Here is a 52,552-nt window from a genome sequence, read left to right on the forward strand (position 1 = left end):
CGCACCTAACAAGGCTCTCCCCCCCCCACGCCACCCCCCCCCCCCCCCCCCCCCCCCCCCCCCCCCCCCCCCCCCCCCCCCTCCCCCCCCCCCCCCCCCCCCCCCCCCCCCCCCCCCCGCGGTGGCATGGCTGAGCTCGGGCCGAGCCCGGGACGGGCTCAGCCCAGGTCCTGGCCCTGATCCTGGCTCGGGCCCTGGTCAACCCGGACCCGGCTCTGGCTCCGGCTCGGGCCCTGGCTCAGGTCCGGGTTCGCGGGTGACTCGTGGTGCGGGGTCAGACGTTGGCGCGGGCCTCCGGGTGGGGGAGGCGGGAGGGGTGCGGGGCGGGACCGGTGGAACCGCGTACTACCAGTTCCGGTTCGAAGAACAGCTCGTCGTGGTCGACCGACGCACCGCTGATCTCTCCGGCCAGCAGGTCCACGGCCGCCCGGCCCATCGCCTCGATCGGCTGCCGGACGGTGGTCAGCGGCGGCTCTGTGCAGTTCATCAGCGACGAGTCGTCGTAACCGATTACCGACACGTCCTCCGGCACCGAGAGCCGCCGTCTGCGAGCCGCCCTTATGGTGCCGAGCGCCAGCAGGTCGCTCGCGCAGATGAAGGCCGTGATGCCGCGCGCGAGCAGCCGACTGGCCGCCGCCTGGCCGCCCTCCAACGTGAAGAGCGCGTGCTCGACGGTCACCGACGGGTCGACCCGGCGGGCGGCGGCGAGCTTGCGGCGCGACGGTACGTGGTCGGGCGGGCCGAGCACGAGGGCTATCCGCTGATGGCCGAGCGAGATGAGGTGGTTCATCGCCTGCTCGACCGCGACCGCGTCGTCACAACTGACGCGCGGGAAGTCGAGATGGTCGATGGCCGCGTTCATCAGCACGGTGGGCAGATTGCGCTCGGCCAGCCGCGCGTAGTGGTCGTGCGGTGACTCGGCCTGGGCGTAGAGCCCGCCGAAGAAGACCACGCCGGAGACATGCTGCTGGAGCAGCAGTTCCACGTAGTCGGCCTCGGAGACGCCGCCCGCGGTCTGGGTGCACAGCACCGGGGTGAAGCCCTGCTGCGCCAGCGCGCCGCCGACCACCTCGGCGAAAGCCGGGAAGATCGGATTTTGCAGCTCGGGCATGACCATGCCGACCAGCCGGGCGCGTTCCCCCCGGAGCTGGGTGGGCCGTTCGTAACCGAGCACGTCAAGAGCGGTGAGGACCGCTGCCCGGGTTCCGTCGGAGACGCCAGGCTTCCCGTTCAGCACGCGGCTGACGGTGGCCTCACTCACCCCGACCTTCTTTGCCACCTCGGCAAGTCGTCGTGTCATGGCGTCGATTCTAGTACAGGTGGCGCAAGTTTCTTGCGGTGAATTTGCGAGATCTCTGCAAGCCATCCAAATTTTGCGAAATCCAATCGACATCTTGCTGTCTCATGCATGACATCTCTAGGGTGTGCGTCACCTCTGTGACTCCAGTCAGAAGGGACACCCCCCACCCCATGGACAACAGACGTCGTTCCACGGCCTGGTTGGCTTCCGCCACCGCGGCGGCGGTCGCCGCGGGCGGGCTCGCGCTCGCCGTGACGGCCCAGTCGGCCAGCGCCGCCCCCTCCGTATCGACCGTCTCGCCCTTCGCCGTGAGCGGAGGCGCGAGCGTCCCGTTCACCGAGTACGAGGCCGAGGCCGCCGCCACCAACGGCTCGGCGGTCGGCCCCGACTACACCCAGTCCACCGTCGCCTCCGAGGCGTCGGGCCGCCGCGCGGTCAGCCTCAACGGCCAGGGCAAGTACGTCGAGTTCACCCTGACCGCCCCGGCCAACGCGGTGGATGTCGCCTACAACCTGCCGCGCGGCGCCTCAGGCACCGTCTCGGTCTACGTCAACGGCACCAAGATCAGCCAGAAGCTGGCGGTCACCGCGCAGTACAGCTACGTCGACACGTCGTGGATCGCCGGTTCCAAGACCCACCACTTCTTCGACGACTCGCGGATCAAGCTGGGCCAGAATCTAGCCGCCGGCGCCAAGGTCAAGCTCCAGCTCGACGCGGGCGACACCGGCCAGGCCACCATCGACGTCGCCGACTTCGAGCAGGTGGCGGGGGCGGCGAGCGCCCCGGCGAACTCCATATCCGTCGTCAGCAACGGCGCCGACGCCACCGGGAGCGCCGACTCCACCAGCGCCTTCAACACGACCATCGCCCAGGCGAAGTCGCAGGGCAAGGAGGTCTGGATCCCGTCCGGCGACTTCAAGCTGGGCTCCACCATCCAGGCCGACGGCGTCACCATCCGCGGCGCGGGCAACTGGTACTCCGTCCTGCACAGCTCGCACCTGATCGACCAGACCAGCGCGAGCGGCAACACCAAGCTGTACGACTTCGCCGTCTTCGGCGAGGTCAGCGTCCGCAACGACGGCTCGCCCGACAGCTTCGTCACCGGCAGCCTCGGCCCGAACTCGGTGGTCTCCGGGATCTGGGTGCAGCGCGAGAAGTGCGGTCTGTGGCTGACCGGCAACAACAACAACCTCGTGGTGCAGAACAACCGCATCCTCGGCACCACCGCCGACGGCCTCAACCTGGACGGCAGCGCCAACGGCGTCCAGGTGAAGAACAACTTCCTGCGCAACCAGGGCGACGACAGTCTCGCCATGTGGTCGCTCGGCGCGCCCGACACGGGCAACACCTTCAGCAACAACACCATCGTGCAGCCCAACCTGGCCAACGGCATCGCGATCTACGGCGGCAGCAACAACACCGTCTCCAACAACGTGATCGCCGACACCAACGCGCTCGGCGGCGGCATCGCCATCTCCAACCAGGCGTTCCTCCAACCCTTCAACCCGCTGTCCGGCACCGTCACGGTCTCCGGCAACACCCTGATCCGTACCGGCGCGCTGAACCCCAACTGGGGCCACCCGATGGGTGCGTTGCGCGTCGACAGCTACGACTACGCGATCAACAACGACATCCGGATCAGCAACACGACCTTCATCGGCAGCCCGTACAGCGACTTCGAATTCGTCTCCGGCGGCGGCCACGGCTACACCATCAACGGCGTCACCGTCAGCGGCGCGACGGCCAGCAACACCGGCACGGTCGTGGTGCAGGCCGAGACGCCCGGCTCCGCGACCTTCACCAATGTGACGGCCACCGGCACCGGCGCGACGGGTACGTACAACTGCTCCTACCCGGCGAACCTGCCCGCCTTCACCATCAACCGCGGTGCGGGCAACAGCGGTTGGGACAGCAACTGGAACGACTGCTCCACCTGGCCGCAGCCGGGCTCGGGCAACCCGACCACCCCGCCGACCACGCCCCCCACCACCCCGGCCTCCGGCAACCTGGCCCAGGGGCACCCGGCCTCCGACACCGGTCACTCCGATGTCTACGTCGCGGGCAACGCGGTGGACGGCAACGCCAACAGCTACTGGGAGAGCACCAACAACGCCTTCCCGCAGTCGCTGACCGTGGACCTCGGCGCGGCCAGGACCGTCGGCCGGGTCGTCCTCAAGCTCCCGCCCGCCACGGCGTGGGCCACCCGTACCGAGACGCTGAGCGTCCTCGGCTCCACCGACAACAACACCTACAGCACGCTGAAGTCGTCCGCGGGCTACACCTTCAACCCCGCGAGCGGGAACACCGTCACCATCCCGGTGACTCCCGCGAGCGCCCGCTACGTACGGCTGACCATCACCGGCAACACCGGCTGGCCCGCGGGCCAGATCTCCGAGTTCGAGGTCTACTCCTCGTAGCGTGAGGGGTCGCGCGCCGGGCGGCGGTCCTCCGACAGGAGGCCGCCGTCCGGCGTTTCGCCGTTCTCCTGGAGGTGCAGCGCGCGCAGCGCGATCTCAGTGGCGAACCGGTCGTCGGGGCGCGCGAGTTGGTCGCCGAAAGCGCGGTCGAGGATACGGATCCGGTAGCGCACGGTCTGCGGGTGCACGCCGAGCTGGTCGGCGATCTGCGCCGCGGTGCCGCGGGTGGTCAGCCAGATCCGCAGGGTGTCGATCAGCCGGGCGCGCTGGGTGGCGGTCAGCCCGACCAGCGGCCCCAGATAGCGCTTGGCGATCTGCGCGACCAGCGCGGGATCGCCCAATAACCACAGCGGCAGCAGATGGTTCTCGCTCATCGCCACCGAGTCGTCGTCGATGATCCCGGCGTCGGCCAGCGCCAGTGTGTGCCGGGCCCAGCGCAGCGAATCCGCGGCCTCGCTCAGCGAGGTGGTCAGCCCGATCGCCGCCCGGCAGCCGTTGAGCGCCGCGTGCAGCCGCTCCCGCCGCTCGTCGGTGAACGGTCCCGGCACCAGCAGATGCGGCTCCGGGTCCGCGAAGTCCATCAGGATGTCCTTGTCGAGCGCCGCCCCGGCCGGACGCGTGTCGGGGGCGACCGCGATCAGCGTCACCTCCTCCGGCAGCGGCCACGCCGAGTGCTCGGCCAGTTCCGCCAGCGCGCTGCGCGCCACGGAGGCGCCGTTGAGAATCCGCCGCAGCAGTCGGCGGCGGCGATTGTCGGGCTCCTCGCCCAGTTCCGCCATCGCCTGCACATAGCCCTCGCGGGAGAGTTCGGCGAGATCGCCCATGTACGCGAAGAGCGCGTCGGCGAAGGTCAGCATGAAGGACGCCGACAGGTTGTATCGGCGGCCCACGCTGCGCACCCGGCGCAGCGCCACCTGGCAGCCGATGCGGTACGCGGCCTGGAGGTTGTCCAGGCTGCGGCCCTCGTACGCCTCGAAGCGGCCGAACTGGCGGCACAGGTCGTCGCGGAGCGCGGTGGTCGCGGTCGGCGCGGCCACCCGGTCGACGAAAGTGGCGATGCTCTGCTCGATACCGATTTTGATCACCCGGGCGTTCGGGCCCTCCAGTAAGTGGCCGTATTCGGGGATCGTGGTGACGATTTCCGTGGCCATCTCTTTTAAAAGGCTGGGGAGTTCCGGCCGCATGATGGCGGCGAACTCCCGTGGAATCGGACCGATTGATTCCGCCTGCTCCGGCGTCTGCCGCGTTACGGTCATGTCCGTACCCCCCTCCCGCGACGGCCCTGCTGGCCGGTGAACCGGTGAAGTGGTGTGCCACGCATGGTAGTCGCGGGCAACCTCGCTGCAACATAGACCAATCGCGTACGGAACGCAGCACCTTGCACACGGAAACGTGTCAGGCCCGCGACGGTGGGCGACGGCGACCGATGGCCATGGTTGCACTCCGGGTGATCGCCCGTCGGGCCGGCCGATGCGCGCACCGTGCGGCCGACTTGCTCACTTGCTTATAAAAAATCCCGGCGCACTGTTGCTTCCGTGACAGAAAAATACCCGAGAGTAGGGTCCGCCGGAGAATCTTGGCCGGGATTATTGCGCCTCCGGGTTACCCGTGCGTAACGTCCTGCTCCGCAAGGGCAACCGAGCGGAATCGGTGCCACGTTCCAGGTAGTGAGTCGTAACCGAATTCCCCTTCCCGCCACACATGGAAGACGCGGAAGCCGGTTTATCAGGTACGTCATCTCCCAGGAAGGATCAGCCCGTGCACAAGCTCTCCAGGACCGCCAAGGGAACCATGGTCACCGGTGCCGCGATGGCGGCGGCGCTCGGCCTCGCGGTCAGCCCGGCCTCGGCCGTCACGTACACCGTCTCGGGCAGCTCGTCGACCGGTGCGATCACCGCGACGGCCACCACGCCCACGCTGACCGACACCACCACGGGCACCAAGCTCACCTGCACCTCGTCGGCGGCCACCGCCACCGTGACCAACGGTTCGCACGGCGGCACCCTCGGCACCATCAACACCGTCTCGTGGAACACCTGCAAGGTCGGCGGCATCACCTTCTCCGTCGCCGCCCAGGGCACCCCGTGGACGCTGACCGGCACCGCCGCCACCACGTCCGCGGGCGTCACCACCGGCACGCTGACCGGCGTCAAGGCCACCCTGTCCGGTCTGTGCAACGCGACCTTCGCCGACCCCAGCGGCGTGGGCAACGGCGCCACCCTCAACGCCACGTACACCAACTCCACCCACACGCTGGCCATCACCGGCGGCACCCTCAAGGCGTACAACGTCTCCGGTCTGTGCCTCGGCCTGATCAACAACAACGACCTGGCCACCTACTCGGCCGGCTACGTCGTGACCCCCACGACGCTGAAGGTCGTCTCTCCCTGAGCCCCGCCCCTCGCGTAACACCGGCCGCCGCGACCGCTGAAGCCCGCGCCGGCCGAACCGGGACCCCGGACCGCCGCAGTGGCGGCCGGGGTCCCGAACACGCACTGGAGGACAAAACTCCGCTTGTGTTTTGTCATTCGGTGACAGGAAATCCGCCCCGGTCCACACCGTCGAATATTCGTCCGGTCGATCACTTGTGGGGCCTTATTACTCGACCGTAATGTCCTGCGTCGCCGACGCCTTCCTGAGGAGTTCCGTAATGAGGGGTGCCGTGAAGCCGCGCCGCGCGGTGCGGTTCGCCGCTGTCGCAGCGGCGGCGCTCCTGGCCGGACTGCTGCCAGGACCCGACTCCGCGGCCAGCGGCCCGGACGGCAAGGTGACCCTCGGATACGCGTGCGCCTTCCCCGCCGGTACGGCCGCCGACGGCTCCGGCGGCACCGACAAGGCCGTCGTCCAGGACGTCACCGTCGCGCTGGTGCAGAACTACCCGGACACCGCCGTGGTCGGAAAGCCCATCCAGCCGGGCGACCTGACGGCGACGGTCACCATGCCGCGGGCCGGCGCCGAGGCGCTGCTGCCCGCCGGCACCACAGCCCTGACCGGCGCCGCGAGCCTCACCGCCCATGTCGCGCAGGGCACTTCGCGAGCGGACGCCGTATGGCCGGGACTGACCGCCCCCTCGACACCCCTCAAGGGCGACGGGGACCTGGTGCTCACCTTCGGCGGCGCGGTGCCGCCGCTGACGGTCACCGCCTCCGGCGAAGTGCGCTTCACCGCTGGGGAGTTGGACCTCAAGCTCAGCCCCGTGACCGACCCCGCGTCCGCACCGCCCGACTCCCCGAGCACCGGCACCGACAGTGCGACCGGCACCGACAGCGACAGCGCGTCCGGCGCCGACAGCGCGTCCGGCGCCGACAGCGCGACCGGCACGGCCGCGGACTCCGCCGGTACGGGCCAGGCCGCCAAGGACGCCGCCGACATCATCGGCACCTGCGCCCCCAAGCCCGACCAGGGCGACCTCCTCGGTACCGTCTCCGTCCCCGGCACCCCCGGCGGCTCCTCGGGACCCGGCCACGCCACCGCGCCCGGCGGCTCCTCGGCCGCCGCCCCCACGCCGCGCACCGGCTCCCGCGCGGGCGTCGGCAAGACCGGCGAGGGCGCGGGCGACGGAGCCCCCGACGCCGCCCGGTCCGACGGCCGCAACACCATCACGCTGGCCTCGCCCCCGCACTCCGGCGTGCACGACTGCGAGGACCCGCCGGAGGGCGACACCGACCCCGCGGTCATGGACTCCATTCCCCGGCCGCCCAACGCCGTCCGCAGCCCCGGCCCCGGCGACCCGCCGTTCCCCCCGTACTCCCAGTGCGGTTACGTCACCGGCTACTCCAACGTCTTCAAGCTCAAGGGCGCCGCGGTCATCAACGACCTGACCAAGAAGCCGACCCGCGTCACCGTCGTGCAGAAGAGCATCTGGACGGAGTTCACCGACCCCGACCCGCTCAAGCAGTACTTCGAGATCGACTCGATCGCGAAGCTGGCCCTGCCGCCGTCCGACACCACCTTCCTGACCTTCGGGTTCGTGCCGGTCACCGCCCGGATGGAACTGCTCCCCAAGGGCCTGATGACCGTCGTCACGGTCGGCACCAGCAACCTCGGCACGATCACCACCAGCACCATCTACGGCAAGCAGGAACTGCGGCTGTCCGACGTCAAGGTCAACGGCGTACCGCTGGACGTCGGCGCCGACTGCCGCGCCTCGGCGCCGCTGGACATCAAACTCGTCGGCTACGACCGCAGTTCACTGACCGGCCGCCCGACCGGACCCACGGACTACGGAGTGCAGGACGGCGGGCCGCTGGCCCAGGACGACCTCTACATTCCCCCGTTCACCGGCTGCGGCAGCCACGGAGAGAACCTGAATTCCCTCTTCACCTCGGCGATATCGGGGCACGGCAACTCACTGAATCTCATCCAGGGACCGCTGTGCGTGCCCATCGCGGCCTCGGGATGCGATCCGGAGATCGCCTTTCCCGAACCGCCCCACCACTGATCAGCTCCGGGAGGTGCAATGGGAATCGAAGTGATCGTCGAAGGACTCACCAAGTCCTTTGGTACGCAGAACGTCTGGCAGGACGTCACGCTCACACTGCCGCCCGGTGAAGTCAGCGTGATGCTCGGCCCTTCCGGAACCGGCAAGACGGTATTCCTGAAATCGCTCATCGGCCTGCTCAAGCCCGAACGCGGCCGGGTGCTCGTCGGCGGCGTCGACATGGTGAACAGCCCGGAGCGCGACATCTACGAGGCGCGCAAGATGTTCGGCCTGATGTTCCAGGACGGCGCGCTCTTCGGGTCGATGAACCTCTTCGACAACATCGCCTTCCCGCTGCGCGAGCACACCAGGAAAAAGGAGTCCGAGATCCGCCGCATCGTCATGGAGCGGGTCGACATGGTCGGCCTCCTCGGTGCCGAGGGCAAACTGCCGGGCGAGATATCCGGCGGCATGCGCAAACGCGCGGGACTCGCCCGCGCCCTGGTGCTCGACCCGCAGATCATCCTGTGCGACGAACCCGACTCCGGCCTCGACCCGGTCCGCACCTCGTTCATCTCGCAGCTCCTCATCGACCTCAACGCGCAGATCGACGCGACGATGCTGATCGTCACCCACAACCTCGACATCGCCTCGACCGTGCCCGACAACATGGGCATGCTCTTCCGCCGCGAACTGGTCGCCTTCGGCCCCCGCGAGCTGCTGCTCACCAGCAACGAACCGGTCGTACGGCAGTTCCTCAGCGGACGCCGCGACGGACCGATCGGGATGTCGGAGGAGAAGGACGAAGCGGCCCTGGCCCGCGAGCAGTTGAACGGCCGCGAACTGCCCGCGGCCCCGCGCCGCGTCGCGCCGCAGCTCGAACCGTCACCCGGACTGCCGCCCCGGCAGGCGGTACAGCGCCGCAGGGCCCGCGTCCTGGCCATGTGGGACCAGCTCCCGGCCGCGACCCGCGAAGCCGTACAGGCCGGACTCGTCCCCGTCCAGGGGGAGCCCGCATGACCGCGCCCGTACGGGTCCCGGGACCGGGACCCGAGCCGACCCCGCCGCGCCCCGAACGCGTCACCGTGCCGCGCCGCCCGATCCCCGGCACCGGCGCGCTGCGCGAGACCGGGCAGCTCATGACGCTCGCCGCCACCACCGTGCGCGACACCTTCCGCAGGCCGTTCCAGATGCGCGAACTCATCGAGCAGTTCTGGTTCGTGGCCAGCGTGACGATCCTGCCCGCCGCCCTGGTCTCGATCCCCTTCGGCGCCGTCATCGCCCTGCAAGTCGGCTCACTGGCACAGCAGTTGGGCGCCCAGTCGTTCACCGGCGGCGCCAGCGTGCTGGCCGTCATCCAGCAGGCGAGCCCGCTGATCGTCGCCCTGCTCATCGCGGGCGCGGGCGGCAGCGCCATCTGCGCCGACCTCGGCTCGCGCAAGATCCGCGAGGAACTGGACGCGATGGAGGTGATGGGCGTCTCCCCGGTGCAGCGGCTGATCGTGCCGCGCGTCCTGGCGACGATGCTCGTCGCGGTCTTCCTCAACGGCCTGGTCTCGGTCGTCGGCACCGCGGGCGGCTACTTCTTCAACGTCATCGTCCAGCACGGCACCCCCGGCGCGTACCTGTCCAGCTTCTCCGCGCTCGCCCAGCTCCCCGACCTGTACATCAGCGAGATCAAGGCCGTGATCTTCGGCTTCATCGCGGGCATCGTCGCCGCCTACCGCGGCCTGCACCCCAAGGGCGGCCCCAAGGGCGTCGGCGACGCGGTCAACCAGTCCGTCGTCATCACCTTCCTGCTGCTGTTCCTGGTGAACGTCGTCCTGACCGCGATCTACCTCCAGCTCGTCCCGCAGAAGGGAGCCTGAGCGATGGCGCTCCTGGACAAGGACACCCCGCAGGCCGAGCCGCCGCCCGAAGGACCACGGCCGCGCCGACGCCGGAACACCGGCCGCTGGCTGCACTGGCTGGACGAGACCGGCGACCACTTCATCTTCCACATCACCGCCGTGCTGTGGATACCGCGCACCCTGCGCCGCTACCTCAAAGAGGTCCAACGCCTGCTCGCCGAGGTCGTGTTCGGCAGCGGCGGCCTCGGCGTCATCGGCGGCACCGTCGGCGTGATGATCGGCATGACCCTCGCCACCGGCACCGTCGTCGGCCTCCAGGGCTACGCGGCGATGAACCAGCTCGGCACCGCCGCGTTCACCGGCTTCATCTCCGCCTACTTCAACACCCGCGAGATCGCCCCGCTCGTCGCGGGCCTGGCCCTGTCGGCCACCGTCGGCGCCGGATTCACCGCCCAGCTCGGCGCGATGCGGATCAACGAGGAGATCGACGCGCTGGAGGGCATGGGCCTGCGCAGCATGCCGTACCTGGTCACCACCCGGATCATCGCCGGGGTCGTCGCCATCGTCCCGCTCTACGGCATCGGCCTGCTCAGCAGCTACGTCGCCTCCCGGATGGTCACCGTCATGTTCAACGGCCAGTCCGCGGGCACCTACGACCACTACTTCAACCTCTTCCTGTCCCCCCAGGACGTCCTGCTCTCCGGACTGAAAGTGCTGATCTTCAGCGTCATCGTGATCCTCGCCCACTGCTACTACGGGTTCACCGCCAAGGGCGGCCCCGCGGGCGTCGGCATCGCCGTCGGCCGCTCGGTGCGCAACGCCATCGTGATCATCTCGATCACCGACTTCTTCCTCAGCCTGGCGATCTGGGGCGCCACCACGACGGTGCGGGTGGCGGGATGACCACCACCGACACCCGTCCCGCCGGAGCGCCCCCGGCCCCGCGCCGCCGCCCGACCGGCGGCGCCACCGCCCGCCGCAGGACCGCCGGCGTCGTCTTCCTGCTGGTGCCCGCGCTGCTGGCCTGGCTCGCGGTCGCCGTCTACGACAAGACGTTCAGCGACACCGCGACCGTCCACCTGGAGACCGGCACCGTCGGCAACGAGATGCACCAGGGCGCCGACGTGAAACTGCGCGGGGTCGTCGTCGGCCGGGTCGCCTCCATCAGCGCCGACGGCGACGGCGCCCGGCTCAACCTCGCCATCGACCCCGGCCAGCTCAAGCGCATCCCCGCGGACGTCACCGCGCAGATGCTGCCCACCACGCTGTTCGGCGAACGCTTCGTGGCCCTCGTACCTCCCGCGGGCACCGACACCACCGGTGGCGGCCCCACCCTCGCCGCCGACAGCACCATCGCCCAGGACCGTTCCAGCGACGCCATCGAGCTCCAGCAGGTGCTCGACAACGTGCTGCCGCTGCTCACCGCCGTCCAGCCCCAGAAGCTCGCCGCGACCCTCAACGCCGTCGCGACCGCGCTCGACGGCCGCGGCACCCAGCTCGGCACCACCCTCGTCCAGCTCGACCGCTACCTGACCAAGCTCAACCCCGAACTGCCCGTGCTGAACGACGACATCAAGCAGCTCGTCACCGTCAGCCACGTCTACAACGCCGCCGCGCCCGACATCGTGCAGGCCCTCACCGACTTCACCAGGACCAGCGGCACCATCGCCGAGGAACAGGCCGACCTCAACAGCGTGTACGGCAGTACCACCGCCACCGCGCAGGACCTGACGACGTATCTGCGGCAGAACAAGGACACCATCATCCGGCTGACCGCCGACAGCCGCGGCACCCTCGGGCTGCTCGCGAAGTACTCCCCGTCCTTCCCCTGCACGCTGCGCACCCTGGCCGCCTTCGTCCCCGTCATGGACAAGGCGCTCGGCAAGGGCACCCACGAGCCGGGCCTGCACGTCGACCTCACCAGCGTGCCGTCCCGCGGCAAGTACGTACCCGGCAAGGACACCCCGGTGTACGACGCGAGCGGCGGCCCGCAGTGCTACCCGGTCCCGTACACCGGCCGCGGCGGCGCACCGGCCGCGACGCACTCCACGAAGTCCGCGACCTCGCCGACCGCCACCACGTCCACCACGTCCACGGCGTCCACGGCGTCCACGTCCAGCGTGACCACCACCGACTCCCCGGCCAACTCCCCGCAGGAGAACGAGCTGATCAACGAACTCCTCGCGCCGGGCATCGGCACCGACCCCGGCTCGCTCCCCGACTGGAGCAGCCTGCTCACCGGTCCCGTCTACCGAGGGGCGGAGGTGACGGTGCGGTGAAGCGCCGCAGCCTCGTCGGACCGATCGTCAAGTCGCTGATCTTCATCCTGGTCACCGCGCTGGCCACCACCGTCCTCGCGGTGAGCATCGCGGGCGGAACCGACGTCGGCGACACCTCCGGCTACAACGCCCGGTTCACCGACGCCACCGGCCTCACCTCGGGCGACAGCGTCCGGATCGCCGGGGTCAAGGTCGGCCAGGTCGACTCGATCAAGGTCGTCGACCACCGCGTCGCGCAGGTGCACTTCTCGGTGCAGCGCGCCCGGAAGCTGCCCGGCTCGGTGACCGCCACCATCAAGTACCTCAACATGGTCGGCCAGCGGTACATCGACCTCCAGCAGGGCACGGGACCGGTCGGCCAGGCGCTCGCCCCCGGCGACACCATCCCGCTCCAGCGCACCACCCCGGCCCTCGACCTCACCCAGCTCTTCAACGGCTTCCAGCCGCTGTTCCAGGGCCTGTCGCCCAAGGACGTCAACCAGCTCGCGGGCGAGATCGTCCAGGTGCTCCAGGGCGAGGGCGGCACCGTCGACAGCCTGATCAGCAACGTCGGTTCGCTGACCACGACGCTCGCCGCCAAGGACAAGGTGATCGGCCAGGTCATCGACAACCTCAACTCGGTGCTCACCACGGTGAACACCCGCGAGGCCGGGTTCAACGACCTGGTGACCTCGCTCCAGCAGCTCGTCAGCGGCTTCGCCTCCGACCGCGAACCGATCGGCCAGTCGATCACCGCGATCTCCCAACTCACCACCAGCACCGCCGGGTTGCTCACCGACGGCCGCCAGCCGCTGAAGGACTCCATCGCCCAGCTCGGCCGGCTGTCCACCAACCTCGCCGACAACACACCGCAGTTGGAGAACTTCCTCACCAAGACCCCGGCCAAGCTCCAGACCATCGGCCGGCTCGCCTCCTACGGCTCCTGGCTCAACCTCTACCTCTGCCAGGCCACCGTCGCCGGGGTCACCACCTCCGACGGCAGCAAGCCGCCCACCGGCATAGCGATCACCGAATCGAGGTGCCGGTCATGAACCGCCCCCGCATACCGACCCCGCGCCTCCGCTTCCGCGCCCCCGCGCGCCGGGGCCGCCCCCTCTTCCGGCCGCTGCGCGAACGCAGCCCCGTCCTCGTCGGCACCGTCGGCCTGCTCGTGCTCGCCCTGGCCGGCCTGGTCGCGTACAACGCGGACGCGCTCCCGCTGATCGGCGGCGGCACCACGTACAGCGCGAGCTTCACCGAGGCCGCCGGGCTCAGGTCCGGCAACGAGGTGCGGGTCGCGGGCGTCAAGGTCGGCAAGGTCACCGGGGTGTCGCTGGACGGCGCCCAGGTCAAGGTCACCTTCCGCGTCAAGGACACCTGGATCGGCGACGCCAGCACCGCCGCCATCGGCATCAAGACGCTGCTCGGCGAGAAGTACCTGGCCGTCGACCCGCTCGGCAGCCGCGCGCAGAACCCCGGCCAGCGCATCCCCAGGACCCGCACCACCTCGCCGTACGACGTCACGCAGGCGCTCGACGGCCTCGGCAACACCCTCGGGTCGATCGACACCACGCAGCTCGCCGCCAGCTTCCAGACCCTCTCCGACACCTTCAAGGACACCCCGGCTTCGGTACGCAGCGCCGCCACCGGCCTGTCGTCGCTGTCGCGGACCATCTCCAGCCGGGACGCCCAGCTCGCCGACCTGCTCGCGGGCAGCAAGCAGCTCACCAAGACCCTCTCCGACCAGAACAGCCGCTTCCAGACGCTGATCTCGGACGGCAACCTGCTGCTCGGCGAGATCCAGAAGCGCCGCGACGCCATCCACGCGCTGCTCACCGGCACCCAGGACCTCGGCACCCAGCTCAACGGCCTGGTCGCCGACAACAACCGGCAGCTCGGCCCGACCCTGGACGCCCTCGACCGGGTCACCGGCGTACTGCTCGCCAACCAGTCCAGCCTCGACAAGGCGTTCGCCCTGGCCGGGCCCTACTACCGGCTGGTCGGCAACACCCTCGGCAACGGCCGCTGGTTCGACAGTTATCTGTGCGGCCTGGTCCCCAAGAGCTATCTGCCCCCGGGCACCCAGCCGACGACCGGGTGCGAGCCGCCCAAGGCGACGGGAGGCACATCGTGAAGGCATCCATCGGCCGCGCCGCGCGAGGGCGGCGGGCCATCGCCCTCGGCACGGTGCTCGCCGTCGTCCTCGCGGCCCTCGCCTACGGCGGCGTACGCCTCTTCGGCGGCCCCGACGGCACCAGGATCACCGCCTACTTCGACCACGCCGTGGGCGTCTACGCCGGATCCGACCTGCGCGTGCTCGGCGTCAAGGTCGGCACCGTCGACTCGGTGAAGCCGCAGGGCAAGCAGGTCAAGGTCGTGCTGGTCCTCGACCACGGGGTGAAGGTCCCGGCGGGAGCCGGCGCCGTCGTCGTCGCGCCCAGCGTCGTCGCCGACCGCTACATCCAGCTCACCCCGGCCTACACCGGCGGCCCCCGGATCACCGCGGGCACCGTCATCCCGGCCACCCGCACCGCGAGCCCCGTCGAGGTCGACCAGCTCTACGAGAGCATCACCCGGCTCAGCGACGCCCTCGGCCCGAACGGCGCCAACGCCACCGGCGCCCTGTCGAACCTCCTCGACACCGGCGCGAAGAACCTCGACGGCAACGGCAAGGCCATCGGCGACAGCATCGACCAGCTCGGCCAGGCCACCAAGACCCTCAACGGCCACAGCGACGACCTCTTCGCGACCCTGTCCTACCTCCAGTCCTTCACCACCATGCTGAAGAACAACGACGGCAAGGTACGGGCCGCCACCGACCAACTCTCCACCGTCAGCGGCTTCCTGGCCGAGGACAAGGAGAACCTGGGCGGCGCGCTGCACCAACTGTCCACCGCGCTCGGCCAGGTGAAGACCTTCATCCAGGACAACCGGGCCCGGCTGAAGACCAGCATCGGCAAACTCGCCCCGATCACCCAGACGTTGGTCGACCAGCGCGCCTCACTCGCCGAACTCCTCGACACCGCGCCGCTGGCCGCCGACAACCTCCTCAACGCCTACGATCCGCAGCACGGCACCATCGACGGGCGCGCCAACATCAACGAACTGAGCATGGGCGGCGACATCTCGCCCGCCGCCGCCAAGGACACCGCAAGGACCGGCTCCGACTTCACGCCCGCGGCCAAGGACGCCAAGACCCTGCCGCTGCCCCTGCCGGCGGTCGGCACCGTCTACACCAAGGGGGCGGCCCGATGAAGCGTCCGCACACCCGGGGGAGCGCCGCCACCGTCGGCGGGACCGCGCTGCTCGCGCTCGCCCTCGCCGGCTGCTCGCTGAACGTCCAGAACGTGCCGTTGCCCGGCGGCGCCGACCTCGGCGGCCACCCCTACACCGTGAAGGCCGACTTCGCCGACGTCCTCGACCTCGTCCCGCAGGCGTCCGTACGCGTCAACGACGTCGCCGTCGGCCGCGTCACCAAGATCGGCCTCGGCGCCGACGGCTGGTCCGCGACCGTCACCATGAAGGTCAACGGCAAGGTGAGACTGCCCGCCAACGCGTACGCGCACCTGGAACAGTCCAGCCTGCTCGGCGAGAAGTACATCCAGCTCTCCGCGCCGCCCGGCACGCGGGCCGCCAGCGGCACCCTGCGCGACGGCGCCGTCATCCCCGCCTCGCGCACCAACCGCAACCCCGAGGTCGAAGAGGTCTTCGGCGCACTGTCCATGCTGCTCAACGGCGGCGGCGTCGCCCAGCTCAAGACCATCTCGGTGGAGCTGAACAAGGCCCTGACCGGCAACGAACCGCAGATCCGCTCCATGCTCCACCAGGTCGACACGCTCGTCAGCGACCTCGACGCCCACAAGCAGGACATCACCGACGCGCTCGACGGCGTCAACGAACTGTCCGCCACCCTCGCCGCCCGCGACCAGAAGATCGGCACCGTACTGACCGGCCTCAGCCCCGGACTGAAGGTGCTGGAGCAGCAGCGCGGCTCGCTGGTCACCATGCTGCGCTCGCTGGACACGCTCTCCGGCGTCGCGGTGGACACCGTCAACCGCAGCAAGGACGACATGGTCGCCGACCTCAAGGCCCTCGCGCCCACCCTGCGACGGCTCGCCGACGCGGGCGACGCGCTGCCCGACTCGCTCCAGGTGCTGGTCACCTACCCGTTCACCGACGAGGTCCTCAACGGCGTCAAGGGCGACTACCTCAACGTCTACCTCGACCTGACCGCCGTACCCGGCACGCAGCTCATCCCCGAGATGCCCGCGTCCGGGAACGTCTACCCGCCCGACCCCGAGAACCCGATGTCCGCGCACACCAAGGCCGACCGGACGACGACGGTCGACAAGAAGCTGCGGGAGGCGGGCATCCCGCTGCCGCTGCCGTCGGTCACCGGCTCGACCAGGACCGGGGGCCGCTGATGCTGACCCGCGTCACCATCGCCAAGAACATCGCCTTCCTGCTGATCGCCGTGCTCGTGCTCGGCTTCATCGGCGTCCGCTACGCCGACCTCGGCCGGTACGTGGGCCTGCGCGGCTACTACACCGTCAAGGTCGAACTCCCCGAAGCGGGCGGCCTGTTCGAGCACGCCAACGTCACCTACCGCGGCGTCTCGGTCGGCCGGGTCGGCCCGATCAGACTCACCGACGACGGAGTGGAGGCGTCGTTGCGGATCAACGACTCCGCGCCGCACATCCCCTCCCACCTCAAGGCCGTCGTCGCCAGCCTGTCCGCCGTCGGCGAGCAGTACATCGACCTGCGGCCGACCACCGACCAGGGGCCGTATCTCGCCGACGGCTCCCGCGTCGAACGCGCCGACACCACCATCCCCGCGCCCGTCACCAACCTGCTCACCAGCGTCAACAGCCTGGCCGGATCGGTCCCGTTGAAGTCCCTTCAGACCGTCGTCGACGAATTCGGCAAGGCGTTCGCGGGACAGGGCGACAACCTCCAGTCGCTGCTCGACACCAGCGGCGAGTTCATCTCCGCCGCGGACATGAACCTGCCCGGCAACATCACGCTGATGGCCGACGGGCGGACGGTGCTGCGCACGCAGGCCGACGAGGGCGACGCCATCAAGTCCTTCGCCAGCAGCGCAAGTCAGCTCGCCAAGCAGCTCAACGACTCCGACACCGACCTGCGACGGCTCATCGCCGCGGCGCCCGACGCGGCGGGACAGGTCAGCGCGCTGCTGCGGGACGTCGGACCCCAACTCAGCGTCGTCCTGGCCAACTTGCTGACCACCTCGGACGTGGCCGTCACCAGACAGCACGGCATCGAGGAATTCCTGGTCAAGGTGCCCGCGGTGGCCGCCGCCGGATCGACGGCGGTGGACGGCAAGGGCCTGCACTTCGGCATGGCCGTCACCTTCTTCTCCCCGCTGCCCTGCACCTCCGGATACGGCGGCACCACGTACCGCAACGGCCTCGACACCAAGGCGCCCGCCACCGCCCTGAACACCGCGGCCCGCTGCACCGCCCCCGCCTCCTCCGGCACCGACGTGCGCGGCTCGGCCAACGCCCCGAGCGGCGGGGGCGTCCCGAACCCCGTGCAGCCCGGCTCGGTGCTGCCGACCGGCGCCGGGCCCCCGTCCGCCGCGGGCCCGTCCACCGGGACGACGACGTACGGCACGAGCGTGCTGCCGGGAGCGCTGGGCCTGCCCTCGCTGCCGACCGGGCCCAGCGGCGGCACGATGGCGGATCTGCTCGGCCTCGGTGACACGCGCTCCGGGGACACGGGCTTCGGGGGCACCCGATGAGCGCCCGCCGGTCCACCCTGGTCTGGGTCACCGCGTGGGCGGTCGCCGCCGTGGTGTGCGCGCTCGGCGCCTGGTCATACGCGGACACGCGCGGCGACGGCACGCTCAATTACGCCAAGGCCCGCGACGCCGTACTGACCGACGGGCAGCGGGACATCACCCGGCTGAACACGGTGGACGCGGCCCACCTGGACCGCGATCTCGCGGCCTGGCTGGACACGACGACCGGGCCGCTGCACGACCGCATGAGCCGTACGCACACCGCGGACGCCGCCGCGCTCAAGCAGTCCGGCACCTCCACCCGGGGCACGGTCACCGACGCGGCGGTCACCGAACTCGACACCAGGGCCGGTACGGCGAAGCTCATCGCGACCGTGCAGGTCCGGGTCATGCCGCGCGGCGGCGCGGCCACCACCGACCGCAAGCGGTTCGAGGCGGGCCTGTCCCGTACCTCGGACGGCTGGAAACTCACGGCGCTCACCGCGGTGCCCGTCGGCGCGAGCTAGGAGAGGCGGCCCAGTGAGCACCACGCATGAGCCCGAGGCCGAGGCGGCGGAGGCCGAGGCGCCGCAGACCGACGCATCGGGGGCCGCCGCTCCGGACGAGGCGGAGGCCAACGAGGCCGCCGCCGGACGGCGTTGGCGGTGGCCGTACGGTGCGCGGCGTACGGCGGCGGTCGCCGCGATCGTGCTGCTGCTCCTCGGCGGCGGCGGATTCGGTTACGCGGCCCACCGGTTGACCGACCCGGCCGCGACGGACAACCGCGCGCTGACCGACACCGAGGCGACCAACCGGGTCGTCGGGGACGTCAGCAACGCGCTCGGCAAGATCTTCGCGTACACGCCGGAGGACACCGGGTCGACGGAGCGGGCCGCCCGCGACCTGCTGGACGGCGCGGCGGCCGACCAGTACCAGGCGCTGTTCGGGCAGATCCGGCAGCGCGTCGCCGAGCAGCAACTCACCCTGACCACACGGGTGGTGCGCGCCGGGGTCGTCCGGCTCACCGCCGACCACGCCCGGCTGCTGGTCTTCCTCGACCAGACCGCCCAGCGCAAGGGCGCCGCGGCCACCAGCGCGGCGGCCCAACTCTCGGTCACCGCCAGGCTCGACGGCGACCACTGGCGGATCACCGATCTCAAGGCCCGGTAGGAGGAAGACGGATGGCACGGATGCCCTTCAAGGGTGGCGGCGGGTCGCGGGACCGGCTCGGGGCGCGGCTGCGCGCGCCGGGCCGGTCGCTGCTCGCCACGGCCGTCGCGCTCGCCGTCGCCGCGGCGGTCGCCGCCGCCCTGACCGGCTGGTCCTGGTACGGGGCCGCGCACGACGACGACGCGGCCTTCGCCCGGACCCGCGACACGGTGCTCGCGGCGGGGGAGCAGGCGGTGCAGAACATGAACACCCTGGACCACTCCGACGTCGACCACGGGCTCGACATCTGGGAGAGCTCCACGACCGGCGACCTGCACAGCCAACTGGTCCAGGGGCGGGCCGCGTTCGAGAAGCAGGTGCAGCAGGCCCAGACGGTCAGCACCGCGAAGATCCTGTCCGGCGCGGTCACCGAACTCGACACCAGGACCGGCAAGGCCAGCGTCATGATCGCGCTGCGGATCACCGTCGAGGCGCCCAAGGCCAAGCCCGCGGTCAAGGAGAGCCGGATGCTCGGCGAACTCACCCGCACCGACACGGGCTGGAAGCTCAGCGCCCTCGGCCAGGCCCCGATGGGCGACAGCGCCGCGGACCCGTCCGCGTCCTCGCCCCCGAGCGGCGGCACCGCCACCGCGAGGCCGTCCCCGTCCACCACCGACGGCCAGTAAGCCGCCCCGCCGTCCGCGAGAGGACCGCCGCCCATGTCGACCACCCGCCACCTCATCAACCGCCAACGCCGCCTGGCGGCCACCGCGCCGCCGCGCGAGCGCGTGACCCGCACGGCGGAAGCCGCCACCGACATCCACTCCGACTCCGACACCGCCACCGACATCCACTCCGACACCGGCCCGGAGACCGAGGCGGAGGGCGGCGACCGTTCGGAGCGCCCCGCCCGGGGCCGCGCCGCGACCGCCGTCCGCACCCGCCCGGCCCGGCCGCCGCGTACGTCCGACAAGGCCGCCGACGTCACCGCTGACGTCACCGCCGGGACTCCCACCGGCACGGCCGCCGACGCTGAACCCGAGGCCGGGAGCGGCCCGCGCAAGTGGCGCCCGCGCCCCGTCACCGTCCTCACCGTCGGCCTCGCCCTGCTGACCGTGCTGCTCGGCGGCCTCGCCGCCTGGTCCGCGGGCAAGGCGTCCGACCTGCGCGACTCGGTGGCCTCCGGCAACACCGCGCTGACCGACACCGCCCGCACCAGCGAGGTCAAAGGCACCGTCGCCCAGGCCGTGAACGCGGTCTTCTCCTACAACTACGCCGACACCGCCCGCACCGACGACGCGGCCAAGCGCGTACTGACCGGAAAGGCCGTCCAGCAGTACGCGACGATGCTCGCCCAGGTCCGCGCCCAGGCACCGGCGCAGAAGCTCGTGCTGACCACGACCGTCACCGACACCGGCGTGGAACTGCTCGACGGCGACCGCGCCCGCATCCTGGTCTTCGCCGACCAGAGCAACACCAGCACCGCCAAGTCCGCGAACGCGGCGACCACTTACGCGGCGGCGATGTTCGCGGTGGACGCCGTCCACCAGGACGGCACCTGGAAGATCGCGAGCATCGATACCTTCGGGTAGCGCGGACCCCACAGTTAGCGGTCGCGGCCAGCGGTTGGTGAGGCGCCAGCCGGCGTCCAGCAGATAGCCGACGACGGCGGGCCCCGCGACGGCCGCCGCCACGCGTGCGTGTGCCCACGGGTACGGCTCCTCGTACGGGTACGCAGCTGTGGCGAACAGACGTACGTCTTAGGTAAGGCTACCCTTATTAAAACGCCGGCCGTTTCGCGCCGTCACCGATCAGGCGCCGCGATCAGGCGCCGCGCGATGATGAAGGACTCGTCGCGGGCAGGCACTATGGGGGAGAGGGCCCCCGCAACGCGCCGGAAATCGCGTGATGGGATGCTCGGCTCGCAATCCCGGATGTGCGTCCCCGATATGGCCAGTGGCGGGGAGCAGGTGGCCTGACCGGCAAGGATGGATGGATATGGACAAGCAGCAGGAGTTCGTTCTCCGCACCCTGGAGGAGCGGGACATCCGCTTCGTCCGCCTGTGGTTCACCGACGTGCTCGGCTACCTGAAGTCGGTCGCCGTCGCACCGGCCGAACTGGAACAGGCCTTCGACGAGGGCATCGGCTTCGACGGCTCCGCCATCGAGGGCTTCGCCCGGGTGTACGAGTCCGACATGATCGCCAAGCCGGACCCCAGCACCTTCCAGATCCTGCCCTGGCGCGCCGAGAGCCCCGGCACCGCGCGCATGTTCTGCGACATCCTCATGCCCGACGGCTCCCCGTCGTACGCCGACCCGCGCTACGTCCTCAAGCGCGCGCTCGCCAAGACCTCCGACCTCGGCTTCACCTTCTACACCCACCCCGAGATCGAGTTCTTCCTGCTCAAGGACAAGCCGATGGACGGCGGGCGGCCGACCCCCGCCGACAACTCCGGCTACTTCGACCACACCCCGCAGAACGTCGGCATGGACTTCCGCCGCCAGGCCATCACGATGCTGGAGTCCATGGGCATCTCGGTGGAGTTCTCGCACCACGAGGGCGCCCCCGGCCAGCAGGAGATCGACCTGCGCTACGCCGACGCGCTCTCCACCGCCGACAATGTGATGACCTTCCGGCTCGTCATGAAGCAGGTCGCCCTCGAACAGGGCGTGCACGCCACCTTCATGCCCAAGCCGTTCTCCGAGCACCCCGGCTCCGGCATGCACACCCACCTGTCGCTCTTCGAGGGCGACCGCAACGCCTTCTACGAGTCGGGCGCGGAGTTCCAGCTCTCCAAGGTCGGCCGCTCCTTCATCGCGGGCCTGCTCCGGCACGCCGGTGAGACCGCCGCGGTCACCAACCAGTGGGTCAACTCCTACAAGCGGATCTGGGGCGGCTCCCAGCGCACCGCTGGCGCGGGCGGCGAGGCCCCCTCGTACATCTGCTGGGGCCACAACAACCGCTCGGCCCTGATCCGTGTCCCCATGTACAAGCCCGGCAAGACCGGCTCCACCCGCGTCGAGGTCCGCTCGATCGACTCCGGCGCCAACCCCTACCTCGCCTACGCCGTCCTCCTCGCCGCGGGCATGAAGGGCATCCAGGAGGGCTACGAACTCCCGGCCGGCGCCGACGACGACGTCTGGGCCCTGTCCGACTCCGAGCGCCGCGCCCTCGGCATCGAGCCCCTCCCGCAGAACCTCGGCGAGGCCATCACCCTCATGGAGCGCAGCGAACTCGTCGCCGAGACCCTCGGCGAGCACGTCTTCGACTTCTTCCTGCGCAACAAGAAGCAGGAGTGGGAGGAGTACCGCTCCGAGGTCACCGCCTTCGAGCTGCGGAAGAACCTCCCGAACCTGTAGCCGAGAGGAGCTGCTCGGCCTGCGGGGTGCGGCGGTAGTAGACGCGGTGGCCGTGGCGGGTCCGGGTGAGGAGACCCGCCCGGTGCAGGCGCGTGAGGTGGTAGGAGACGGTCGACGGGTCCAGGTGGTGGAGCTCGGCCAGCTCCGTGGTGGTGAGGGGGCGGCCCAGCGACAGCAGCAGGCTGTGCCGGGTGGCCCCCAGGACGTCGGCCGCCGGGTGGCCGCCCTGTGCGGCGCGGCGGCCTGACGGAGCGCGGGACACCGGATAGCAGAGCATCGTGTCGTGCTGGAACATCGGGTCGAGGCCCGGCGTCAGGTCCCCGGTGACGGTGGGGATCATGACGACGGCCGGCGCGTGCGGCACCGTGGTGCGGAACGGGCTGCGGACGGTCAGTGTGCCGTCGTGCCAACTGGTGTCCGGATGCAGGGAATCCAGGACCGCGCCGGTTCCCTGCCGGGCCATGAGCTGGGAACGGGCGTTGATATCGGCTTCGAGGCGGCCACGGATCACCGGCCAGCGCGCTGCGAGTGTGTGGTTCCACAAAGCGTGCAGTTCCTGAGCCGCTTTCTGGACGAATGCGGTTTCCCCCCGGTCGAGTTGGCTCAGGACCGGCGCGGACAGCTCGGTTCCGGGAAAGCCCTGACCGGCGAAGCCCGTGGTGAACACGGTGATTTCCTGCACCAGCCGGGTCGGCGCGAGGGTGGCTATCCGGTGGAGTTCGTCATCCAGGCTGGGCGCGAACCGCGCGGGCGCGGGGCTGATGAAATCCGGCAGCCACACCTCGCCCTGGAAGAACCCCGCCAGCAGGGGCATCTGCCGGTCGTGCAGCAGCCGCGGCAGCGCGCCGAGCCGTTCCCCGCGGCGGGACGACCTCATGGCGGTGGACAGGACACCGAACAGTTCGACCATCGGTGAGATGGCGAACCGGGTCCTGGCCAGCTCGGCCGGGCCCAGCGACAGACGCAGCATGATGCCTTCCCGGACGGATCGGGCGGACGTCCGAACCGCCAGCCAAACATTGGAACGTCATCCAATCAATGGCAATCCCGGCCAACGTCGGCGTCTACTTGGGGCTGCCCGGAGAATCGGTGCGCGTTTACGCGCGACCGTGAACGGCAATGCGTCGGCACGGCTCCGGGTGCGGAATTCGGTCAATTCCTGCGAACAAGGAGGCCCTTGAGTATGCGTATCGGAAAGCGGACGGTCACCCTCGCGGTAAGCGGCGCGCTGCTCGCCGGCACGGTCGGCTTCGTGGCCGCGTCCCCCGCCCAGGCGGTGGACTGCAACCTCCCCCCGGTGGGCGACATGTGCCTGCACATCCACAACACGGACACCAACACGTGGTACTGGCTCGGCCCGTGGAACGCCTGCGCGGTCCACAACATCGCCATCGACGAGCAGGCCACCTGGATCAACAACAACCAGGTCGGCGGGGTGCGCACCACCTTCTACTACGGCCGCGACGGCAAGAACCCCATCGGCAGCGTCGCCCAGGACTACTCGGGCCGCCCGCCCGGCTACACCGACAGCGACCTCTCCTCCGCGCAGTCCGTCCGCGTCTGCTGACCCGCGCCCCCCCCGAGGCGGGGCCGCCCCGGAGGACGTCACCTCCGGGGTCAGGGCAGCCAGGCGGGGGCCAGGGCCGAGGGGGTGAGGAGGCGGGGGGCGCCGGTGCCGTCGGCGGGGGCGGTGTACAGGTCGGAGCCGTAGTCGCCGGGGAGGGAGTAGACGACGGTCGCGTTGTCGGACCACACGGCCTGGTCGTCGACGCTGCGGGTCTCGGTAAGCGGCCACTCGCGCGAGGTGGCCAGGTCGAGGACGTAGAGGCGCCAGGGGGCGTCGGCGGGCAGGCCGGGCACGCGTTTCTTGAAGGCGATCCGGGTGCCGTCCGGGGAGAGCGACGGGCACTCGACATTGGTGCGCAGCGTGGTGACGGTACGGGCGGCGACGTCGCCGCGCACGAGGTAGGTGTGACCGCCGGTGGCGAGCGTGGCGTAGAAGTGCCGGTCGTCGGCGAAGGTGACGCCCCAGAAGTTGATATCGGCGGCGCGCACGCGGTGCCCGTCGCGGGTGACGGCGTAGTCCTCGAGGGACGACTGGAGGGTCCCGGTGCGGGTGTCCAGGATCGAGGTGCGGGTGGAGAAGTCGGTGCCCGCGTACGAGTCGCCGCCGACGAAGACGGTCCACGCGGCCATCCGCCCGCTGGGCGAGACACGGGCGCGGGTGGGGATGCCCGCGAGCGGCACACGGCGGGTGGCGCGCAGCGCCGAGTCCAGGACGACCGCGTCGTACGAGTCGTTGACCGCGCCGCGCTTGGCCTGGAGGCAGATGCCGGTGCCGCCCGCCGCGTAGAAGCGCAGGCACTTCACGCCGGACGCGACGCGGGGCCCGTCCGGCGCGGAGGCGGGCACCGAGGCCAACTCGTCGCGGTGCGGCCCCCACGCCATGGAGCGGAAGACGATACGGGGGCCGCCGGCGGCCAGCGAGACCGTACCGGCGCGGACGGCGGGGCCGCCTGCCTGAACCTGGTTCTTCCGGTCGGCCCGGTCGGCGGCCCGCCAGACCGCGACCCCCGCCACGCACGCCAGCACGGTGATGCTGGCCAGCAGCACCAGCAGCCGGTTGCGCATGCTCATACCGCCCTCGACCCGCCCGCTCATGCCGTCGCCTCCGGCGCCGTGGGAGTCCGTGACGGCCGCAGCCGGACCGACAGCGCGACGCTCGCCGTCAGTGCCAACGCGGCCCCCGTCAGGGCGGATTGGTCGCCCCACGCGGTCCACGCCGCCCCGAAGGCTATGGAGCAGACGAAGCGCGCTGCGGCCTGCCCGGTCTGTACGAGCGCGAGCCCGCTGGAGCGCAGCGCCGCCGGTACGGAACCGGCCGCGGCCGCCATCAGCACGCCGTCCGTGGCGGCGTAGAAGGCCCCGTGCAACGCCAGTACGGCGTACGGCAGTACGCCCGCCCGCAGGTGGGCGAGGAGCAGCCCGTACGCCAGGAGCAGCGCGAAGTGGCCGCCGACGAAGACCCGCCAGCGGCCGACCCGGTCCGCCCAGCGGCCCAGCGGCACGGCGAGCAGCAGGAAGGCGGCGGCGGTGCCCAGCGGGAGGAGCGCGAACCACCGGTCGGGGACGCCGAGTCGGCGTTGCAGCAGCAGATAGACGAAGGAGTCGCTGACGGTGGCGAGCCCGAGCGCCACCGCGCACAGCGCCAGCCCGCGCAGCTCCCGCCGCCCGAGCAGCCCCACGGCGGCCCGTAAGGACGGCCGGTCAACGTCCTTGTCAGGCACGGGAGTTGACCGCCGTACGCCCGACGGCACGAACAGCAGCAGCACGACCACGCCGACCGCCGCCACACAGAAGCTGACGGTGAAGACCGCGTCGTATCCTTCCGCCGCCTGACGGAGAATCAGGAAGGCGGCCAGCGGCCCGAGAAGCGCCCCGGTGGTGTCCATCGCGCGGTGCACACCGAACGCCCGGCCCCGCGACTCCGGCGGCGCCGACAGCGAGATGAGCGCGTCGCGCGGCGCGGTCCGCAGACCCTTGCCGGTGCGGTCGACGGCGAGCACCGCGCCGATCAGCGGCAACGTGTGCACGGCCAGCAGCAGCGGCTTGCACAGCGCGGACAGCCCGTACCCGAAGGCGGCCACCGCCTTGTGCCGCCCGCCGCGGTCGGCGAGATGCCCGCCGACCAGCCGTACCACCGCGCTGAATCCGTTGTAGACGCCGTCGAGCAGACCGAAGCCGAGCGGGGAGAGCCCGAGCCCGGTGACCAGGTACAGCGGCAGCACCGCGGTGACCATCTCCGACGACACATCGGTGATGAGGCTGACCGCGCCGAGCGCGAGCACCGTCGAGGTGACCGCGGACGACCGCCCGGGACGCGGGCCCCGGGCGGTCGTCGGCGCTGTCGTCGGGCTGTCCGCCGCGCTCGTCGGTGCGGGTGTCGCGGGCGTGCTGCCGCGGCTCTCGCTGACGTACATCGGTCAGTTGGTCCAGATGCCGGTGATGTCCGCGGCGGACGCGGCGTTGCCCGCGTGCCCCGAGGTACCCGCCAGATCCTCCAGCGTGCGCAGCAGGTTGTAGTGGTTGTAGTTGGTCGCGGACGAACTGCCCGCGGTGACCGGCTGACCGTAGAAGACGGTCGGAATCCGGTTGCCGCTCAGCGAGTTGTCCTCGTCGAAGGTCACGACCAGCACGCTGTTGTGGGTCTTCGCCCACGTCGCGTACGCGCCCAGGTTGTTCTTGATCCAGGTGTCGCCGGTCGCCACCGAGCAGTCGTGCATGTCGCTGCACAGATTCGGTACGACGAAGGACATCCGCGGCAGCGTCGAGTAGTCCGTCGGGAACTGCGCGAAGGTCTTCGCGGTCGACGTCGGGACATTGCCGAAGCCGAACCACGGGTTGTGCTTCTGCGCGTAGTTGCCGCTCTTGCAGGTCGTCGAACCCTGGCTCGGCAGCGTCTCGTTGTAACTGCCGAAGGTCTTGCCCGCGGCGATCACCTCGGAGCCGAGATTCGCGGCCGAGCTGAAGCCGATCTTCACGCAACTGTCGTCCGTCACGCCCTGCGTGGACCCGGAGAACAGCGCGTAGTAGTTCGGCTGGCTCGGGTGCGTGATCGCGTGGCTCTGCGTGAGATTCGCGCCGCCGGTGGCCAGCGAGTTGATGTACGGCGCGCTCGAACTGCCGATGACCTGGCTGTACGCGTGGTTCTCCATGACCACCACGAGGGTGTGGTCGGGGGTGGGCACAGAACCGGCCGCGTGCGCCGAGCCGCCGAGACCGGTCCACAGACCGGCGGACGCGGCGGCGAGGCCGACTGCGGACAACAGAGCGGTGCGGCTGCGGCGGGGCAGAGTCCAGCCGTGCACGGCGTACCTCCGGTAGTGGGGGGAAGGACGAGGAACCGCTGTACATGACAAATTTTAAGAGCCCGATCACGTCAGGGCGAGCGGGCGCCGGGTGAAATGAAGGCGAACACCGAGGTACGGCCTGCCGCCGGCTCCCGAGGCCCTCCTGCGGGGGACACCGCGCCCCTGCCCCCTACCGGGCAGCCCCGCCCGCCACGCCGCGCCACTCTCCCGCGTGGCCAAGCCCGCGATGTCCGCCCGCACGGAGGGGGGCCTCCGGCCGGGAGGGGGGTGTGGTCGGTGAGTCGGCGCTGCGCGCGCGCCGCGTGGTGCGGGTCGTGCGGTTGCGCCTGCGGCGCGGGTGGCCTCCGGCCGGGAGGTGGGGTGTCGCGGTCGGCGGGGCGGCGCTGCGCGCGCCGTGCGTGCGGGTCGTGCGATTCCGTCCGCACGGCGGGGGCCTTGGGTCGGAGGCCGGGGTGGTGCGGTTGCTGGGGCGGCGCTACGCGATCCGTGCGGTTCCGCCCGCGCCGCGGGGAGCCTCCGGCCGTGCGGGCGGGGTGTCGCGGTCGGTGGGGCGGTGCTGCGCGCGCAGCGCGGTGCGAGCTATGCGGTTGCGCCCTCACCGTGCGGGTCATGCGGTTGCGCCCATGCCATGCGTGCCGTACGGGGCCGGGCCGCGCCGCGTGGTGCGGGTCATGTGTTTACGCCCACGCTCGTGCGGGCCTCTTGGTCGCTGGGATGGGGCCGTGTGCGGGGCGCGGGATCGGGGTCGGGGTCGGGTGGACTGGTGGCCGCACTCCGGCGACCGAGCCCCCCGCAGGGGGTTACGCTCAAACCGAAGCCTTGATCGATCCGGGCTTGCGCGGGACCGTTCCGGGGTACGGGACACGCGCCACCGCGAAGCCAAACCAAGCCAAACCAAGCCAAGCCAGTCGAGCGTCACCCCGCCACACCACATGACCCGCCGGGAGGGCCGATGCAGGGACGCCGGAGCAGTACGTTCACGCGGCTGCTGCGGCACGGCTTCACGGACCCGGCGGCGGCCGAGCGGCTGCTGGAGCTGCCCGAGCTGTCGACGGTCAGGACGGACCCGGTGCTGCTGGAGGCGCTGGGCGCGACGGCCGACCCCGACCAGGCGCTGATCAGCCTGGTACGCCTCACGGAGGCGCTGGACCCGGCGGAGCGGCGGACACTGCTGGACACCGTCATGACGGCGAAGCCGCTGCGCGACCGCCTGCTGGGCATCCTCGGCGCCTCCGAGGCCCTCGGCGACCACCTCGCCCGGCACCCCGCCCACTGGCACGCGCTGGTGATGTACGAGTCCGCCGACCTGCACCCGGGCGTCGCCGACTTCGTCCGGGCCCTCTCGGGCGCCGACACCCCCGACGCGCTGCGCGTCGCCTACCGCCGCTGCCTGCTCGGCATCGCCGCCCGCGACGTGTGCGGCACCAGCGACCTGGTGCGTACCGCCGCGGAACTGGCCGACCTCGCCACCGCCACCCTGCGCGCCGCGCTGGCGATAGCCGCAGCCGAGAGCCCGCAGGACGCCGCCGTCTGCCGGCTGTCCGTCATCGGCATGGGCAAGTGCGGCGGCCACGAGCTGAACTACGTCTCCGACGTCGACGTCGTCTACGTGGCGGAACCGGCCGAGGAGACGGCGGGCCAGGAGGACGCGGAAGGCACCGCCGTACGCGCAGCCACCCGGCTGGCCGCCCGGATGATGCGGATCTGCTCCGACACCACCGCCGAGGGCACGATCTGGCCGGTCGACGCCAATCTGCGGCCCGAGGGCAAGAACGGGCCGCTGGTCCGTACGCTCTCCAGCCACCTCGCCTACTACCGGCGGTGGGCGAAGACCTGGGAGTTCCAGGCGCTGCTCAAGGCCAGGCCGGTCGCCGGGGACGACGCGCTCGGCGAGGAGTACCTGGCCGCGATCCGCCCGCTGGTCTGGCAGGCCGCCGAGCGCGAGAACTTCGTCACCGACGTGCAGCAGATGCGCCGCCGCGTCGTGGAGAACATCCCCGCCGCCCAGATCGACCGCGAGCTGAAGCTCGGCCCCGGCGGCCTGCGCGACGTCGAATTCGCCGTGCAGCTCCTCCAGCTCGTGCACGGCCGCACCGATCCGTCGCTGCGCAGCGGCACCACGCTGACCGCGCTCGCCGACCTCGCCGCGGGCGGCTACGTCGGCCGCACCGACGCCGCCGCGCTCGACGACGCCTACCGCTTCCTGCGGCTGATGGAACACCGCATCCAGCTCCAGAAGATGCGCCGCACCCACCTCGTCCCCGACGACCAGGCGGGACTGCGCCGCCTCGGCCGCGGCCTGGGCTTCCGCGCCGACCCGGTCGCCGAGCTGAACCGGGAGTGGAAGCGGCACGCCATGGAGGTACGGCGGCTGCACGAGAAGCTGTTCTACCGGCCGCTGCTGGACGCGGTCGCCCAGCTCGGCGGCGAGGAGACCCGGCTCAGCACCGACGCGGCCCGCCAGCGCCTCCAGGCGCTCGGATACGCCGACCCGGCCGCCGCCGTCCGCCACCTGGAGGCGCTGGCCAGCGGCGTGAGCCGCAAGGCCGCCATCCAGCGCACGCTGCTGCCGGTGCTGCTCGGCTGGTTCGCGGACTCCGCCGACCCCGACGCCGGGCTGCTCGGCTTCCGCAAGGTCTCCGACGCGCTCGGCAAGACCCCCTGGTACCTGCGGCTGCTGCGCGACGAGGGCGCGGCGGCGCAGCGGCTGGCCCGCGTCCTCTCCTCCGGGCGGCTCGCCCCCGACCTGCTGATGCGCGCCCCCGAGGCGGTCGCGCTGCTCGGCGCCGCCGACGGTCTCGTGCCGCGCGACCACGCCGCCCTGGAGCAGGAGGTGCTGGCCGCCGTCGGCCGCGCCGACACCCCCGAGCAGGCCATCGCCTCGGTACGGGGAGTACGCCGCCGCGAGCTGTTCCGTACCGCCGCCGCCGACCTCATCGACACCTACGGCGACGACGAGGAGGCCCAGGAGGAGACGCCCGACGAGCCGCCGGACCCCGCCGCGCTGGTCGACCGCGTCGGCACCGCCATCTACGGGCTCACCGCCGCAACGCTCGCGGGCGCGCTGCGCGCCGCCGTCAACCACGTCACCGGCAACGACGCGCACCCGCTGCCCACCCGTTTCGCCGTCATCGGCATGGGCCGCTTCGGCGGCCGGGAGCTGGCCTACGGCTCGGACGCCGACGTGCTCTTCGTCCACGAACCGCTCGACGGCGCCGACGAGGGCGAGGCCACCCGCGCCGCGCTCGCCGTCGCCGACGAGCTGCGCCGCCTGCTCCAGATCCCCACCGCGGACCCGCCGCTGCTGGTCGACGCCGATCTGCGGCCCGAGGGCAAGAGCGGGCCCATGGTCCGCAGCCTCGCGTCGTACGCCGCCTACTACCGGCGCTGGGGGCTGATCTGGGAGAACCAGGCGCTGCTGCGCGCCCTGCCGGTCGCGGGCGACGCGGATCTCGGGGCGCGGTTCACCGCCCTGGTCGACCCGCTGCGGTACCCGGAGAACGGCCTCGAAGAAGAGGCGGTCCGCGAGATACGGCGCCTGAAGGCCCGGATGGAGACCGAGCGGCTGCCGCGCGGCGCCGACCCCACTACGCACGCCAAGCTCGGGCGCGGCGGGCTGTCCGACGTCGAGTGGACGATTCAGCTCGTGCAACTCCAGCACGCGGGGCGGCTGCCCGCCCTGCGCACCACCGGCACCCGCCCGGCCCTCGCCGCCGCCCGCGAGGCCGGGCTCATCGACCCCGAGGACGCCGCAGTCCTCGACGACGCCTGGGTTCTCGCCACCCGCGTCCGCAACGCCGTCATGCTCGTTCGCGGCCGCCCCGGCGACACCTTCCCCAGCGACGGCCGCGAACTCGCCGCCGTCGGCCGCTACCTCGGCTACCCGCCCGGCCACGTCGGCGACATGCTGGAGGACTACCGCCGCCGCACCCGCCGCGCCCGCGCCGTCGTCGAACGCCTCTTCTACGCCTACGAGTAGCCCGCCTCGGACCGCCTCGGGCCGGCTCGGGTCGGGCGGGCTCGGGTCGTGCGTGGGTCGGGGGCCGGGGGCTGCGGGAGAGGGGTTCGAAATCGGTATATTTACGGCGCTTCTGGTACTCCCTATCCGGTGACCTCTCCTGCGCCACAAATATCCGGCAGCATTTCGAACCCCTCTCCCTCCGCCCCCAACCCCCTCCACCCCCGGATGTGGGAGGGGGAGGGGGTGGAACGGCGGGGCGCCCTCACGGTCTTGGACACCCGTCCACCCGCGGACCGTGTGAGGGTGCCACCCTCCCAGCCCCGGGAGGAGGACGCTCGGGGCGCCCTCACGGTCCTTGCCACCCACCCCGGCCACCCCCACCGGCCCGTCGGACGCCGACGTACCCGGAGGGGACGGGCCGGGGTGCCCCCGCAGAAATGCGGTGACAAGAAGGGCACCGGATACGCGGGGCCAGGTAGCCGCATTTCGAGGAGGTGCCCCGGACCGGCACCGACCAGGCACAGGCGGCACCCGCAGACGACAAAGCACCCGCACGGGTGGGCGGGCGGGCAAGAACACCCCGCCTATTCGGAAAGCGTCTCCGCCCACGTACGAGACCAGTGATCCAACGGCGCGATGGCCTCGGCCAGCCCCGCCCCGAGAGGCGTGAGCCCGTAACGCCCCTGATCCCCCTGCGCGAGCAGCCCGGCCGCGGCCAACTCCCGCAACCGCTGATAAAGAACGCTGGGCGACATCGCGTCGCACCGTTCACGCAGGTCACGCGCACCGACCGGCCCGTCCCGCAGCTCCCAGAGAATGCGCAGCGCCCAGCGCCGCCCCAGCAGATCGAGCGCGGCCATCAGGGGCCGCCCGGTGCGCGAGCCACGGACCTCGCCGCCCGGCCGGGGGCCACCGGTGCCACCCTCCATCCGACCCTCCTTGACGCTTCTGATTCCGAAATCATACGGTGGTGTCAGGCGTTACGGAATGCGAAACGTACACGAGCCGGAGGAGCAGGGATGGGCGAACCGACCGCTTTCTACGAGCCCGACCCGGACGGGTCCTTCGTGGCGACGGACGCCACCCAGGGCCCCTGGTCGCCCGACCTCCAGCACGGCGGCCCGCCCAGCGCGCTGCTGGTCCGCGAGTTCGAGGCCCTGATCGCGGCGACGGCACGGAACGGCGACTCCGACGGCGACCCCGACATCGACTCCGAGGGCCACCCCGACGGCCACCTCGCGAAAATCGCCATGGACTTCCACGGCCCCGTCCCCGTCGGCCCGGTCCGCGTCCGCGCCTCCGTCCTCAAGCCCGGCAGGCGCGCCCAGCTCCTCGCGGGCGAGCTGAGCGTCGACGGCCGGGTCGTCCTGTCGGCCCGCGCCTGGTGGCGCCGCCGCTCACCCGGCCTCGTACCGGACGTCTCCGTCCAGGCCGCGCCGCTGCCGGACCCCGACGACGTCGTCCCGGCCGACCCGCTCCCCGGCCACTTGGACCATGGCTGGATCGCGTCCATGGACTACCGCTACCTCGCCGGATTCGTCACGACGCCGGGACCGGCCACGGTGTGGGTGCGCCCGAAGTTCCCGCTCGTCGCGGGCGAGACGACCTCCGGCACCCAGCGGGCCGTCCTCGTCTCGGACGGCGCCAGCGGCTTCAGCGCCGCGCTGGACTTCCGCACCCACCTGTTCAGCAACCTCGACCTCGTGCTGAGCTTCCTGCGCCCGCCGGTCGGCCCCTGGGTGGCGCTGGACGCCGTGTCAGCCCTGGACGGGGCGGGCGGGGGTACGACCAGCACCCGCCTCGCCGACACCGCCGGTTACCACGGCTTCGCGCTCCAGACGCTGTACGTGGCGCCGCATCACGCCGTCTGAGGGTCAGACGCCCGGGCCGACACCGCGTCCACCGGCTGGCGCGGCATCCGGTACAGCCAGCGCCCGTAGACCAGGTACGAGATCCCGTAACCGACCGCCAGGCACACCACACCGCCGACCGCGTCCAGCCAGAAGTGGTTGCCGGTGGAGATGATGACCGTGAGGGTGAACACCGGGTACAGCGCGCCCAGCGCCTTCGCCCAGGTGTGCTTGGCCAGTATCGCGATGGTGATCCCGCACCACAGGGACCAGCCGATGTGCATCGACGGCATGGCCGCGTACTGGTTCGACACATGCGCCAGATTGCCCGAGGACAACGAGCCCCAGGTGTGGTGCACCTCGACGGTGTCGATGAAGCCGCCGCCCGTCATCAGCCGGGGCGGCGCCAGCGGGTAGAAGTAGAAGCCGACCAGGGCCATGGCGGTGGTCACGAAGAGCACCAGACGGGCCGGGCCGTACCGCCCCGGATGGCGGCGGTAGAGCCACACCAGCACACCGATGGTGATGATGAAGTGCAGCGTGGCGTAGTAGTAGTTCATGATGACGATCAGCCAGGTCGCCGAATTCACGGCGTGGTTGACGGACCGTTCGATCGCCAGACCGAGGTGGTTCTCGAAGGACCACACCGACGCGGCGTGTCGCAGGGCGACGGTCTTCTGCTCCGGAACCGCGTTCCTGATCAGCGAGTACACCCAGTAACTGACGCCGATCAGCAGGATCTCGAACCAGAGCCGGGGTCTGCGGGGTGTGCGGATGCGCCTGAGGAGGGTGTGGCGCGGCTCCGTGCGGGCCACGCCGGTCGCTCCATCCGGGGGAGTGGAACCGGTGGAGCGCGGCGAGGCGGTCGTACGGCCGCCCATAGTCTTCGCAGTCGGTTCCCCCATGGGACACCAGTCTGCCAGATTCGCCCCGTATCGCAGGTCAGCCTTCGGTCGGATCCTGCGTGCCGCCCGTCCCCCTTGAGGAGGGTTTCTGTGCGGGCACGGGCGTGTTCCGCGCGGCCGGCGCGGCGGCTGTTGAACCTCGAACGACCAGCTCGGGCAGGAAGACGAATTCGCTGTGGGGCGCCGGCGTGCCGCCGATCTCCTCCAGCAGCGCGTTCACCGCGGCCTGGCTCATCGCCGCGACCGGCTGCCTGATGGTGGTCAGCGGCGGATCGGTGAAGGCGATCAGCGGCGAGTCGTCGTAACCGACCACCGAGACGTCCTCCGGCACCGACAGGCCCTGCTGCCTGGCCGCCCGGATCGCGCCGAGCGCCATCATGTCCGACGCGCAGACGATCGCGGTGCAGCCCGAGGCGATCAGCGCCGTGGCCGCCGCCTGACCGCCCTCCAGCGTGTACAGCGAGTGCTGGACCAGTGTCTGCGCCTCGTCCTCCGCCATGCCCAGCACGTCCGCCATGGACGCCGTGAAGCCCTCGATCTTGCGCTGTACGGGGACGTACCGTTTCTGCCCGACGGCCAGGCCGATCCTGCGGTGGCCGAGCGCCGCGAGATGGGTGACGGCCAGCCGGACCGCGTCCCGGTCGTCCGGCGACACGAACGGCGCGTCGACCTTCTCCGAGAAGCCGTTGATCAGCACGAACGGCACGCCCTGGCCCTGGAGCCTGGCGTAGCGCTCCATGTCGGCGGCCGAGTCGGCGTGCAGACCGGAGACGAAGATGATCCCGGCGACCCCCCGCTCGACCAGCATCTCCACCAGTTCGTCCTCGGTGGACCCGCCGGGCGTCTGGGTGGCGAGCACCGGGGTGTACCCCTGGCGGGTCAGCGCCTGTCCGATGATCTGCGCGAACGCGGGGAAGATCGGATTCAGCAGCTCGGGGGTGATCAGCCCGACCAGTCCGGCGCTGCGCTGGCGCAGCCGGACCGGCCGCTCGTACCCCAGGAGGTCGAGCGCGGCCAGTACGGATTCACGGGTGGTCGTGGAGACGCCGGGTTTGCCGTTGAGTACCCGGCTGACCGTCGCTTCACTGACCCCCGCCTGGGCTGCGATGTCAGCGAGCCGCGCGGTCACAGCACCGGATGCTAGGGGACGGAACGCCACCACGTCAGATCGCCCACCAAATTGCCGTGTCTGCGGAGATAGTCAGCTCAATGCTGCCATTCTCCGTGTTCGGGACGCCCGCCGTCGAGCCGCCGCTGACATCGCTGTCACCGCTGACGTTACCGCTGCCGCTGGTGGAGCCGGAGCCGGAGCCGGAGCCGGAGCCAGTGCCAGGGCCCGCGCCCGCACCCGCGTGCAGGCCGCTGTCGCTGGACAGCAGCATCCGCCCGGGGCCGGGAAGCGTCACCGTCACCGGCTCGCGGGTCAGGTTGACCGCGCAGACGAAGCTCCCGGCGCCGGGCTCGTCCCCGCCGCCCCTGCGGAAGGCCAGTACGCCCTCGGGCGCGTCCAGCCACGTCACCGCGGCGCCCGCGCCCAGCGCCGGGTGCTCCCGGCGCACCGCGAGGGCCGCCCGGTACAGCTCGAGGGTCGACGCCGGGTCGCCCGTCTGCGCCTCGACGCTCAGGCCCGCCCAGCTCTTCGGCTGCGGCAGCCAGCTCGGCCCGCCCGCCGGACCGAAGCCGTACGGCGCCTCGTCGCCCGACCACGGGATCGGCACCCGGCAGCCGTCGCGGAAGCCGTCCTGCCCGGCCGCGCGGAAGAACGACGGGTCCTGCCGTACCTCGTCCGGCAGGTCCGTCACGTCCGGCAGGCCCAGCTCCTCGCCCTGGTAGAGATACGCAGAACCCGGCAGCGCCAGCATCAGCACGACCGCGGCCCGCGCCCTGCGCAGCCCCAACTCCCGGTCGCCCGGCTCACGTTGCTGCGTCCCCAGCTCCGGCGGGTTGCCGAAGCGCGTCGCGTGCCGGGTCACGTCGTGGTTGGACAGCACCCACGTGGCGGGCGCGCCCACCGCGCTCATCGCGGTCAGCGACTTGTCGATGACCTTGCGCAGCTCCGGCGCGTCCCAAGGGGTGCTCAGATACTCGAAGTTGAACGCCTGGTGCAGCTCGTCGGGGCGCAGGTAGAGCGCGGCCCGCTCGATCGTCGGCGTCCACGCCTCGGCGACCGCGATCCGGTCTCCCGCGTACTCGTCCAGGATGCGGCGCCAGCCGCGGTAGATCTCGTGCACACCGTCCTGGTCGAAGTACGGCATCGCCGCCGTGCCCAGCAGCGTGAGCTGCTCCGCGTGCCCGATGTCCGGCAGGCCATCGGCCTTCACCAGGCCGTGCGCGACGTCGATCCGGAAGCCGTCGGTGCCCAGGTCCAGCCAGAAGCGCAGCACGGAGCGGAACTCGTCGTGCACCGCCGGGTGGTTCCAGTTGAAGTCGGGCTGCTCGGGCGCGAACAGGTGCAGGTACCACTCGCCGGGCGTGCCGTCCGGGTTGAGGGTACGGGTCCAGGCCGGGCCGCCGAAGATGGACTCCCAGTCGTTGGGCGGCAGTTCGCCGTCCGCGCCCTTGCCGGGCAGGAAGTGGAAGCGGTCCCGCAGCGGCGAGCCCGGTCCCTCGTGCAGCGCCCGCTTGAACCACTCGTGCTGGTCCGAGCAGTGGTTGGGCACCAGGTCCACGATGACCTTCAGGCCCAGCGCGTGCGCGGCCCTGATCAGGTCGTCGGCGTCGGTGAGGCTGCCGAACATCGGGTCGACGGCCCGGTAGTCGGCCACGTCGTACCCCGCGTCGGCCTGCGGGGAGGCGTAGAACGGCGACAGCCACACCGCGTCCACACCCAGTTCGCGCAGGTACGGCAGCCGGGCGGTGATCCCGGGCAGGTCGCCCATGCCGTCGCCGTTGCCGTCGGCGAAGCTGCGCGGATAGACCTGGTAGATGACCGCGTCGCGCCACCAGTCTCTGCGCTCCGCCCCGGCGTCGCCAGCGGCGTCGGCAGTGGCGGAGCTGGGCGCGTGGGTGAGGTGCTGGCTCATGGCTTCCTTCATTGTTCCGGGCCTTCGGCGGCGGGGGAACGACAACTGGCTTACGTACGTGGTGCGGTGCGGACGGTCGGGCCCTCGCGGGGCCTTCGCGGGCCTCAGCCCTTGGTGCCTCCGGCGGTGAGGCCGGCCACCAGGTGGCGCTGGACGAGCAGGAAGACGATGCCCGCGGGGATCGCGATCACGACCGAGGCGGCGGTCATGCTGCCCCAGTCGGCGCGCTGGTCGGAGGCGAAGGTGCGGATGCCCGCCGCCAGCGTGGAGTGCTTGTTGCTCATGAACTGGCTGGAGTAGGCGACTTCGCCCCACGCGGTGAGGAAGCTGTAGAAGGCGGTGACCGCGAGGCCCGGCCGGGCCAGTGGCACGATCAGCCGCCAGAAGGTGCCGAACGGGGTCAGGCCGTCCACCCGGCCCGCCTCGTCGATGTCGCGCGGGATCGTGTCGAAGTACCCCTTGAGCATCCAGGCGCAGAAGGGCACCGAGATCGTGCAGTAGACCAGGACCAGGCCGAGGTAGGTGTCGATCAGGTCGAGCTGCGCCATCAGGTTGTACAGCGGCACGATCAGCACGGCCACCGGGAACATCTGCGTGATCAGGAACGTCCACATCAGCGACTTGTGCCCGGGGAACTTCATCCGGGAGATCGCGTATCCGGCGCTGGAGGCGATCAGCACGCCGAGCACCGTGGTGGCCGCGGCCACGATCACCGAGTTGAGGAACCACTTGGGGAAGTTGGTGTGGAAGAGCACGAACCGGTAGTTGCCCAGGCTCAGATGGCGCATGACCTCGCCGGGCTGCTGCCACGAGGTGCTGGGGCCCAGCGAGATGAAGACGATCCACAGCACGGGGAAGACCGCGACGGCGCTCGCCACCAGCAAGGTGGCGTGCAGCGCGAGCGAGGCGCCGCGGCTGCGGGTGCCGCGCGGGCGGTACTTGCGGCGCGCGGCGGACCCGGGGGCCGCGCCGGTACGGGCGGCGGGGGCGGTGGCGGCCGGGCCGCTGTGGGTGGTGGCACTCATGGTGATCCGGCTCCTATGCCTGCTCGGACTTCAACTGGCGGCGGTAGAAGGTGGAGAAGGCCACAAGGATGAGGAGGATGACGATGCCGTAGGCCGCGGCGCCCGAATAGTCGGACACTCCGGTGAACGCCTTCTCGTAGGCGTACGTCACCAGGATGTCGGTGTCCCCTGTGGTGTTGTTGCCGAGCAGCAGGAAGATGATCGGGAACATGTTGAACGTCCACACGGTGCTCAGCAGGATCACCGTGCTGGTGACCGGCCGCAGGCCCGGCAGCGTCACGTTGAGGAACCGCTGCAACGGCGTCGCGCCGTCCATCTCGGCCGCCTCGTACAGCTCGCTGGGTATGGACTGGAGGCCGCCCAGGGTCGCCACCATCATGAACGGCACGCCGCACCAGACGTTGACGATGATGACCGCGATCTTCTGCGCGAAGGGGGTGCCCAGCCAGTCCTGGGCGGGCATTCCCATGTGCGTGATGATGTCGTTGAAGACGCCGTACTGCGAGTTGAACATCAGCCGCCAGGCGAAGACGCCGATGAAGGCGGGGACCGCCCACGGCAGGATCAGCGCGAGCCGGTAGAAGAGGCGGAAGCGCACCGGGCGGTTGAGCAGCATCGCCATGCCGAGGCCGATGGCGTACGTGATCGCGACGCAGGACACGGTCCAGATGACCGTCCACTGGAGCCGCGGGTAGAAGTCGCCGTCCTTGCCGGAGATGATCTGCCAGTAGTTGTGCAGGCCCACGAAGTCGTACGTGGCGCCGATGTGGACCGGGCCGATGTCCTTGGCGACGTTCATCTCGGTCGCGTTGGTGAGCGACAGGTAGATGCCGTACACCAGCGGGTAGAGGACGAGCACGCCGATGACGATGAGCACCGGGGCGACCATCACCCAGGCGTACCAGTACTTGTCCCAGGACCGCCGCAGCGACGTCCTGAGGCCCGGCCGGGGGGCCTTGCCCCGGGCGGGGGTGTCCATGGTGGCGGTGGTCATCGCTCCTCGGCTCTGTCGGGTCTTGTGGCTGTTCAGGAGTGGACCGGACCGGCCGGCCGGGCGCGTGGGCCCCGCCTGTTCAGGTGGCGGGGCCCCGGCCGGCCGGCCCGGAGAAAAGGGGGCTACTGGACGGTGAATCCGGGCAGCAGCTTGCCGAACTCCTTCGCCGCCGTGTCGAGCCCGTCCTTCACGGAGGTCTCACCCTGAAGGATCTTGATGTACTGCTGCTGGAGCGGCGTGAACAGGCTGCCGACCTGGGGCAGCGCCACCCGCGGCCGGGCGGTGTCCATGATCGGCTTGAACCCGGCGATCTGCGGGTTCTTGGTGACCTCGGCGGTGTACGCGGACGTCCGCGTCGGCAGCGTGCCGTTCTTCAGCGCGATCTGCTGCTGGCTGCTGGAGGAGGTCATGAACTGCGTGAACAGGTACGACGCGTCCAGGTTCTTCGAGCCCTGGTAGACCGCCAGGTCGTGACCGCCGGTCGGCGCCAGCGCCTTGCCGGTAGAACCGGCCGGGACCGGCGCGTACCCCAGGTTGCTCTCCTTGCCCTGGAAGGCGCTGCCCGCCAGGTCGTCGCTGACCGACCAGGGGCCCTGGATCAGCATCGCGACCTTGCCGGTCTTGAAGGACGTCTGCATGTTGTCGTACGCGCTCGCGAAGTCGACCTTCAGCGAGGAGGTGTCGTAGACCTCCTTGGCCTTGGTCACCGCCTTGACCGCCTCGGGCGAGTTGATCGTGATCTTCTTGCCCGCCGGGTCCGCCAGGTCGGCGCCCTCGCCGAACAGCAGCGGGAACAGGAAGTACGAGTCCGGGTTCACGTACGTGCCCGCGACCCCCGGCACCTTCTCCTTGATCGTCTTGGAGTCCGCGATCAGCTCGTCCCACGTCTTCGGCGGCGCCGCGATCCCCGCCTTCGCGAAGATGTCCTTGTTGTAGAGCAGCCCCAGCGTGTCCGTCACCGACGGCACCCCGTAGGTCTTCCCGTCGTACTTCGTCGTGTTCAGCGGCCCCGCGAGGAAGTCGCCGGCGTCCGTCAGCGCGGCCGTGCCGTCCAGCGGCGCGATGTAGTGCAGCGACGCGTACTCCGGGATCAGGCCGACGTCCGCCCTGATCACGTCCGGCGCGCCCTTGCCGCTCTGCGCCGCCGCCTTGAACTTCTGCTCCACCGTGGTGAAGTCCACGTTCTGGTAGTTCACCTTGATCTTCGGGTACTTCGCCTCGAAGTCCGCGATCAGCGCCTTGTACGTCGGAGCCTCGTTCTTCGCGTCCGAGGTGTCCCAGTACGTGATCGACCCGGTCACCGCCGCCGGGTCCTTCGCCGCCGACGCCTTGTCATCCTTGCTGTCACTGCTACCGCCACAGGCGGTCACCCCGAGAACGATGGCCGCGGCCATCGCCACGGCGGATATGCCGCGTCGCATACCTGACTCCTTGAAGAGGGAAGTGCCCGTTCGCCCAGATCCGACTGGCTCCACTGCTCGGGCTGGGCAGGAACGTAACAGCGATGCAATCCCTTGCGAAAGTCCTTGCAAGCAACTTTCTGCAAGAACCCTTCCGATGTGACGAACGCGTTACCACCGTGCGACACCCGCTCGGGGAGGCGGAACGCGGTACGGACCGCGGACGGCCGGGGGGTGCCGGACGGCGGGAAGACCTGTACGGAAGGGGAGTTGAGGAGCGTTACCCGGCGTATCGCATGCTGGAATCCCTTACAAGGTCTTGCTGTAAGCCTCCCCGCGGGGATACGGTCCCGGTCAAGTTCGTTCCGGCGCCGATGCCGGAGCTGCACCGGGTTTTCATGCGCGTGGGGCCCCGGCGCGAGGCTGTCCCCTTTCCGCCGTCAGGCGGAGTAGTCGCAAGGAGAACCGCCCGTGGCCCTGCCGTTCAGGCTGCCCGCGTACCGGTCGCGGACCGGTAGACGTATCAGAAGCACCGCCGTCGCCACGGCGCTCGCCGCGCTCGTGGCGCTGGCCGTACCGGCCGCGTCCGCACACGGCGTGCCCGCCCCGCCACCACCGCCGTCGGACAATGCGCTCGCCGGGCAGGCCGCGCGGCACGACGCCACGCGTGAGCAGTTCTACTTCGTGATGCCGGACCGCTTCGCCAACGGGGACAAGGCCAACGACAAGGGCGGTCTGACCGGCGGCAGGCTGACCACCGGGTACGACCCCACGGACAAGGGGTTCTACCAGGGCGGTGACCTCAAGGGCCTGACGCAGAAGCTGGATTACATCAAGGGCCTGGGCACCACCGCGATCTGGATGGCCCCGATCTTCAAGAACCGGCCGGTGCAGGGCACGGGCACGGACGCCAGCGCCGGGTACCACGGCTACTGGATCACGGACTTCACCCAGGTGGACCCGCACTTCGGGACCAACGACGACCTGCGCAGGCTGATCACCGCGGCGCACGCCAAGGGCATGAAGATCTTCTTCGACGTGATCACCAACCACACGGCCGATGTCATCGGCAACGCGGAGAACACGTACACCTACCTGTCAAAGGGCGCGTTCCCGTACCTCGCCGCGGACGGCACCCCCTTCGACGACAGCACCTACGCCGACGGCGGGAACGGCGCCGGGAAGGCGACGTTCCCGAAGGTCACGACCGCGTCGTTCCCGCGCACGCCCATCGTGCCCGCGGACCAGAGGAACGCGAAGGTGCCGGCCTGGCTCAACGACCCGACGATGTACCACAACCGCGGCGACTCGACCTTCGCGGGCGAGAGCGCCGACCAGGGCGACTTCAGCGGCCTGGACGACCTGTGGACCGAGCGGCCCGAGGTCGTCAGCGGCATGGAGCGGATCTACGAGAAGTGGGTCAAGGACTTCGCGATCGACGGCTTCCGCATCGACACGGTCAAGAACGTCGACCTGCCGTTCTGGACGCAGTGGGCGACCGCGCTGGACGACTACGCGGCCAGGCACGGCCGGCCGAACTTCTTCATGTTCGGCGAGACGTACTCCGCCGACCCGGCGATCACCTCGCCGTACGTCACGCGGGGCCGCCTCGACGCGACGCTCGACTTCCCCTTCCAGGACGCGGCCCGCGCCTACGCCTCGCAGGGCGCGGCGCCCGCGAAGCTCGCCGGGGTCTACGGCCAGGACTACCGCTACACGACGGACAAGGCCAACGCGTACGAGCAGGTCACCTTCCTCGGCAACCACGACATGGGCCGGATCGGCTCCTTCCTGAAGCAGGACAACCCGGCGGCGGACGACGCCGAACTGGTGCGACGGGACCGGCTGGCCAATGAGGTGATGTTCCTCGGCCGCGGCAACCCCGTCGTCTACTACGGCGACGAGCAGGGCTTCACGGGCGCGGGCGGCGACAAGGACGCCCGGCAGACGATGTTCGCCTCCCAGGTCGCCGACTACCTCGACGACGACGAGATCGGTACCGCGCGCACGCACGCCGACGACGCGTACGACCCGACGCACCCGCTCTACCGCGCCATCGCCGCGCTGTCGAAGCTCACCAAGGACCACCCGGCGCTGCGCGACGGGGTCCAGACCGAGCGGTACGCGGAGCCCGGCACGGCGGCCGGTGTCTACGCGTACTCCCGCACGGACGCGAAGACGCGTGACGACTACCTGGTGGCGGTCAACAACGCGACGGCCGCGAAGACGGTCACGATCCCGGCTGCGGGCGCGGCGAAGGCCGCGTACCGGGCGCTGTACGGGACGACGGGGACGCTCACCACGGGCGCGGACGGTTCGCTCAAGGTGACGGTGCCCGCGCTGAGTTCGGTGGTCTACCAGGCCGCCAAGCCGCTGCCCGCGCCCACCGCGAAGCCGACGATCACGCTGGCCGCACCCGAGGCGGGCGCCACCGGCACCGTCGAGCTGACGGCCGACGTCAGCGGCGGCGGCCTCAACCGGGTCGTCTTCGCCGCCCAGACCGGCAACGCCACGTGGCAGGTGCTCGGTTCTGCCGACCACGCCCCGTACAAGGTGACGCAGACGATCGACCCGAAGACGGCGGCCGGAACGCCCGTACGCTACAAGGCCGTTGTGGTGGACGCCGCCGGACGTACGGCCGCGGCCACCGCCGCGACCAGCACCGGTACGACCCCGGTCACCCCGCCGCCCACCGCGATCAGCCACGACTACGCGGTGGTCCACTACCAGCGGACCGACGGCGACTACGCGGACTGGGGCCTGTACACCTGGGGCGACATCGCCGACGGCGAGGCCACCACGTACCCGGCGGGCCACGCCTTCACCGGCCGTGACGCGTACGGCGCCTTCGCCTATGTGAGGCTCAAGCCCGGCGCGTCCGATGTCGGCTTCATCGTCGTGAACAAGGACGGCGTCAAGGACACCGACGGCGACCGCGCGATCGACCTCACCGCGACCGGCGAGGTGTGGATCAAGCAGGGCAGCCCGGACGTGGCCACGGCCGCGCCGGACGGCGCCTACCCGCCGCAGGACACCGGCAAGGCCGTCCTGCACTACCACCGCGCGGACGGCGACTACACCGGCTGGGGCCTGCACGTCTGGACCGGCGCGGCCACCCCCACCGACTGGTCCTCGCCCGTCAGGCCGGCCCGGATCGACTCCTACGGCGCGGTGTACGAGGTCCCGCTCGCCGCGGGCGCCACCTCGCTCAGCTACATCCTGCACAACGGCGACGCGAAGGACCTGCCCAGCGACCAGTCGCTCGACCTGACCGGGACCGGCCACGAGGTGTGGCTGCTCGGCGGCACGGAAAAGTATCTCCTGCCGCAACCCCAGGGATCAGGAGCTGACTTGGACCTCACCAAGTCGCAGGCCCAGTGGATCGACCGTGACACCGTCGCCTGGCAGACCTCCGCCGCGGCGGCGTCCCAGCAGCTCGTCTACGCGCCCGACGGCGGCATCACCGTCAAGGACGGCGCGCTGTCGAGCGAGGGCAAGTGGCTGCGGCTGACGAAGACCGCGACCGGTCTCACCGCCGCCCAGCTCGCCAAGTACCCGCAGCTCAAGGGGTATTCGGCCTTCACGATCGACCCGCGCGACCGGGCCCGCGCCACCGACGCGCTCAGCGGCCAGATCATCGCCACCCAACGCGCCGCCAACGGAGCCCTGTTGGCCGCGACGGGCGTCCAGACCCAGGGCGTGCTCGACGCGGTCTACGGCGCCGCCGCCGCGAAGGACACCCTCGGCCCGGTCTTCACGCACGGCACCCCGCGGCTGTCGCTGTGGGCGCCGACCGCGCACCGGGTGAGCGTGGAGATCGACGGCAGGACCGTACCGATGCGCCGGGACAAGACCAGCGGCGTCTGGTCGGTGACCGGCAGCCGGTCGTGGACCGGGAAGACGTATCTGTACGACGTCACCGTCTGGGCCCCCAGCGTCCAAAAGCTCGTGGTCAACAAGGTCACCGACCCCTACTCGGTCGCGCTGACCACCGACTCCGAGCGCAGCCTGCTGGTCGACCTGGACGACCCGAAGCTCGCCCCCAAAGGCTGGGAGCGGCAGGCCAAACCGGCCGCGGCGCCGATCGGCCGGGCGCAGATCCAGGAGCTGCACATCCGCGACTTCTCGGTGGCCGACAGCACCGTCCCGGCCGCCGACCGCGGGAAATACGCCGCCTTCACCGACACCTCGTCCGCGGGCATGACCCACCTCAAGGCGCTCGCCGCGGCAGGCGTCAACTACGTCCACCTGCTGCCCGCCTTCGACTTCTCGACGGTGCCCGAACGCGAGCGGGACCAGGCGAAGCCCGCCTGCGACCTGGCCTCGTACGCGCCCGACAGCGAGCGGCAGCAGGCGTGCGTGACCGCGGCGGCGGCAAAGGACGCCTACAACTGGGGTTACGACCCGTACCACTTCACCGTGCCCGAGGGCTCCTACGCCAAGAACCCCGACGGGCCGCAGCGCACCACGGAATTCCGGCAGATGGTGCAGGGCCTCAACAACGCGGGCCTGCGCGTGGTCATGGACGTCGTCTACAACCACACCTCGGCGGCGGGCCAGGCCGACACCTCCGTCCTCGACAAGATCGTGCCCGGCTACTACCAGCGGCTGATGCCGGACGGCTCGGTCGCCACCTCCACCTGCTGCGCCAACACCGCGCCCGAGAACACCATGATGGGCAAGCTCGTCGTGGACTCGATCGTCACGTGGGCCAAGGAGTACAAGGTCGACGGCTTCCGCTTCGACCTGATGGGCCACCACCCCAAGGCGAACATCCTCGCCGTCCGCAAGGCGCTGGACGCGCTGACGCCCGGTCACGACGGCGTGGACGGGAAGAAGATCATCCTCTACGGGGAGGGCTGGAACTTCGGCGAGGTCGCCGACGACGCCCGCTTCGTCCAGGCCACCCAGGCCAACATGGCGGGCACCGGCATCGCGACCTTCTCCGACCGGGCGCGCGACGCCGTACGCGGCGGCAGTCCGTTCGACGAGGACCCCGGCGTGCAGGGCTTCGCCTCCGGCCTCTACACCGACCCCAACTCCTCGGTGAACAACGGCACGCCAGCCGAGCAGAAGGCCCGGCTGCTGCACTACCAGGACCTCATCAAGGTCGGACTCACCGGCAACCTCAAGGAGTTCGGCTTCACCGACTCGGCGGGCAGGCGGGTCACCGGAGCCGAGATCGACTACAACGGCGCACCCGCCGGATACGCCGACGCGCCGGGCGACGCCCTCGCCTATGTCGACGCACACGACAACGAATCCCTCTACGACGCCCTCGCCTTCAAGCTCCCCGTCGGCACCTCGGCCGCCGACCGCGCCCGTATGCAGGTCGTCGCCGAGGCCACCGCCGCGCTCTCCCAGGGGCCCGCGCTCTACCAGGCGGGCTCGGACCTGCTGCGCTCCAAGTCCCTCGACCGCAACTCCTTCGACTCCGGGGACTGGTTCAACGCGATCCACTGGCAGTGCGCCGACGGCACCGGCTTCGGCCGGGGACTTCCGCCCGCGGCCGACAACCAGGCCAAGTGGCCTTACGCCAAGCCGCTGTTGACGCAGCCCCAGCTCAGCCCCGGCTGCGCGCAGATCACCGCGGCCTCCGCCGCGTACCAGGATCTGCTGCGGATCCGCACCGCCGAGCCCGCCTTCCGGCTCGGCACCGCGGCCCAGGTCCAACAGCAGGTCTCCTTCCCGCTGTCGGGCCCCGACGAGACGCCCGGCGTCATCACCATGAAGGCCGGCGACCTGGTGATCGTCTTCAACGCGACGCCGACGACCCAGAAGCAGCGGGTGGAGGCGGCGCGCGGAACCTCGTACGCCCTGCACCCGGTGCAGGCGGCCGGGACCGACCCGGTCGTCAGGACCTCGACGTACGCGGCGGGGACCGGGACCTTCACCGTGCCGGGGCGGACGGTGGCGGTGTTCAGGACCGGTCGCTGAGGACCGTCGGGCGCCCGTGAGGGGAGCCCGCGATCCGGCCGTTTCCGCACTGAATCGCGGACGGCGGGAACCGCGGGCTCCCCTTGGCGCGTCAAGTTTTACGGCCGGGTCGTACGCCGGAGGGAACCAATGTTGCCCTGGATGCGTCCACGCCCATATGAGCTCCCCGCACATCAGGGTCCGCCCTGCCACGCCCGAAGACCTGAGCGCGATATCGGACATCCACGCCCGCGCCCGCGCCAGCTACTACGCGGGCCACCTCCCGGCCGAGGAGTACAGCGGCCCCGCGGAGCTGGAACGACAGCGCGTGGGTACGGCCAGGGCCATCTCCTCGGACGACCGGACCGTGCTGTGCGCGGTCAGGGACGACCGGGTGGTCGGCTTCGCCGTGCTCGCCGCCCGGCACGACGAGGACACCCTCTTCCACTTCCACATCGACCCCTCCGTCTGGCGCACCGGCACCGGCACCGCCCTGCACCGCGCCTGCGTCGCCGTCTGGCAGGCCGCGGGCCTCACCACCGCCCGCCTGGAGGTCTTCGCCCCCAACGCCCGCGCCCGCGCCTTCTACACCCACCAGGGCTGGCAGGAAGACGGCCGCACCGGCGACCACGTCCGCATGCGCCTCACCGTCCCCACCGCAGCCCCCACCCCCCAACCGGCCCACGAATAGCTCCGGCGGCCCCGGGCGCTACGAGGCGGGGAGTGGGGTCAGGGTGGCGCCGGTGGTGAGGTGGGCGGTGAGGGTGGCGCGAGTGCCGCGGGGGGCGCGGGTGGAGAGGTAGGGGCCGTCGGCGGAGGCGTGGACGCCCGCGGTGGCGGTGATCCGGGTGACGTCGCGGCTGCCCGCGGCGACGAGGTACCAGTGGGAGCGGGGGGACTGCCACATGACGCCCGCCATGACGTGCTGGCCGAAGCGGCTGCACGCGTTGCCGTCGGTCTGCCGGCCGGCGACGGTGCCGGGCGCGGCGGCGGGGGAGGACGGCGGGACGAAGGTCACGGTGGCCTGCCCCGGGCCGCGCCAGGTGTCGGCGCGGGCGCAGGTCCAGGACGCCTCGCCGCCGCCCTCGGGCAGCGGGGTACGGGCGAACTCCCAGTTGTTGACGGCCTTCACGCCCTGCCCGCGCAACTCGCCCAGATAGCAGGCGTTGTGCGCCCAACTGACCAGTGCCTGAGCCCCGGTGGCCTCACGCGGCTGCCGCGCCGGGACACCGCCGCCCGGAGGCGGGGTGTACGTGAGGTGGACCGGCGACAGGTCGCCGAGGTCGGTCAGCAGGAAGGTGTGGCTCTCCACGATCCTCGAGGACGACTTGAGCTGCACCACCGGCCAGGCACTGCCGCACGCACCCGCGGCGGCCCCCGCGCCCGGCATCCGTACCGGATCGGTCACCCCGTCCGCGTCGCGGTGCAGCGGCGCGCCGAGGACGTTGGGCCGCATCAGATCGCGGGTCTGCGCGTCCGCGATCCACGGGGCGGTCAGGAAACGGGTGTTGCCGTCCACCCGGTCGACCACGACGGCCGCCGCCGTCGTCACATCGGCGTCCTGCACCTGCGCGAAGTCCAGCGCGGCGCGCCCCGAACCGCTGCGCGGCTGCGCGTAACGGACGATCCGCAGACCGTCGTAGAAGATCACCACCGCCGCCGCGTCGACATTCCCCGCGAAGAGCAACTGCGGCGGCTGGGCGGGGGCGTTGCGCGGAGTGCCGGGCGTCGAGGAGACGTCCACGTCCGCGCCGGGGCGCGCCCACACCGCGAGCGCCCGGCCGAGCAGCGCCTTGTCGTCGGCCCGGCCGCCGCGCGCGGGCCACGCCGTGAAGTCCATCCGCGCGGTCGACGCCCACAGCGCCGCGTCCGGCCGTACGAGAGCGGCCGGATCGAGCGCGCGGGCCGCGTCCCCCGCACCGGACGCGGGAGAGCCCGGCGCCGCGTAGGACGCCGTACCGCTGTCGCCGCCGCTGCCCCACACCGCCCAGCCGGAGACCAGCACGGCGGCCACCGCGACGGCCGCCCCGGTCACCAGCCCCGCGCGCCTGCGCTGCCTGCGCCGCAGCAGGTCGGTCGGCCCCACCTGGAGCGTGCAGGGATCGAACTCACCGGCCGTCAGCAGGTGTTGGCCGCCCTTGACGGCCGCCGCCGCCCGCATCGCGCCGCGCGGATCGGCCGCGCCCGCGGCCCTCAGCACTGCTAGCACCTCGGCGTCGGCCAACTCCTCGACCCCGCGCAGCGCGAACGCCGCCCGTGCCTCGGGCGCCAACTCCGCCAGCGCCCGGTCCAGCGCCAACTCCTCGCTGCCGCCCGCCCGCGGATGCAGCCGCAAGCCGACGACCTGCGGCAGCGCCGTACCACCGGCGGCGGCCGTACGCACACGCTCCCGCCAGCCCCAACGGCCGCCGCCGTGCCGCCCGTAGGCCAGCGCCTCGCGCAACACCTCGTGCCGCAGCAGTGCGTACGCCTCACCACGCGGCCCGTCCGTCGCACCCGCCGTCCCCGGCGGATACCGCCGGTCGCGCGGCAGCGACCGCTGCACCAGGCGGTGCGCGGTCAGCACTCTGCGATGCGTGCCGAGCGCGGTGGGCAGCGCCAGATACGCCAGCCGTACCAGGCGCGGGTAGTGCTCGACGAGCGCCGCCTCCGCCTCTTCCACAGCGACCGGGCCGGGCTCGTCATCGGCGGAATCGCTTTCTGCTGAGCGCGTGTTCACGCCCCGTCAAACGAGTGGATCATCCGATGGTCACGAGATACCGCTCGCGCGCGGCGGTCCCGACGCGCCGGGGCGCCCGTCACCTGACCGTGACGGGCGCCCTGTACAACGGAGTTGACGCAGGTCAGACCAGTCCGGCCTTCTCCAGCGCCGTACCGCACGTGTCCACCATGAGCCGGGTCACCACGTACGGGTCCATGTTCGCGTTCGGGCGGCGGTCCTCGATGTAGCCCTTCTGGTCCACCTCGACCTGCCACGGGATACGCACCGACGCGCCGCGGTTGGAGACGCCGTAGCTGTACTCGTTCCACGGAGCGGTCTCGTGCGCGCCGGTCAGCCGCGCCTCGACGCCGACGCCGTAGTTCTTGATGTGCTCCAGCGGCTTGTCGTCGCGGCCCAGCGACTCGGCGGCCTCGATGATCGCCTCGTAGCCCTCGCGCATCGCCTTGGTGGAGAAGTTCGTGTGCGCGCCCGCGCCGTTCCAGTCGCCCTTGGCGGGCTTCGGGTCCAGCGTCGCCGAGACGCCGAAGTCCTCCGCCGTGCGGTACAGCAGCCAGCGCGCCACCCACAGGTGGTCGGAGACCTCCAGCGGGCTCAGCGGCCCGACCTGGAACTCCCACTGCCCCGGCATGACCTCGGCGTTGATCCCCGAGATGCCCAGGCCCGCGGCCAGGCAGTTCTCCAGGTGCTTCTCGACCACCGGACGGCCGAAGATCTCGTCCGCGCCGACCCCGCAGTAGTAGCCGCCCTGCGGCGCCGGGTACCCGCCCTCGGGGAACCCGAGCGGACGCGAGCCCTGGAAGAACGTGTACTCCTGCTCGATGCCGAACAGCGACTCCTGCGCCGCGAACTTCTCCGCCACCTCGCGCAGCGCGGCCCGCGTGTTGGACTCGTGCGGCGTCCCGTCGATGTTGAAGACCTCGCACATCACCAGGACGTCGTCCCCGCCGCGGATCGGGTCGGGGAACGAGGAGACCGGCTTGAGTACGCGGTCGGACGCGTGGCCCTCCGCCTGGTTGGTGCTGGAACCGTCGAAGCCCCAGATCGGGAGCTCGGCGCCGTCGGCCAGGATGCGCGTCTTGGAACGCAGCTTCGCGGTCGGCAGGGTGCCGTCTATCCAGATGTACTCAGCCTTGTAGGTCACGGGACGCCATCCTTAACGAACAGTCTTCGCGGGTGCTGGCCGAGCTGCGCTGATCGAGCCACCCGCAGCGTCGCAAAATCCCTTTTCCCGACTGTTGCCCCCGTGTTAACCCACTGTGAACGCCCCTGCGTGACCAGCGGCAACGCCCCAGGAGCCCCGCCTGTCACCGCTGCGCGGTGGGGTTGGCCGCTGGGGTGTGTTTGCGCGTGGGGCTGCGCCCCTGCGGCCCCGCTGCGCAGGTGGGGTTCGCCGCTGGGGTGTGTTTGTGCGTGGGGCTGAGCCCTTGGGTCACGTTTGCGCGAGGTGGGTTCGCCGGTAGCCATGAAGCCGAAGGGCGCGCCGGTGTTGAAAGGGAGAACGCGCACAGAGAGCGAGGAACGAGCGAACGAGCACGATCGACTGTCGACACCGGGTCTAAGCGCCCGGAGGCGGAAGGGCGGCAAAAAAAGGGGATCGGGGTGCGCATAGAAAGGACGGCTCCCCCGCAGGGTGAGGATGCGCGAGACGGTTCGCACGACGATGAACTGGTACGAGACGGCACCCACCACGGTCAACTGACCCCGGGGGGCAGGCACCCCACGGCGACCTCACGCGAGACGGCACCCACCCACGGCGAACACGTGCGTGTGAGCCGTCCTGCGTGAACCCACCGTGCGGGGAACCGCCCCGCGCATCCTCACCGTGCGTGCGAGCCCTCTTGCGTCAGCTCACCGCGATCCCCCTTTTTTGCCGCCCTCTCGCCTCCGGCGGCTTAAATCCGGTGTCGACGGTCGATCGTGCTCGCTCCCTCGTTCCTCGGTCGCTGTGCGCGTTCTCCCTTTCAACACCGGCGCCGCCTTCGGCTCGCTGGCTACCGGCGAACCCACCTCGCGCAGCGGTACCGGAGGGGCGCAGCCCCCCGCGCAAACGCACCCCACCGGCGAACCCCAGCGCGCAGCGGTGCCGTAGGGGCGAACCCACCTCACGCAAGCGCACCCCAGGAGCCCAGCCCCCCGCGCAGGGTCACCCGTGCAGCGAACCCCGGCGCGTGGCGGTGACCTGGCGGCGAACCCCACCTGCGCAGCGGTACCGGAGGGGCGCAGCCCCCCGCGCAGGGGCACCCCAGGAGCCCAGCCCCCCTCGCGCAGCCGCACCCAGCGGCGAACCCCACCGCGCAGCGGTGCCGTAAGGGCGAACCCACCTCACGCAAGCGCACCCCAGGAGCCCGGCCCCCTGCGCAGCCGCACCCCAGGAGCCCAGCCCCCTCGCGCAGACGCACCCCGGCGGCGGACCCCGCCGGGTAGCCGTGACCGGGCGGGACGCCGGTAGGCTCGGCGTCATGACCATGCGCTTCGGACTTCTCGGCACCGGCCCCTGGGCCCGGCTCGCCCATGGACCCGCTCTCGCCGCCCACCCGGAGGTGGAATTCGTCGGGGTCTGGGGCCGGAGGCCGGAGGCGGCGGCTGAGGTGGCGGCGCAGTTCGGTGCGCGGGCGTACGGGGACGCGGAGGCGCTGATCGCGGATGTGGACGCGGTGGCGGTCGCGCTGCCGCCGCATTTGCAGGCGCCGTTGGCGGTGGCGGCGGCCCGCGCGGGCCGCCACGTGCTGCTGGACAAGCCGGTGGCGACGACCGTGGAGGACGCGAAGGCGGTGGCCGAGGCCGTCACGGCCGCCGGAGTCGGGTCGGTGGTCTTCTTCACCCTGCGCTTCGACCCGGCGACAGCCGGGTGGATCGAGGAGCAGGCGGCGCGCGGCGAGTGGTACACCGGCCGCGCGGACTGGTACAGCGCCGTCTTCACCGGAGACGAGAACCCCTTCGCGGACTCGCCGTGGCGGCGGGAGAAGGGCGGCCTGTGGGACGTCGGCCCGCACGCGCTGTCCGTCCTGCTGCCCGTACTCGGGGACGTCACCGCCGTCACCGCGGCCAACGGTCCCGGCGACACCGTCCATTTGACGCTCCGTCACGAATCCGGTGCCTCCAGCACCTCCACCCTCACGCTGACCGCGCCGCCCGCCGCCGCGGGCGTGGTCATCGAACTGCGCGGCGGCCAGGGCGTCGTGACCTACCCCGACGGCGTCGCGGGTGAGGCGACGGCTTCCCTGGCCCACGCCATCACCGCGCTCACCTCCGGCACTCCGCACGCCTGCGACGCCCGCTTCGGCCTGCGCGTCACCGAGATCCTGGCGGGGGGGGGGGGGGGGGGGGGGGGGGGGGGGGGGGGGGGGGGGGGGGGCGGGGCGGGGGGGGGGGGGGCCGCGCGCGCGTCCGT

General features: G+C 71.2%; 38 protein-coding genes. 23 read left to right on the forward strand and 15 right to left on the reverse strand.

Going from position 1 to position 52,552, the window contains the following annotated elements; translation table 11 throughout:
* Nucleotides 1-274: 274 nt before the first annotated feature.
* Nucleotides 275-1,300, reverse strand: a complete 1,026-nt coding sequence (locus tag ACZ4EF_RS05940; RefSeq protein ID WP_188279764.1) for a LacI family DNA-binding transcriptional regulator — start codon at nt 1,298-1,300, stop codon at nt 275-277.
* A 170-nt stretch (nt 1,301-1,470) separates the two neighbouring features.
* Between ACZ4EF_RS05940 and ACZ4EF_RS05945 the strand changes: the two genes are divergently transcribed.
* Entirely contained in the window at nt 1,471-3,717 is a 2,247-nt protein-coding gene (locus ACZ4EF_RS05945; RefSeq protein ID WP_467502970.1) for a galactose-binding domain-containing protein, read from the forward strand.
* Here the strand turns inward: ACZ4EF_RS05945 and ACZ4EF_RS05950 are convergent.
* Nucleotides 3,705-4,973, reverse strand: a complete 1,269-nt coding sequence (locus ACZ4EF_RS05950) for a PucR-like N-terminal domain-containing protein (protein ID WP_391043742.1) — start codon at nt 4,971-4,973, stop codon at nt 3,705-3,707. The genes ACZ4EF_RS05945 and ACZ4EF_RS05950 overlap by 13 nt on opposite strands.
* A gap of 502 nt (nt 4,974-5,475) precedes the next feature.
* Between ACZ4EF_RS05950 and ACZ4EF_RS05955 the strand changes: the two genes are divergently transcribed.
* The 16 genes from ACZ4EF_RS05955 to ACZ4EF_RS06030 all read left to right on the forward strand — a co-directional run bounded on the left by ACZ4EF_RS05955 (nt 5,476) and on the right by ACZ4EF_RS06030 (nt 22,494).
* The gene (locus ACZ4EF_RS05955; RefSeq protein ID WP_355334461.1) at nt 5,476-6,108 is read left to right on the forward strand and encodes a hypothetical protein; all 633 of its coding nucleotides are present in this window, start codon (nt 5,476-5,478) and stop codon (nt 6,106-6,108) included.
* Between the two features lie 259 nt (nt 6,109-6,367).
* Entirely contained in the window at nt 6,368-8,158 is a 1,791-nt protein-coding gene (locus ACZ4EF_RS05960) for a DUF6801 domain-containing protein (RefSeq protein WP_467502973.1), read from the forward strand.
* Nucleotides 8,159-8,176: 18 nt separating this feature from the next.
* Nucleotides 8,177-9,157 (forward strand): ABC transporter ATP-binding protein, encoded by a 981-nt coding sequence (locus ACZ4EF_RS05965; RefSeq protein ID WP_355334456.1) that lies wholly within the window; start codon nt 8,177-8,179, stop codon nt 9,155-9,157.
* Nucleotides 9,154-10,005 carry an MlaE family ABC transporter permease gene (locus ACZ4EF_RS05970; protein WP_188279770.1) on the forward strand — a complete coding sequence of 284 codons (852 nt, stop codon included), beginning with the start codon at nt 9,154-9,156 and terminating at the stop codon, nt 10,003-10,005. The genes ACZ4EF_RS05965 and ACZ4EF_RS05970 overlap by 4 nt, the downstream gene beginning before the upstream one ends.
* Before the next feature lie 3 nt (nt 10,006-10,008).
* Nucleotides 10,009-10,890 carry an MlaE family ABC transporter permease gene (locus ACZ4EF_RS05975; protein ID WP_391160018.1) on the forward strand — a complete coding sequence of 294 codons (882 nt, stop codon included), beginning with the start codon at nt 10,009-10,011 and terminating at the stop codon, nt 10,888-10,890.
* On the forward strand, nt 10,887-12,266 hold the full coding sequence (locus ACZ4EF_RS05980) for an MCE family protein (RefSeq protein WP_467502976.1): 1,380 nt from the start codon (nt 10,887-10,889) through the stop codon (nt 12,264-12,266). The genes ACZ4EF_RS05975 and ACZ4EF_RS05980 overlap by 4 nt, the downstream gene beginning before the upstream one ends.
* Nucleotides 12,263-13,297 carry an MCE family protein gene (locus ACZ4EF_RS05985; protein WP_391043749.1) on the forward strand — a complete coding sequence of 345 codons (1,035 nt, stop codon included), beginning with the start codon at nt 12,263-12,265 and terminating at the stop codon, nt 13,295-13,297. The genes ACZ4EF_RS05980 and ACZ4EF_RS05985 overlap by 4 nt, the downstream gene beginning before the upstream one ends.
* Nucleotides 13,294-14,379 (forward strand): MCE family protein, encoded by a 1,086-nt coding sequence (locus tag ACZ4EF_RS05990; RefSeq protein ID WP_467502979.1) that lies wholly within the window; start codon nt 13,294-13,296, stop codon nt 14,377-14,379. The genes ACZ4EF_RS05985 and ACZ4EF_RS05990 overlap by 4 nt, the downstream gene beginning before the upstream one ends.
* Entirely contained in the window at nt 14,376-15,500 is a 1,125-nt protein-coding gene (locus ACZ4EF_RS05995; protein WP_467502980.1) for an MCE family protein, read from the forward strand. Before ACZ4EF_RS05990 ends, ACZ4EF_RS05995 begins: the two co-directional genes overlap by 4 nt.
* A complete protein-coding gene (locus ACZ4EF_RS06000) occupies nt 15,497-16,669 on the forward strand; it encodes an MCE family protein (RefSeq protein WP_391160012.1) in 1,173 nt (390 codons plus the stop codon). The genes ACZ4EF_RS05995 and ACZ4EF_RS06000 overlap by 4 nt, the downstream gene beginning before the upstream one ends.
* Complete coding sequence (locus ACZ4EF_RS06005) at nt 16,669-18,006, forward strand: MCE family protein (protein ID WP_467502983.1); 1,338 nt, start codon at nt 16,669-16,671, stop codon at nt 18,004-18,006. Before ACZ4EF_RS06000 ends, ACZ4EF_RS06005 begins: the two co-directional genes overlap by 1 nt.
* A complete protein-coding gene (locus ACZ4EF_RS06010) occupies nt 18,003-18,512 on the forward strand; it encodes a hypothetical protein (RefSeq protein ID WP_355334437.1) in 510 nt (169 codons plus the stop codon). Before ACZ4EF_RS06005 ends, ACZ4EF_RS06010 begins: the two co-directional genes overlap by 4 nt.
* 13 nt (nt 18,513-18,525) lie before the next feature.
* On the forward strand, nt 18,526-19,155 hold the full coding sequence (locus ACZ4EF_RS06015; RefSeq protein ID WP_355334435.1) for a hypothetical protein: 630 nt from the start codon (nt 18,526-18,528) through the stop codon (nt 19,153-19,155).
* Between the two features lie 11 nt (nt 19,156-19,166).
* Nucleotides 19,167-19,820: a nuclear transport factor 2 family protein gene (locus tag ACZ4EF_RS06020; RefSeq protein WP_401304008.1), complete on the forward strand. Its 654-nt coding sequence runs from the start codon at nt 19,167-19,169 to the stop codon at nt 19,818-19,820.
* A gap of 33 nt (nt 19,821-19,853) precedes the next feature.
* The gene (locus ACZ4EF_RS06025; RefSeq protein ID WP_467502986.1) at nt 19,854-20,726 is read left to right on the forward strand and encodes a hypothetical protein; all 873 of its coding nucleotides are present in this window, start codon (nt 19,854-19,856) and stop codon (nt 20,724-20,726) included.
* A gap of 406 nt (nt 20,727-21,132) precedes the next feature.
* Nucleotides 21,133-22,494, forward strand: coding sequence for a glutamine synthetase family protein (locus ACZ4EF_RS06030; RefSeq protein ID WP_188279782.1), 1,362 nt, complete (start codon nt 21,133-21,135; stop codon nt 22,492-22,494).
* Here ACZ4EF_RS06030 and ACZ4EF_RS06035 read toward each other — a convergent pair.
* Nucleotides 22,454-23,464 (reverse strand): ArsR/SmtB family transcription factor, encoded by a 1,011-nt coding sequence (locus ACZ4EF_RS06035; RefSeq protein WP_467502988.1) that lies wholly within the window; start codon nt 23,462-23,464, stop codon nt 22,454-22,456. The genes ACZ4EF_RS06030 and ACZ4EF_RS06035 overlap by 41 nt on opposite strands.
* Nucleotides 23,465-23,677: 213 nt before the next feature.
* On the opposite strand from ACZ4EF_RS06035, the gene ACZ4EF_RS06040 reads away from it, so the two are divergent.
* Nucleotides 23,678-24,061 carry a hypothetical protein gene (locus tag ACZ4EF_RS06040; protein ID WP_355334424.1) on the forward strand — a complete coding sequence of 128 codons (384 nt, stop codon included), beginning with the start codon at nt 23,678-23,680 and terminating at the stop codon, nt 24,059-24,061.
* A gap of 50 nt (nt 24,062-24,111) precedes the next feature.
* Here ACZ4EF_RS06040 and ACZ4EF_RS06045 read toward each other — a convergent pair whose 3' ends face one another.
* Genes ACZ4EF_RS06045 through ACZ4EF_RS06055 form a run of 3 tightly spaced genes read right to left on the reverse strand, consistent with a single transcriptional unit; the run spans nt 24,112 to nt 27,362 of the window.
* Nucleotides 24,112-25,131 (reverse strand): TolB family protein, encoded by a 1,020-nt coding sequence (locus ACZ4EF_RS06045; protein WP_467503081.1) that lies wholly within the window; start codon nt 25,129-25,131, stop codon nt 24,112-24,114.
* Between the two features lie 20 nt (nt 25,132-25,151).
* On the reverse strand, nt 25,152-26,474 hold the full coding sequence (locus ACZ4EF_RS06050; protein ID WP_355334422.1) for an MFS transporter: 1,323 nt from the start codon (nt 26,472-26,474) through the stop codon (nt 25,152-25,154).
* 3 nt (nt 26,475-26,477) lie between these two features.
* A complete protein-coding gene (locus ACZ4EF_RS06055; RefSeq protein ID WP_188279784.1) occupies nt 26,478-27,362 on the reverse strand; it encodes an alkaline phosphatase family protein in 885 nt (294 codons plus the stop codon).
* 955 nt (nt 27,363-28,317) lie between these two features.
* On the opposite strand from ACZ4EF_RS06055, the gene ACZ4EF_RS06060 reads away from it, so the two are divergent.
* On the forward strand, nt 28,318-31,344 hold the full coding sequence (locus ACZ4EF_RS06060) for a bifunctional [glutamine synthetase] adenylyltransferase/[glutamine synthetase]-adenylyl-L-tyrosine phosphorylase (protein ID WP_467502992.1): 3,027 nt from the start codon (nt 28,318-28,320) through the stop codon (nt 31,342-31,344).
* Between the two features lie 566 nt (nt 31,345-31,910).
* On the opposite strand, the gene ACZ4EF_RS06065 is transcribed toward ACZ4EF_RS06060, so the two are convergent.
* Nucleotides 31,911-32,186, reverse strand: coding sequence for a winged helix-turn-helix transcriptional regulator (locus ACZ4EF_RS06065; protein WP_467503082.1), 276 nt, complete (start codon nt 32,184-32,186; stop codon nt 31,911-31,913).
* Between the two features lie 159 nt (nt 32,187-32,345).
* On the opposite strand from ACZ4EF_RS06065, the gene ACZ4EF_RS06070 reads away from it, so the two are divergent.
* Nucleotides 32,346-33,197, forward strand: a complete 852-nt coding sequence (locus ACZ4EF_RS06070; RefSeq protein WP_467502994.1) for a thioesterase family protein — start codon at nt 32,346-32,348, stop codon at nt 33,195-33,197.
* On the opposite strand, the gene ACZ4EF_RS06075 is transcribed toward ACZ4EF_RS06070, so the two are convergent.
* The 6 genes from ACZ4EF_RS06075 to ACZ4EF_RS06100 all read right to left on the reverse strand — a co-directional run bounded on the left by ACZ4EF_RS06075 (nt 33,185) and on the right by ACZ4EF_RS06100 (nt 40,544).
* Complete coding sequence (locus ACZ4EF_RS06075; RefSeq protein ID WP_467502996.1) at nt 33,185-34,081, reverse strand: phosphatase PAP2 family protein; 897 nt, start codon at nt 34,079-34,081, stop codon at nt 33,185-33,187. The two genes, ACZ4EF_RS06070 and ACZ4EF_RS06075, sit on opposite strands and share 13 nt — an antisense overlap.
* Before the next feature lie 37 nt (nt 34,082-34,118).
* On the reverse strand, nt 34,119-35,210 hold the full coding sequence (locus tag ACZ4EF_RS06080; RefSeq protein ID WP_355334408.1) for a LacI family DNA-binding transcriptional regulator: 1,092 nt from the start codon (nt 35,208-35,210) through the stop codon (nt 34,119-34,121).
* 34 nt (nt 35,211-35,244) lie between these two features.
* Nucleotides 35,245-37,104, reverse strand: a complete 1,860-nt coding sequence (locus tag ACZ4EF_RS06085) for a glycoside hydrolase family 13 protein (RefSeq protein WP_467502998.1) — start codon at nt 37,102-37,104, stop codon at nt 35,245-35,247.
* Between the two features lie 104 nt (nt 37,105-37,208).
* The gene (locus tag ACZ4EF_RS06090; RefSeq protein ID WP_355334406.1) at nt 37,209-38,129 is read right to left on the reverse strand and encodes a sugar ABC transporter permease; all 921 of its coding nucleotides are present in this window, start codon (nt 38,127-38,129) and stop codon (nt 37,209-37,211) included.
* A 13-nt stretch (nt 38,130-38,142) separates the two neighbouring features.
* Complete coding sequence (locus tag ACZ4EF_RS06095; RefSeq protein ID WP_188283291.1) at nt 38,143-39,123, reverse strand: carbohydrate ABC transporter permease; 981 nt, start codon at nt 39,121-39,123, stop codon at nt 38,143-38,145.
* A gap of 122 nt (nt 39,124-39,245) precedes the next feature.
* Nucleotides 39,246-40,544 carry an extracellular solute-binding protein gene (locus ACZ4EF_RS06100; protein WP_467503001.1) on the reverse strand — a complete coding sequence of 433 codons (1,299 nt, stop codon included), beginning with the start codon at nt 40,542-40,544 and terminating at the stop codon, nt 39,246-39,248.
* 450 nt (nt 40,545-40,994) lie between these two features.
* Between ACZ4EF_RS06100 and pulA the strand changes: the two genes are divergently transcribed.
* Both pulA and ACZ4EF_RS06110 read left to right on the forward strand, forming a co-directional pair.
* Entirely contained in the window at nt 40,995-46,460 is a 5,466-nt protein-coding gene (gene pulA / locus ACZ4EF_RS06105) for a pullulanase-type alpha-1,6-glucosidase (RefSeq protein WP_467503003.1), read from the forward strand.
* Nucleotides 46,461-46,617: 157 nt separating this feature from the next.
* Nucleotides 46,618-47,130 carry a GNAT family N-acetyltransferase gene (locus ACZ4EF_RS06110; protein WP_355334400.1) on the forward strand — a complete coding sequence of 171 codons (513 nt, stop codon included), beginning with the start codon at nt 46,618-46,620 and terminating at the stop codon, nt 47,128-47,130.
* An 18-nt stretch (nt 47,131-47,148) separates the two neighbouring features.
* Here the strand turns inward: ACZ4EF_RS06110 and ACZ4EF_RS06115 are convergent, their stop codons facing one another.
* Both ACZ4EF_RS06115 and glnII read right to left on the reverse strand, forming a co-directional pair.
* Complete coding sequence (locus tag ACZ4EF_RS06115; RefSeq protein WP_467503006.1) at nt 47,149-49,158, reverse strand: hypothetical protein; 2,010 nt, start codon at nt 49,156-49,158, stop codon at nt 47,149-47,151.
* 124 nt (nt 49,159-49,282) lie between these two features.
* Complete coding sequence (gene glnII / locus ACZ4EF_RS06120) at nt 49,283-50,302, reverse strand: glutamine synthetase (protein ID WP_355334395.1); 1,020 nt, start codon at nt 50,300-50,302, stop codon at nt 49,283-49,285.
* A gap of 1,324 nt (nt 50,303-51,626) precedes the next feature.
* Between glnII and ACZ4EF_RS06125 the strand changes: the two genes are divergently transcribed.
* On the forward strand, nt 51,627-52,552 hold a 926-nt coding region (locus ACZ4EF_RS06125), incomplete at its 3' end, for a Gfo/Idh/MocA family protein (protein WP_467503084.1).

Source organism: Streptomyces sp. NPDC025721 (assembly GCF_055558595.1).

What these genes read in the sequence shown, in the direction of transcription:
- ACZ4EF_RS06035 (WP_467502988.1), bottom strand. Translation starts at nt 23,464, where the DNA reads ATGCTGCGTCTGTCGCTGGGCCCGGCCGAGCTGGCCAGGACCCGGTTC.
- ACZ4EF_RS06100 (WP_467503001.1), bottom strand. Translation starts at nt 40,544, where the DNA reads ATGCGACGCGGCATATCCGCCGTGGCGATGGCCGCGGCCATCGTTCTC.
- ACZ4EF_RS06010 (WP_355334437.1), top strand. Translation starts at nt 18,003, where the DNA reads ATGAGCGCCCGCCGGTCCACCCTGGTCTGGGTCACCGCGTGGGCGGTC.
- ACZ4EF_RS06045 (WP_467503081.1), bottom strand. Translation starts at nt 25,131, where the DNA reads ATGAGCATGCGCAACCGGCTGCTGGTGCTGCTGGCCAGCATCACCGTG.
- ACZ4EF_RS06040 (WP_355334424.1), top strand. Translation starts at nt 23,678, where the DNA reads ATGCGTATCGGAAAGCGGACGGTCACCCTCGCGGTAAGCGGCGCGCTG.
- ACZ4EF_RS06020 (WP_401304008.1), top strand. Translation starts at nt 19,167, where the DNA reads ATGGCACGGATGCCCTTCAAGGGTGGCGGCGGGTCGCGGGACCGGCTC.
- ACZ4EF_RS05970 (WP_188279770.1), top strand. Translation starts at nt 9,154, where the DNA reads ATGACCGCGCCCGTACGGGTCCCGGGACCGGGACCCGAGCCGACCCCG.
- ACZ4EF_RS05945 (WP_467502970.1), top strand. Translation starts at nt 1,471, where the DNA reads ATGGACAACAGACGTCGTTCCACGGCCTGGTTGGCTTCCGCCACCGCG.
- ACZ4EF_RS06110 (WP_355334400.1), top strand. Translation starts at nt 46,618, where the DNA reads ATGAGCTCCCCGCACATCAGGGTCCGCCCTGCCACGCCCGAAGACCTG.
- ACZ4EF_RS05940 (WP_188279764.1), bottom strand. Translation starts at nt 1,300, where the DNA reads ATGACACGACGACTTGCCGAGGTGGCAAAGAAGGTCGGGGTGAGTGAG.
- ACZ4EF_RS06050 (WP_355334422.1), bottom strand. Translation starts at nt 26,474, where the DNA reads ATGTACGTCAGCGAGAGCCGCGGCAGCACGCCCGCGACACCCGCACCG.
- ACZ4EF_RS06000 (WP_391160012.1), top strand. Translation starts at nt 15,497, where the DNA reads ATGAAGCGTCCGCACACCCGGGGGAGCGCCGCCACCGTCGGCGGGACC.
- ACZ4EF_RS06065 (WP_467503082.1), bottom strand. Translation starts at nt 32,186, where the DNA reads ATGGCCGCGCTCGATCTGCTGGGGCGGCGCTGGGCGCTGCGCATTCTC.
- ACZ4EF_RS06060 (WP_467502992.1), top strand. Translation starts at nt 28,318, where the DNA reads ATGCAGGGACGCCGGAGCAGTACGTTCACGCGGCTGCTGCGGCACGGC.
- ACZ4EF_RS06070 (WP_467502994.1), top strand. Translation starts at nt 32,346, where the DNA reads ATGGGCGAACCGACCGCTTTCTACGAGCCCGACCCGGACGGGTCCTTC.
- ACZ4EF_RS05950 (WP_391043742.1), bottom strand. Translation starts at nt 4,973, where the DNA reads ATGACCGTAACGCGGCAGACGCCGGAGCAGGCGGAATCAATCGGTCCG.
- ACZ4EF_RS06025 (WP_467502986.1), top strand. Translation starts at nt 19,854, where the DNA reads ATGTCGACCACCCGCCACCTCATCAACCGCCAACGCCGCCTGGCGGCC.
- ACZ4EF_RS06075 (WP_467502996.1), bottom strand. Translation starts at nt 34,081, where the DNA reads ATGGGGGAACCGACTGCGAAGACTATGGGCGGCCGTACGACCGCCTCG.
- ACZ4EF_RS05965 (WP_355334456.1), top strand. Translation starts at nt 8,177, where the DNA reads ATGGGAATCGAAGTGATCGTCGAAGGACTCACCAAGTCCTTTGGTACG.
- ACZ4EF_RS05980 (WP_467502976.1), top strand. Translation starts at nt 10,887, where the DNA reads ATGACCACCACCGACACCCGTCCCGCCGGAGCGCCCCCGGCCCCGCGC.
- ACZ4EF_RS06085 (WP_467502998.1), bottom strand. Translation starts at nt 37,104, where the DNA reads ATGAGCCAGCACCTCACCCACGCGCCCAGCTCCGCCACTGCCGACGCC.
- ACZ4EF_RS06005 (WP_467502983.1), top strand. Translation starts at nt 16,669, where the DNA reads ATGCTGACCCGCGTCACCATCGCCAAGAACATCGCCTTCCTGCTGATC.
- ACZ4EF_RS05960 (WP_467502973.1), top strand. Translation starts at nt 6,368, where the DNA reads ATGAGGGGTGCCGTGAAGCCGCGCCGCGCGGTGCGGTTCGCCGCTGTC.
- ACZ4EF_RS06030 (WP_188279782.1), top strand. Translation starts at nt 21,133, where the DNA reads ATGGACAAGCAGCAGGAGTTCGTTCTCCGCACCCTGGAGGAGCGGGAC.
- ACZ4EF_RS05975 (WP_391160018.1), top strand. Translation starts at nt 10,009, where the DNA reads ATGGCGCTCCTGGACAAGGACACCCCGCAGGCCGAGCCGCCGCCCGAA.
- ACZ4EF_RS06090 (WP_355334406.1), bottom strand. Translation starts at nt 38,129, where the DNA reads ATGAGTGCCACCACCCACAGCGGCCCGGCCGCCACCGCCCCCGCCGCC.
- ACZ4EF_RS05990 (WP_467502979.1), top strand. Translation starts at nt 13,294, where the DNA reads ATGAACCGCCCCCGCATACCGACCCCGCGCCTCCGCTTCCGCGCCCCC.
- ACZ4EF_RS06095 (WP_188283291.1), bottom strand. Translation starts at nt 39,123, where the DNA reads ATGACCACCGCCACCATGGACACCCCCGCCCGGGGCAAGGCCCCCCGG.